We start from the raw sequence: 57,671 nt of genomic DNA on the forward strand, positions 1-57,671 counted from the left end.
TTGCGAAACCAAGCAGCCTAAGCTGCCGACCACAACAACCAAGCACCCACACTTATCGGTTGTTCAATTTTTTAAAGAACCGCTACCACCCGGCAGCGAAGAAGCGAGATTATGTTCAACTTCACACAACCTGTCAAGCATCCACCGAAACTTTTTTAACCGCGTCGCCCGAATCATCGAACAACCCAAAGCCCCGGCGAACCGCTCGCCTCGCCCCTCCAGCCCCGCCGCCGCTTCAGAAGAAACCGCGTCAGCGCTGAAAGAGGTGCGCATTATAGACACACAAACAACATCGTCAACATCAATTCACAATAAAGAAATCTATGGATCGATCAGCCCTGCAGAGCAGCTGTCAGCCCAGTTGATAGACCCTCATTGCAAACCCCGGACCGACCCACGACGATTCGAGAGGGCGGAGCTTGTACACGGCAGCCGCAGCCCGAAGGAAGAGTGCATCGTCACGGAGCACGCTGGCAGAGGGCGCAATCAGTCTCGCTGCCTCGCCACGGGCTAGGGGGCCGCAAAGCAGAACCTCAGCCGGAGCGCGCCCGTCCTCGACCGTCGCAGTACGCGCAGCGCGGGACACGAGTTGCAGGCCGCACCGGACGCCGCCCGACTCGACGCGCAGGCGTCGCACCAGCCCGAGGTGCACCAGATCCGCATCTTCGAACCGGACGCCTACCAGTTCTCCGATGGATGTGCAGTCGATCGCCGAATCGCTCTCGCTGACGAGACCCATGCTCGTACGGCTGGCATCCAGAACGGACCAGCGTGACGCCGATGCATCGACCTCACCGGCAATCAGTCGCCTGCACTCCTCCACACCGCGCCCCACAATCACACGGCCAGCCATCGGGTGACGCTTGGCTCTCCGCACCGGTGGCTCGTCCGACCAGTGACATAACAGATGCTGCGTAACCGCAAGGTACTCGCGTGGATGCCCCCGATCGAGTGCCGCCGGGCTCAGCCCCTCGGTCAGGCGGCCTGCCAGACCTTGCAGCCACTCTCCGGCCGCTTTCGTCGAAAGATGGAACGCAGCCTCCGGCGGCGCGACGAGGCAACGCCGCGGGGGCATACCCAGTTCGGGAAAGGCAAGGTAGTGAGGCGCGGGCGGCGCCCGCCGCGACATCGCCAAGAAAGGAAGGCTCATCTCGAGCAGATGGCAAGCCGTAACCAGCAGACTCCGGTCAATCTGATCGAGCGCGGCAGCGTGATAAGACACCGCTCGCAAGTAATGCTTGGCGACGGACTCGAGATCCCCGGCGATGAGCGAGAGCCCGGCCTCAAGTTCGGGACGCAACAAACTGCCCAGCCGCTCCCACAGCATTGGATCCGGCGCCATGCCTCCCAGGGCATTCCACTTCAGCGCTTCGGCGCAGGCCGCAGCGACACTCAAGCGTGAGACTGCATGCCCTGCCTGCACGAACAGACTCCAGTAAGCGTCGGCCAGGGCCCGGGTGGCCAAGCGAACCCCCTTCAGCTCCTTGATACGCCCGCCCCCTGCAATAAGCGTACGCAATTCATCCTCGGCGCGCAGGACGCCCTCGAGCGCGACCGCAGGATCGCGGTCCACGGTGGAGAGGCCAACTGACAGGCGATCGGCGAGTTCACGGAGCGCGGCAGCCACACTGTCATCGGCCTCGCTGGAGGCGCAAGATGCCAAAGGCAACTTAGCGTTCATCGGAGTTCATCCAGGCAGGATAGGGTAATTGACGGCCAGCCGGTCCGAAGAAGCCGGGGGCAGTCGCCCCGACCGACGGCAGCCGCTGAAGCCGCCTCGAAGCCTAGCACAGCGCATATGCAGACACGCTATTCCCTGCACCCCGCACCCACGGTCCGTCGATGCGCGCCACGGCAGAGCGAGACACAGGGCCTTGCCGCGGCCGAATCGATTCGTCCGACGGTGTAACATTGCGACCTCATCAGTCCATACCCTGCAACGATGCGACAGTATCTTGAACTCATGCGTCACGTGCTCGAACACGGTGACCGCAAGACCGACCGGACGGGAACCGGCACCTTGTCCGTCTTTGGCTGGCAGATGCGCTTTCGGCTGCAGGACGGCTTCCCGCTTCTGACCACGAAGAAGCTGCACACGCGGTCGATCATCCACGAGCTCCTGTGGTTCCTTCAGGGCGACACGAACATCCGCTACCTGAAGGACAACGGGGTCTCGATCTGGGATGAGTGGGCAGACGAGAAAGGCGAACTCGGTCCGGTGTACGGAAAACAGTGGCGGCGCTGGGAAACCGCGGACGGCACGACGGTCGACCAGATCACCAAGCTGGTCGAAGGCATCAAACGCAACCCGGACTCGCGCCGCCATATCGTTTCGGCGTGGAACCCGGGTGAAGTGGATAGGATGGCACTGCCGCCCTGTCATGCCCTGTTCCAGTTCTACGTCGCCAACGGACGCCTGTCCTGCCAGCTGTACCAGCGTAGTGCGGACATCTTCCTCGGCGTGCCGTTCAACATCGCATCCTATGCGCTGCTGACGCACATGGTGGCGCAGGTGTGCGAGCTCGAACCGGGCGATTTCGTGTGGACGGGAGGCGACTGCCACCTCTACCTGAACCACCTCGAGCAGACCCGCGAGCAGTTGTCGCGCGAGCCGCGCGCACTGCCGACGCTGAAGATGAATCCGGCAGTGAAGGACATCTTCGGCTTCCGCTTCGAGGATTTCAGCCTCGAAGGCTACGACCCGCATCCCCACATCAAGGCACCGGTGGCGGTATGAGCACCCTTCCCGAACTCGTGATCGTCGCTGCAGTCGCCCGCAATGGCGTGATCGGCCGCGACAACGGCCTGCCCTGGCGCCTGAAGGCCGACCTGCAGCATTTCCGCACACTGACCATGGGGCATCCGATCCTGATGGGCCGCAGGACATGGGAATCCCTGGGCCGCCCCCTGCCCGGAAGGCGCAATCTGGTCGTCACCCGCGATGCGACCTACCAGCCGGAAGGGGCGGAGGTCTTCACCGACCCGGAGGCGGCAATTGCCGCGGCCGCGGGAGCCGAACGCCTGTTCGTGATCGGCGGCGCACAGCTCTATGCCACGCTGTTCCCGCGCATCGATCGCCTCGAGCTAACGGAAGTCTGGGCCGACGTGCCGGGCGACGCACACTTCCCTCTGTTCGACCGCTCGGACTTCATCGAGGAGCGGCGCGATGCACGCACAGCGGACGCGGACAACGAGTTCGACTTCGACTTCGTCGAGTACCGCCGCCGCTGATCCACCTGCCGCAAGAACGACAAGGGCCGCTTCAGCGGCCCTTGTCTTTTCGGCATCACAGGATGAGCGCGACTCAGTCCCTGACGCAGTCCACGTGGTAGCGCCCGTCCTCGCCCTTGACCAAACCATGAATGTCGGTCTCGAAGCCGGGGAAGCGCGCGTTGAAATCGCGCGCGAACTTCAGGTAACGCACGATCGTCGCGTTGAAACGCTCGCCCGGGATCAACAACGGAATGCCCGGCGGGTAAGGCGTGACCAGCATCGCGGTGACACGGCCTTCGAGTTCATCCAGCACCACGCGCTCGATCTCGCGGTGCGCCATCTTGGCGAAGGCGTCCGCAGGCTTCATCGCCGGCACCATGTCCGACAGGTACATCTCGGTCGTCAGTCGCGCGACGTCGTGGTCCTTGTAGAAGCTGTGGATCTGATTGCACAGGTCCTTCAGGCCGACGCGCTCGTAGCGGGGGTGCTTGGCGATGAACTCCGGCATCACGCGCCACAGCGGCTGGTTGCGGTCGTAGTCGTCCTTGAACTGCTGCAGCTCGGTCACCATCGTGTTCCAGCGGCCCTTGGTGATGCCGATCGTGAACATGATGAAGAAGGAGTACAGGCCGGTCTTCTCGACGATGATGCCGTGTTCCGCCAGGTACTTGGTGACGATCGCTGCCGGGATGCCGGTATGTTCGGCGAAGTCGCCGTCCATGTTCAGGCCCGGAGTGATGATCGTGGCCTTGATCGGGTCGAGGATGTTGAAACCCTCGGCGAGGTTGCCAAAGCCGTGCCAACGCTCGCCTGCCTTCAGCGTCCAGTCCTCGCGACTGCCGATGCCTTCCTCGGCGAGGAACTCTGGCCCCCAGACCTGGAACCACCACTCTTCGTCGCCAAAGTCGGCATCGACCTTGCGCATGGCGCGGCGGAACTCGACCGCTTCCGACAGCGACTCGTTCACCAGCGCGGGCCCGCCCGGCGCCTCCATCATCGCCGCCGCGACGTCGCAGGACGCGATGATCGCGTACTGCGGCGAGGTGGACGTGTGCATCAGGTAGGCCTCGTTGAAGATGTCGCGGTCGAGTTTGCGCGTCTGCGAATCCTGCACCAGGATCTGCGAGGCCTGGCTCAGGCCCGCCAGCAGCTTGTGCGTGGATTGCGTCGAGAACACCATCGACTCGCGGCAGCGCGGCCGGTCGGCGCCGATCGCGTGGTAGTCGCCGTAGAAGTCGTGGAAGGCGGCATGCGGCAGCCAGGCCTCGTCGAAGTGCAGCGTGTCGATCTGGCCGTCGAGCATCTCCTTGATGGTCTCGACGTTGTACACCACGCCGTCGTAGGTCGACTGGGTGATCGTCAGGATGCGCGGCTTCTTGTTCTTGGCCTCGCGCGCGAAGGGATTGGCCTCGATCTTCTTCTGGATGTTCTCCATCGAGAACTCTTCCAGCGGGATCGGACCGATGATGCCGTAGTGGTTGCGCGTCGGCGTCAGGAACACCGGCACCGCACCGGTCATGATGATCGAGTGGAGGATGGACTTGTGGCAGTTGCGGTCGACGACGACGATGTCGCCGGGCGCTACCGTGGTGTGCCACACCATCTTGTTCGAGGTCGAGGTGCCGTTGGTGACGAAGTACAGATGATCGCAGTTGAAGATCCGCGCCGCGTTGCGCTCCGAGGCGGCGACCGGGCCGGTATGGTCGAGCAGTTGGCCGAGCTCATCCACCGCATTGCACACGTCGGCCCGCAGCATGTTCTCGCCGAAGAACTGGTGGAACATCTGCCCCACCGGGCTCTTCAGGAAGGCGACACCGCCGGAGTGCCCCGGGCAGTGCCAGGAATACGAGCTGTCGGCGGCGTAGTGCACCAGCGCGCGGAAGAAGGGCGGCGCCAGCGAATCCAGGTAGTTCTTCGCCTCGCGCACGACGTAGCGCGCGATGAACTCCGGCGTGTCCTCGAACATGTGGATGAAACCGTGCATCTCGCGCAGCACGTCGTTGGGGATGTGGCGCGTGGTGCGCGTCTCGCCGTGCAGGAAGATAGGAATGTCGGCGTTGCGGAAGCGGATCTCGACGACGAAGGCGCGCAGATCGGCAATGGCCTTGGCCGAAGCCTCGGGCGAGGAAAACTCCTCGTCGTCGATCGACAGGATGAAGGTCGAGCCGCGGCTCTGCTGCTGCGCGAACGAGGTGAGGTCGCCGTAGCTGGTAACCCCCAGCACCTCCATGCCCTCGTCCTCGATCGCCTTGGCGAGCGCGCGAATCCCCAGCCCCGAGGTGTTCTCCGAACGGAAATCCTCGTCGATGATGATGATGGGGAAGTGAAATCTCATCCTGGTCGTCTCCAGCGGGGTCCTTGCGGGACGGAAAAAAACGGAAGTGTAACCCCCGGATCATTGCCCGGGCGTTACTGAAATTGAATCGAGAAAAGCACAAGGGGCCGTCAGGCGGCCCCATATTCCAATTGCTGAGCGTTGGCGATCAGATCTTCGGCAGCGTGACGCCGGTCTGACCGAGGTACTTGCCACCGCGGTCCTTGTAGGACGTCTCGCACACCTCGTCCGATTCGAAGAACAGCATCTGCGCCACCCCTTCGTTGGCGTAGATCTTGGCCGGCAGCGGCGTGGTGTTGGAAAACTCCAGCGTCACGTGACCTTCCCACTCGGGCTCGAGCGGCGTGACGTTCACGATGATGCCGCAGCGCGCATAGGTGCTCTTGCCCAGGCACACCGTGAGCACACTGCGCGGGATGCGGAAGTACTCGACCGTGCGCGCCAGCGCGAAGGAGTTCGGCGGAATGATGCAGACGTCGCCGGTGAAATCGACGAAGTTGCGCGCATCGAAGTCCTTGGGGTCGACGATGGTGGAGTTGATGTTGGTGAAGATCTTGAATTCGTTCGCCACGCGCACGTCGTAGCCATAGCTCGAGGTGCCGTACGAGACGATGCGGCCGCTGTCGTTGCTGCGCACCAGTTCCGGCGCGAAGGGCTCGATCATGTCGGCCTCTTGGGCCATGCGGCGGATCCACTTGTCGGACTTGATGGACATGGGCGCGGGTTCCAGCGGTTGCGTTGCGACCGGCGGACGGTCGGAAAAGCCGCGTAGTGTAGGACAAGCGCCGCGGCGGGGAAAGACTCTGCGGCACAAATCGTGCGGCAGCGCAATATCCCCGGCGCGGCGCTCTTGCTGCAGGGCGGAAAGCAACCTGCCCGGTCAGCTGTTCTTGATGACGATGTTGGGGAACTTGTGCGTCATGTCCTTCGACTTCTCGGCGATGCGCACGGCCACCTTGCGCGCGATCTGCTTGTAGATCCCGGCGATGCGCCCGTCCGGATCGGCGACCACCGTGGGTGCGCCGCTGTCGGCCTCGGAGCGGATCTGGATGTCCAGCGGCAGCGCACCGAGGAAGGGGATGTTGTAGTCCGCGCACATCTTCTCGCCGCCGCCCTGGCCGAAAATGTGTTCTTCATGACCGCACTTAGAACAGATGTGGATGCTCATGTTCTCGACCACGCCGAGGATGGGTACTCCGACCTTCTCGAACATCTTCAGGCCCTTGCGCGCGTCCAGCAGGGCGATGTCCTGCGGCGTGGTGACGATCACCGCGCCGGTCACCGGCACACTCTGCGACAGCGTCAGCTGGATGTCGCCGGTGCCCGGCGGCATGTCGATGAGGAGGTAGTCGAGGTCGTTCCAGGCCGTGTCCTTCAGCATCTGGTTGAGCGCCTGCGTCGCCATCGGGCCGCGCCACACCATCGGCGTGTCCTGCTCGATCAGGAAGCCGATCGACATCGCCTGGATGCCGTAGGCCTCGAGCGGAATCATGGTCTTGCCGTCGTCCGACATCGGCCGCTGGTCGCCGATGCCCAGCATCTGCGGCTGCGAGGGGCCATAGATGTCGGCGTCCAGGATGCCGACGCGCGCGCCTTCGGCCGCCAGCGCCAGCGCGAGGTTGACCGCGGTCGTGCTCTTGCCCACACCGCCCTTGCCCGAAGCCACCGCGATGATGTTGCGCACGCCCGGCAGCAGCTTCACGCCTTGCTGCACCGCATGGGCCACAACCTTGCTGTTGACCTTGATGTCCACCCGGCCGATGCCCGGCAACCCCGCCAGCGCATTCGCCAGCTGCGCCCGGATCGGCTCGTGCTGGCTCTTCGCCGGATAGCCGAGCTCGACCTCGAAGGCGACATTGCCGCCATCCACCGCCAGGTTGCGGATGCAGCGGGTGGAGACAAAATCCTTGCCGGTGTTGGGGTCGTTCACCTGCTTGAGCGCATCGGTTACGGTTTGCTGGTCAAGACTCATCGCGTTTTCCTCGATAATCGGAGCACCCGCAGCGGGGTGAAGACTGCGGAATCATACCGGAGCCCGTGCGATCGCTCATCCGCGCTACCATCAGGGTTTCCCGAACCCTGACCACCCGCGCCGCGAGCGGCGGGCGCCAACGCCCTGCGGGTCATTCACCGCCCCGACCGAACCCGCCCGCGCGGACCCTGGCCGCGCGTCAACGAATCAACTGCTGCAATGAACCTTCGTCCCCACCTGTCGCTCCTTGCCCCCGTCGTCGCGGCAGTGCTGATGTCCGCCTGCGCCACGCCGGGCACGCCCGACGCCTCGGCTGTCCTTCCTGCAGCCGACGACCCGATCCACCGCCACGCCCTGGTGCGCGAGCCTGCGCCCACCCCCGACTGGACGCGCCTGCGCCAGACGCTCAACGAGGCAACGCGCAACGCTCCCGGCGTCACCGTCGGCGCGGGCGACGCGCAGGGCCTCAAGATCGAGATCCCGGTGGCCGACGGCTTCGCCTCCGGCAGCACCGTGATCCGCCCCTCGCTTGCCTCTGCACTCGACACGATCGCGCCCTCCCTGGCCAGCGAGGCGGGCGTCGCGATCAAGGTCGTCGGCCACACCGACAGCCAGGGCAGCGAGATGATCAATCTGCGCCTGTCGATCGACCGCGCCGAAGCGGTCGTCGCCTACCTGGCCACGCGTGGCGTGGCGCCCGAGCGCCTCACCGCCGACGGCCGTGGCGAGGCGGACCCGCTCACCGGCAACGCCACCGAAGAGGGGCGCGCGCGCAACCGGCGCGTCGAACTGCTGCTGCGTGCAACGCCCTGACTGATGCCGCATGGCGTGCCCTGGCCGAAGTGGGCATGCCCGCAAGCGGCGGGGCGGCCCTGCCTGCGCTTTGTTAAACTTGCATCCTTTGATTCGCGCCGAACAGACCATGCCCCGCAAGATTCTCGTCACCAACGCCCTGCCCTACGCCAATGGCGACATCCACCTCGGCCACCTGGTGGGCTACATCCAGGCCGACATCTGGGTCCGCTACCAGCGCATGCGAGGCCATTCGGTGCACTACGTCTGTGCGGACGACACCCACGGCACGCCGGTCATGCTGCGCGCCGAGAAGGAAGGCCTGACGCCCGAGCAGCTCATCAACCGCGTACATGGCGAACACCTGCGTGACTTCACCGCCTTCGGCGTCGCCTTCGACAATTACCACTCCACGCACAGCGCCGAGAACCGCTTCTACGCCGAGGACATCTACGGCAAGCTGAAGAGCGGCGGGCTCATCGACACACGCTCGATCGAGCAGTACTACGATCCGGTCAAGGAGATGTTCCTCCCCGACCGCTTCATCAAGGGCGAGTGCCCCAAGTGCGGCGCAGCCGACCAGTACGGCGACAACTGCGAGGCCTGCGGCGCCGCCTACGCCCCCACCGAGCTCAAGAACCCCTACTCCGCGGTGTCCGGCGCCAAACCGGTGCTGAAGACCTCGGAGCACTACTTCTTCCGCCTGTCGGACGAGCGCGCGGTCGCCTTCCTGCGCGAATGGACGCACGGCACCAACGCCGCTGGCGAACGCCGCCTGCAGGCGGAAGCGGCCAACAAGATGAAGGAGTGGCTGGGCGAGGAAGGCGAGAACAAGCTCTCGGACTGGGACATCTCGCGCGACGCACCCTACTTCGGCTTCGAGATCCCGGGCGCGCCGGGCAAGTACTTCTACGTCTGGCTTGACGCGCCGATCGGCTACCTCGCCAGTTTCCGCAACCTCGCAGAGAAGCGCGCCGCCGCCGGCGAGGCGATTGCCGTCGAGGACTACACCGACGCCGCCCGCGCCGCCGCAGCCGGCACCGAGATGGTGCACTTCATCGGCAAGGACATCCTCTATTTCCACGCCCTGTTCTGGCCGGCGATGCTGAAGTTCGCCGGCTACAACACGCCGAGCCAACTGTGCGTCAACGGCTTCCTCACCGTGGACGGCGCCAAGATGAGCAAGAGCCGCGGCACCTTCATCACCGCGCACTCCTACATCGCGCAGAAGCTCAACCCCGAGTGGCTGCGCTACTACTTCGCGGGCAAATCCAACGGCACCATGGAAGACGTCGACCTCAACCTCGACGACATGATCGCCAAGGTGAACTCCGACCTCGTCGGCAAGTTCGTGAACATCGCCAGCCGCTGCGCCGGCTTCATCGGCAAGCGCTTCGACGGCAAGCTGGGCGCGGTCGATGCCGCCGCCTGTGCCGAGTTCGCCGCGGCCTGGACCGAAGGCCGCATCGCCGCCGCCTATGACGAGCGCGACTACAGCCGCGCACTGCGCGAGATCATGCGGCTGGCCGACGTCGCCAATCAGTACGTCAACGACCACAAGCCGTGGGAACTCGCCAAGCAGGAAGGCCAGGAGGCCCACCTGCATGCCGTGTGCAGCACCGCGCTGACGATGTTCCGCGACCTCACCCGCTATCTCAAGCCGGTGCTGCCGGCGCTGGCCGCGCAGGTCGAGGCCTTCCTCGCCATCCCCGCAATGGACTGGCAGGGTGAATGGGCAGCGCTGCCCGCCGGCCACGACATCCAGGCCTACAGCCACCTGATGACCCGCGTCGAGCGCAAGCAGATCGACGCCCTGCTCGAGGCCAACCGCGAATCGCTCGCGCCGGCCGCTGCCCCGACGAAGGACGCCAAGGCGGCCTCCTCCCAGCAGCGCCACGCCGAGAAGCAGCAGCACACCGCGCAGGCGGCCGAGACGGCGTCGCCCCACATCTCGATCGACGACTTCACCAAGGTCGACCTGCGCATCGCCCGCATCGTCAACGCGGAGCACGTCGAAGGTGCCGACAAGCTGATCCGCCTGCAACTCGACATCGGCGAGACCGACGAGGCCGGCAACGCCAAGCCGCGCCAGGTGTTCGCCGGCATCAAGTCGGCCTACGACCCGGCAACGCTGATCGGACGCACGACGGTGATGGTTGCCAACCTCGCGCCACGCAAGATGAAGTTCGGCATGAGCGAAGGCATGGTGCTGGCCGCCTCCGACCCGGAAGGCAAGACCGGTGGCCTCTACATTCTGTCGCCGGATGCGGGCGCCGAACCGGGCATGCGGGTGAAGTGACATGCTGAATCACACGCGGGCACTGGAACCCTGAGGCCATGCCGCTGACGCCCTCGAAACGCTGGATCATCCTGCATCGCGCAGGTCGAGGGCGGCTGTCTCCCTGATGCCGCCCAGCCGGGCGGCCGCACGAAACGCATCCCGATTCGAAGCGGAGACAGCATGAAGATCCAGTTCCGACCCAAACTCCTAGACACCCTGCCCGGCTACGGCCGGGCCGGATTCACGCAGGACCTGTCCGCCGGCATCACCGTCGGCGTGCTCGCGCTACCGCTGGCAATGGCCTTCGCCATCGCCTCGGGCATGTCCCCCACCGCCGGCATCTGGACCGCCATCGTCGCCGGGCTGCTCATCTCGCTGCTGGGCGGCTCGCGCGTGCAGATCGGCGGCCCGACCGGCGCCTTCATCCCGATCATCTACGCCATCGTCGCCGACCACGGCGTGCAGAACCTGCTGATCGCAACGATGATGTCCGGCGTGCTGCTGTTCGCGATGGGTGCGCTGCGGCTGGGCAACATGATCCGCTTCATCCCGCTGTCGGTCGTCATCGGCTTCACCAACGGCATCGCGGTCGTCATCTTCATCTCGCAGATCAAGGACTTCCTCGGCCTCGAGATCGACAACCTGCCCGGCGAGTTCTTCGCCAAGATGGACGCGCTGTGGGCCGCGTTGCCGACGATCGACCTGCCGACCGTTGCCGTTGCCCTCGCGTCGCTCGCCGTGCTGCTGGCCTGGAACCGGCAGGCCAGGAAGGTGCCCTGGATGGCGCGCCTGCCCGGCCCGCTGGCGGTGCTGATCATCATGACGGCGCTCAATGCCCTGTTCGCGCTTCCGGTGGATACCATCGGCAGCCGCTTCGGCGGCATCCCGCAGGAACTGCCCAGCATCGGCCTGCCGGAACTCAGCCTCGGCACGCTGGGCAAGCTGGTCACGCCCGCCATCACCATCGCGCTGCTGGGGGCGATCGAGTCGCTGTTGTCGGCCCGCGTCGCCGACAGCCAGATCGACGACCGCCACGACCCCAACCAGGAACTCATGGCGCAAGGCATTGCCAACGTCGCCGCACCGCTGTTCGGCGGCTTCGCCGCCACCGGCGCCATCGCCCGCACCGCGACCAACATCCGCAGCGGGGGCCACACGCCGGTCGCCGGCATCCTGCACGCCGGCGTGCTGCTGGCCATCGTCCTCGCGCTGGCGCCGCTGGCCAGCGCCATCCCGCTCGCCACGCTGTCGGCCATCGTCGTCATCGTCGCGATCAACATGGGCGAGTGGCATGCCTTCGCGCCCAGCGAACTGGCGCGCTACTCGCTGAACTACCGCACGATCCTGCTTGGCACCTTCTTCGTCACCGTGGTGTTCGACCTGACGCTCGCGGTGGAACTGGGCATGGTGCTGGCGAGCCTGTTCTTCATTTACCGCATGTCGGACCTGACCCGCATCGAGCGTGTGCCGCTGGAGGAACATTACGGCACCGAGGCGATGAGCCGTGAGGACGGCACCCCCCGCATCCTCGCCTACAAGCTGTTCGGCAGCCTGTTCTTCGGCGCTGCCAACAAGCTGGAGAACCTGCTGCTGATGCAGGACGGCCACCCGGACGTGGTGATCCTCGACCTGGACAAGGTCATCAGCCTCGACACCACCGGCCTCGACATCCTGCAGACCCTGCACCGCAACCTGCAGAAACGCGGCGCGCACCTCATCCTGTGCGGTCTGAACTCGCAGCCCGGCTCGCTGGTGTTCCGTTCCGGCTTCATGGAGCGCCTCGGTGACGAGAACGTCACCGCCAACATCACCGACGCGCTGCTGCGCGCCCAGTGGCTCAGCGGCCAGAACCCGGAGATCGCCTATGCCTGAAGACGAGGACATCGAGATCGTCGCCCGCCACCTGAGCATCCAGGGGCGGGTGCAAGGGGTGTGGTATCGCGCCAGCGCGCAGGCCGAAGCCCATCGGCTGGGCCTGCGCGGGTGGGTGCGCAACCGTCACGACGGCAGCGTGGAAGCCTTGGTCATCGGCCTGCAAGCCGCGATCGACGCATTCATCGATTGGGCGCAGATCGGCCCGCCGAAGGCCCAGGTGCTGCGCATCGAGATCAGTACGGCCGACGAGGAACCGACCGAAGGCTTCGAACAACGGCCCACGTGCTGAGCGCCCCTGACGCCGGAGCGCCCACGCCGCCCGCCCGGCGTCCTGCTATAATGCCAAGCCTCTGAAAACAAAAGGCATTCAATCGCCTTTCACTTCATCGAAAGGGGCGTCATGAAGGTTCCCGAGTCTGCGCCCTGGCTGCGCAACGCAACCGGTTTCGTCCTGCTGGTACTGACGGCCGTGTTCGCGGAGCCGCTGCTGGGCTTGCTGCCGCCGGGCCTTGCCCTGGAGGGATGGTCCGACGCAGTGCGCAACGCGGCCATCGCCCTGGCGACGTTCACCGGCGCCCATCTCATGCATTCGCTGGCGGCTGCGCGGCTTTCGCAACGCCGCAAGGGGCACAGGCCGGTGCCCAAGGTGCTGCTCGATCTGCTCAGGGTGTTCCTGTACGCGCTGGCGCTGCTGGTCTCCCTGTCATTGCTGTTCCGCCAGGACCTGTCGGGCATTCTCACCGGCTCGGGCCTGGTGCTGGCGGTGCTCGGCTTTGCCATCCGCAACGTGGTCGCGGACACGCTGTCGGGCATCGCCCTCGGGATCGAGGCGCCGTTCCGCATGGGCGACTGGGTGCGGATCGAGACCCTGGCCCAGGGCCGGGTACAGGAGATCGGCTGGCGGACGACACGACTGGTCACCCGCGACAGCACCTATGTGATCCTGCCCAACAGCCAGATCTCGCGCCAGCGCATCACCAATTTCAGCGCGCCACGCAAGGAGTACCGCGACCATGCCGAACTCACCCTGCCGGTGACCCTGGCGGTGGCCGACGCCAAGGCGCTGATCCTCGAGGCCCTGCAGCAGGCCGAGAACATCGTCGGCGAAAAGACACCCGAGGTACAGGTGGTGAATTACGGCCCGCAGGGCGTCACCTACCAAGTGAAATACTGGGTGCCGCAGCACGACCGCGAGCCGGTCTGCCGCAACGAGGTCTTCAGCCTGGTCGATGCGGCGCTGCGCGCCCGGGGCACGCCGCTCATGCAGGTGCCGCCCGCGTGCCCCGTGTGCAACGCCGACCGGATCGAAACGCGCCCCTGACGCTGCGCCTGCAGCTTCAGGGGTAGATCACCTCCACCGACTCGGGCGGCAACCATTCGCGCAGGCTTTCCAGCAAGGCGTCGTCCAGCCGCACGCGCCATCCGTCGCCGAAGGGCAGGTCGGCCTCGGCCGCGGCGTTGCGATACGTCACCCGGATCGGGCAGCCACCTTCACGGAAAGGCTCGAGCAAGGTCTGCAGCTTGCCGGCTGTCGCAGCCGCGCCTCCGCCCGCCCCGACCTCGCCATTGATGCGCAGCTGCAGCGCGCGCGCAAAACGGCTCCGCGCCTCGCCCAGCGTCAGCAGGCGGTCGGCGATGATGCGCAAGCCCCCCGAGAACTCGTCGTTGCTGACCTTGGCCTCGACCACCAGCACTTCGTCGGTGACGATCTTGCCGCGGTTGGCGTCCAGCACTTCGGAATAGACCATCACCTCACGCGGCTGGGTGCCGTCATCGAGCAGCACGAAGGCCATCTTGCCGCGGTTACCCATCTTGGTCCGCGTCTCCATGACCACGCCTGCCAGCATGGTGATGTCGCGCGAGGGCTCGATCTGCGCCAGCGTGCGGCGTACGAAGCGGCGCACCTCGCCCTTGAAGCTGTTGAAAGGATGGCCCGACAGGAAGAAGCCGATCGCGAGCTTCTCTTCCTTCAGCCGCTCGCGCTCGGTCCACGGCCGGATCTTCGCGAATGCAGGCGCTGCGCCCGCAGCGTCCGGCATCAGGTCGAACAGCCCGCCCTGCATCGCATTCGCTGCAGCCTGCTCGGCCGCCTCCATCGCCAGCGCAACGGTGGCCATCAGCTGGGCGCGGTCCAAGCCCTGGTGGCCGGACAGCGTGTCCATCGCGCCAGCGCGGATCAGCGCCTCGATGACGCGGCGGTTAACCATGCGCCGGTCGACGCGCTCGCAGAACTCGAACAGATCGCGGAAGGCCCCCGCCTTCTCGCGTGCCGCCAGGATCGCCCGCACCGCCGGCTCGCCCACCCCCTTCACCGCGCCCAGGCCGTAGCGGATCGTCTTGCGGTCCACCGGCACGAAGCGGTAGTCCGATTCATTCACGTCCGGCGGCAGCACCGCGATGCCGTTGGCGACCGTGTCCTCGTAGAAGATCTTGACGGTATCGGTGTTGTCCAGGTCGGACGACATCGTCGCCGCCATGAAGGCCGCGCAGTGATGGGCCTTGAGCCAGGCGGTGTGGTAGGTGACGACCGCGTAGGCGGCGGTGTGCGACTTGTTGAAGCCGTACTCCGCGAACTTGGTCATCAGATCGAAGAGCTGCTCGGCCAGCGCCGGATCGTAGCCCTTCTGCTTGGCGCCCTCGGCGATGGTGGCGCGGTGCTTGGCCATCTCCTCGGGCTTCTTCTTGCCCATCGCGCGCCGCAGCATGTCGGCGCCGCCCAGGGTGTAGCCCCCGATGATCTGGGAGATCTGCATCACCTGTTCCTGATACACGATGACGCCGTAGGTCGGCTCCAGGCAGGCTTTCAGGTCGGGGTGGAAGTAGTCGATCTCCTGCTGGCCCTTCTTGCGCAGGATGAAGTCGTCCACCATGCCCGAACCCAGCGGGCCCGGCCGGTAGAGCGCGAGCACCGCGATGATGTCCTCGAAGCGGTCCGGGGCGAGCTTCTTGAGCAGCTTCTTCATGCCGTCCGATTCGACCTGGAAGATCGCCGTGGTGTTGGCGTCCTTCAGGATCTGGTAGGCGGCCGGGTCTTCGAAGCCCAGGCTCATCAGGTCGGGCCGGCTGCCGGTCATGCGCGCGATGTATTCCAGCGCCAGCTCGATGATGGTGAGGTTGCGCAGGCCGAGGAAGTCGAACTTCACCAGGCCGACGGCTTCCACGTCGTCCTTGTCGAACTGCGACACCGGCGTGGCGTCGTCGCCATCGGCGATGTACAGCGGGCAGAAGTCGGTGAGCTTGCCCGGCGCGATCAGCACGCCGCCGGCGTGCATGCCGACGCCGCGGGTCAGGCCCTCGAGCGGCTGCGCCAAGCCCCACAGGGTCTGGACGGCCTCGCCGTCGTTGCCGTCCTTCATCATCTCGCCGATCTGCGGCTCCATCTCGTAGGCCTTGTTCAGCGAGACGGGCTTGGCCCCTTCGATCGGGATCAGCTTGGACAGGCGGTCGCACAGGCCATAGGGCATGTCGAGCACCCGGCCGACGTCGCGCACCACGGCCTTGGAGGCCAGCGTGCCGAAGGTGGCGATCTGGCTCACCGCCTCCTTGCCGTAACGCTCGCGCACGTACTCGATGACGCGGTAACGGTTGTCCTGGCAGAAGTCGATGTCGAAGTCGGGCATCGACACCCGCTCCGGGTTCAGGAAGCGCTCGAACAGCAGCGCGTACTCCAGCGGGTCGAGGTCGGTGATGTCGAGCGAATAGGCCACCAGCGAGCCGGCGCCCGAGCCGCGGCCCGGACCAACCGGCACGCCGTTCTTCTTGCCCCAGCGGATGAAGTCGGCAACGATCAGGAAGTAGCCGGGGAAGCCCATCTGGATGATGGTGTCGGTCTCGAACTTGAGCCGTTCCTCGTAGCGAGGACGTTGCTTCTCGCGCTCCTCGGGTTGGGGATAGAGTTGTACGAGACGTTTCTCGAGGCCGGCCTTGGCCTCCTGCACCAGGAAGTCGTCCAGCGTCATGCCTTCCGGCGTCGGAAACAGCGGCAGGAAGTTCTTGCCCAACTGCACCGTCAGCGAGCAACGGCGGGCGATCTCGACCGCGTTCTCGAGCGCCTCGGGGATGTCGGCGAACAGCTCGCACATCTCTGCCTGGCTCTTGAGGTACTGCTCCTCGGTGAAGTCGCGCGGCCGGCGCTTGTCGGCCAGCACATAGCCCTGGGCGATGCACACCCGCGCCTCGTGCGCCCGGAAGTCCTCGCGCTTGAGGAATTGCACGGGGTGGGTCGCCACCACCGGAATCCCCAGTTCGCCGGCGATATCGAGCGCGTGACGGATGTACGCCTCGGTACCCGGATGGCCTGCGCGCTGGATCTCGAGGTAGAACGCATCGGGAAACAGCCGCGACCAGTCGGCCGCGAGTTGTGCTGCCAGCTCGCGATTGCCCGCGGCAATCGCCACGCCGATGTCGCCGTGCATCGCGCCCGACAGGCACAAGAGCTCACTGGCGGCGCCGTTCTCAAACCACTCGCGCCGCATCTCGGCACGGCCGCGGTACTTGTTGTCGAGATAGGCGCGTGTCAGCAGTTCGCATAGCTGGCCATAGCCCACGCGGTTCTTGCAGATCAGCAGGACGCGGTGGGGCTTGTCGCGCTCGGCTTCGTTCTGGATCCAGGCATCGACACCGACGACCGGCTTGACGCCCTTGCCGCGGGCGGTCTTGTAGAACTTGACCATGCCAAAAAGGTTGGCGAGGTCGGAGATGCCGAGCGCCGGCATGCCATCATCGGCAGCGGCCGCAACGGCTTGGTCGATCTGGACGATGCCGTCGGTGATCGAGAACTCGGAGTGAAGGCGAAGATGGACGAAGCGCGGCTGATGCGGCGTAAGGGAGGAAGAATTCGGGTCGGCAATCATGCGCCGAATTTTACCCGAGCTCGCCCATCTTCACCGGCGCGACGGCGGCAGGCACGGTCATGCCACCGCTCGGCGGCCGTGCGATCGCGCCGGCCGGATCACCAGCGCGGCGCGAGTCGCCCGGCGACGGAGACTCAGGGCAGCAGGATGGTCGAGCCTGTGGTCCTGCGCCCTTCGAGGTCGCGGTGCGCCTGCGCTGCATCCTTCAATGCGTAGCGCTGGTTGATCGCGATGCGCACCCGGCCCGAGCCGACGACCTCGAACAGGTCGGTGCAGCGTTGCGTCAGTTCTTCACGCGTGGCGATGTAGTCCAGCAAGCCAGGACGGGTCACGTAGACAGACCCCGAGCGCGCCAGCAGCGCACAATCGAACGGCGCCACCGGGCCGGTCGCATTGCCGAAGCTCACCATCATGCCGCGCCGCTGCAGGCAGGACACGGAATCGAGGAAGGTATCGCGGCCGACCGAGTCGTACACCGCCGCCACGCCCTTGCCCGCCGTCAGCTCGCGCACCCGCTCCGGAAAGCGCTCGCGCGAATAGACGATCACGTGGTCGCAGCCCAGCGCCTTCGCCTGCACGGCCTTGTCGTCGTTGCCAACGGTGCCGATGACGGTGGCGCCGAGCAGCTTCGCCCACTGCACCAGGATCGAGCCGACCCCGCCGGCCGCGGCATGGACCAGGATGGTCTCGCCCGCCTGCACCGGGTAGGTGCTGTGCAGCAGGTAATGGGCCGTGACCCCCTGGAGCATCATCGCCGCGCCCTGCTCGAAGGTGATCGCCTCCGGCAGGCGTACGAGGTGACGCGCCTCGATGTTGCGCGCCTCGGCGTAGGCCCCGAGCGGCCCGCTGGTATAGGCGACGCGGTCGCCGACCTGCAGTTCGGTCACGCCCTCGCCCACCGCCTCGACCACCCCGGCGCCTTCCATGCCGAGCCCTGAAGGCAGCGGCAGCGGATACAGCCCGCTGCGGTGATAGGTGTCGATGAAGTTCAGACCCACCGCATGGTGACGCACGCGGACCTCGCCAGCGGCCGGTGCCGGCAGCTCGACGGCCTCCCACTGCAGCACTTCGGGGCCACCCGTGCGGTGGAAGCGGATTGCATGGATCATCTCTGTCTCCTTGATTCGGTTGGGGTCGGATCGGCGTCTCGCCGTCTCAGCGCACCAGCGAGAAGCCGATGCGCCACTGGCCGTCGCTCTTCTCGTTGTAATCGAGCAGGGTCTCGCCGTAGCCGCTCAGGTACTGCAGGTGGGCGAAGGCGCCGACGCCCGAGAAAACGCTGCGGCGCAGGGGATAGGAAAGATCGAACTGGCGACGCATCTTGCCGGCCGTTCCCCGGCGCAGCAAGGAGGTCAGCATCAGCCCGTCCTCACGCCCGAGCCGCAGGCCGAGTTCCGCATAGCCGCGGTAGCGCGCGATGTCCGGATTGTCCGCGCGGTCGAGATAGCTCCAGACCTTGGGCTCGATACCGAAGTAGGTGACGCCGTCCTCGAGGTAGTAGCGACCTTCCGCCTTCAGGAACAGCGTGTCGATGCTGCGCGATGATTCGTCGTCCTTGCCGTTCGACTCATGCTCGTAGCCGCCCGACAGGGCGACGAAGCCGCCGCGCTCGGGATCGGACAGCCGCCAGCGGTAGAACAGCGAGGGGCGGAAGCTGGAATCGCGGAAGGGCTTGGAGTCGGACTGCAGGTCCCACAGCGAAGTCTGTGTGAAACCGAAGTACAGCCCGCGCGCCACCGGGAAATGCTCGCCCACCACGCCGTGGTCGTCGAACAGGCGGTAGCGGAAGCTGAACTGGAAGCGGGCAGAGACCGGATCCTCGCCCCCGACGAGGAAATACATCGGCTCGTGGAAACCCAGCGCCGAGGCCTCGACCGCCGGGCCCGAGGCCGCTGCCGCCGGTATCACATAGCCGCGCGACGCCACCGTACCCGACTGCGCGGTCTGCAACGGCGTACGACTTGCCGCACCCGCATCGAGCACGATTCGGGCGGACGCTGCATCCACCAGCGACAGCGTCGCAAAGCCGAGCACCTCCTCCGGCCAGCGTCCGACATAGCGCCGCTGCTGGGCGCGCTCGTCGGTCGGCGCAGCCGCGACCAGTTCGAGCGCAATCCGCGGCCCGCCATCGGGCAACTCGATCTGGGCCGGCAGTCGCTCGGGCAGATCGGCGCCCCCCGGCAGGCCGATCACCACCACGCTGAAGCTGCTGCCCGGCACCACCCGGGGTTCCGGTGAGGCCAGCAGCCAGGCGGAGGCCATGGCCGGCATGGATGCCAGCAGCCCGGTCAGGACGAGCGCGCGACGGCAGATCGACGAAATGTGCATTTTCTCGACAAGCAATGGAAAACGGGCAGCCATGATAAGGGCTGCCCGTTCCCGGGTTGGTGAGGATTCGTGTCGGCGGCCGCCCGCGGCGGGCGGCACGCCGGCAGCGCTCAGCGCGCCCGTGCCTCCTGCGCATCCACCACCGCCAGCGCGGTGATGTTGACCAGACGGCGCACGGTCGCCGACGGGGTCAGGATGTGAACCGGCTTGGCCGCCCCGAGCAGGATGGGACCGATCGACACGCCGTCGCCGTTGGCCATCTTCATCAGGTTGAAGGAGATGTTGGCGGCGTCGAGGTTCGGCATCACCAGCAGGTTGGCCTCGCCCTTGAGGCGCGAATCGGGATGCAAATTGTCGCGGATCTCCTCGGACAGCGCGGCGTCGCCGTGCATCTCGCCATCCACGTTCAGGTCGGGCGCGGTTTCGTGGAGGATCTCGCAGGCACGACGCATCTTGCGCGCCGAAGCCGAGTTGGAGCTGCCGAAGCTGGAGTGCGACAACAGCGCGACGTTGGGCTCGATGCCAAAGCGACGCAGTTCCTCGGCCGCCATGCGCGCGATCTCGGCGACTTCCTCCGCGCTCGGGTTCTCGTTCACATAGGTGTCGGTCACGGCCAGCATCCGCTTGGTCAGCATCAGCAGGTTCATCGCGGCGAACTGCTTGGCGCCGGGCGCGAGGCCGATCACGTCGGCGACCTGCTTGAGGTGGTACTCGTAGGTGCCGAAGGTGCCGCACACCAGCGCGTCCGCGTCGCCACGGCGCAGCAGCATGACGCCGATCAGCGTCGTGTCACGACGGATCCTGGCCTTGGCGAGGTCGGGCGTGACGCCGTCGCGGCCCATCAGCTTGTAGTACTCGGTCCACAGCTCGCGGTAACGCGGATCGGACTCGGGATTGACGACCTCGAAATCGCGGCCCGGCTTCAGGTTCAGGCCGATCTTCTTGATCCGCATCTCGATGACTTCGGGACGGCCGATCAGGATCGGACGGGCAACGCCCTCGTCCAGCACCACGCGCACCGCATGCAGCACGCGCTCGTCCTCGCCCTCGGCGTAGATCACGCGCTTGTGCTCGTCCGGCACCGCCTTTGCGGCGGAGAACACCGGCTTCATGACGATGCCGGACTGGTAGACGAAGGCGTTGAGGCTGGACACGTAGGCGTCGAAGTCCTCGATCGGCTTGGTCGCCACGCCGGAGTCCATCGCCGCCTTCGCCACCGCGGGCGCGATCTTGACGATCAGGCGCGGATCGAAGGGCTTGGGGATGATGTACTCGGGGCCAAAGCTCAGCTCCTGGCCACCATAGGCGCTGGCGACGATGTCGCTCGCCTCCGCCTCGGCCAGCTCGGCAATCGCCTTGACGCAGGCGAGCTTCATCTCCTCGTTGATCGTGGTCGCACCCACATCCAGCGCGCCGCGGAAGATGAAGGGGAAGCACAGGACGTTGTTGACCTGGTTCGGGAAGTCGGAGCGGCCGGTCGCGATCACGCAGTCCGGGCGAACCGCCTTGGCGTCGGCCGGCAGGATCTCGGGGTTCGGGTTGGCAAGCGCGAAGATCAGCGGCTTGTCGGCCATCTTCGCGACCATCTCGGGCTTCAGCACGCCGGCCGTCGACAGGCCGAGGAAGACGTCGGCCCCCTCGATGACCTCACCCAGCGTGCGCGCCGCGGTCTTCTGCGCGTAACGGGCCTTGGTCGGCTCCATGTTGGCCTCGCGGCCTTCGTAGATGACGCCCTTGGAGTCGCAGACGGTGATGTTCTCGCGCTTCATGCCGACGCTGACCATCAGGTCGAGGCAGGCGATGGCCGCGGCGCCTGCGCCCGAGCACACCAGCCTGACCTTGTCGATGTCCTTGCCCACGACCTTCAGGCCATTGATCAGGCCGGCGGCCGAGATGATGGCCGTGCCGTGCTGGTCATCGTGGAAGACCGGAATCTTCATGCGCTCGCGCAGCTTCTGCTCGATGTAGAAGCATTCGGGCGCCTTGATGTCCTCGAGGTTGATGCCGCCCAGCGTGGGTTCCAGCGCGGCGATGATCTCGATCAGCTTGTCCGGGTCGTTCTCGGCCAGCTCGATGTCGAACACGTCGATGTTGGCGAACTTCTTGAACAGGCAGCCCTTGCCTTCCATCACCGGCTTGGACGCCAGCGGCCCGATGTTGCCCAGGCCCAGCACCGCCGTACCGTTGGTCACCACCGCGACGAGATTGCCGCGGCTGGTGAGCTCGAAGGCTTCGGCCGGATCGGCGACGATGGCATCGCACGCAGCGGCCACGCCCGGTGAGTAGGCAAGCGCGAGATCGCGCTGGTTGGTCAGCCCCTTGGTGGGAACGACCGAGATCTTGCCCCGCGTCGGCGACCGGTGATAGTCGAGCGCTGCGGCGATGAAATCCTGATCCATGTGTTCTCCCCTCGTGCAAATGAGGTGTGTCTTATTGATTGAAATGGGCGCCAAGCCCACCTGCCGCGCACCACCCGGGACGTGCGGGCGCGATTCGATCGTTGCGGACGTTTGTTGTTGTCGGTCTGTACGCCACGCCTCGGTCCGCTGCGGGCATCGGGTTTACCCTCGATTGACGTCGCGGAAGTTTAGCGCAGCCACCCTGCTTTGGCACGTGCGATGACGGCCGGCTGCAGCGTGAAACCCCTTCTGGGAGCGCATTTTTGGCAGAATGCGGACTCGGACGGAGGGAGTGAAGCATGCGACGTGTGGTATTCAATCAGAAAGGCGGCGTCGGCAAATCGACGATTACCTGCAATCTGGCAGCGATCAGTGCGCAACAGGGCAAGCGCACCCTGGTGATCGACCTCGACCCGCAGGGCAACTCGACCCAGTACCTGCTGGGGGCAGCCGTCGATGACCTCGAGGCCACGCTGGCGGACTTCTTCGACCAGACGCTCAATTTCAAGCTCAACCCGCGCGCCACCGAGGAGTTCGTCGTCGCCACGCCGTTCGAGCGCCTGCACGTGATGCCCTCGCATCCCTTGCTCGAGGAACTTCAGAGCAAGCTCGAATCGCGCTACAAGATCTACAAGCTGCGCGACGCGCTCAACGAACTGGCCTCGGAATACGACTGCGTGTTCATCGACACGCCGCCGGCACTCAATTTCTTCACCCGCTCGGCACTGATCGCCGCCGACACCTGCCTGATTCCCTTCGACTGCGACGAGTTCTCGCGCAAGGCGCTGTATTCGCTGCTCGAGAACGTGCAGGAGATCAAGTCGGACCACAACCGCGACCTGCAGGTCGAGGGCATCGTGGTCAACCAGTTCCAGCCGCGCGCCAGCCTGCCGCAGAAGGTGGTGCAGGAACTGGTCGACGAGGGCCTGCCGGTGCTGCAGCCCTACCTGTCAGCCTCGGTGAAGATCAAGGAGTCACACGAGCAGGCGAAGCCGATGATCCATCTCGACCCGAAGCACAAGCTGTCGCAGGAGTTCGTCGCACTGCATGACACCCTGGCGCGCACCTACGGCGCCTGAACTGAGCCGGCCGAGCCGGGCTTACACCGGCTCCAGCTTCGCCACCGCCAGCAGCAGCCATTTGACGCCGGCGGGGCCGAAGTTGATCTGCACCTTGGCGTCCGCGCCGCTGCCCTCGGCGGCGACGATCACGCCCTGGCCGAACTTCGCGTGGCTGACCGACTGCCCGATGCGCAGACCGTTGGGCAGCGTGGCGAAGGTCGGTCGCGGCGCACGCTGCACCTGCGACGCGGATGAAGGCTTGAAGTAGCCCCCGCCCATGCCGCCCATCGCGCCCCCCGCCGCCGAGCGCGGGTTCGGCGGGGTCAGCCACTTGGTCAGCTCCGCCGGGATCTCCTCCAGGAAGCGCGAGCGCAGGTTGTAGCGCGTCTGCCCGTGCAGCATGCGGCTCTGCGCGAAGCTCAGGTACAGCCGCTCGCGCGCACGGGTGACCGCCACGTACATCAGCCGGCGTTCCTCCTCCAGGCCATCGGTCTCGAGGATGCTGTTCTCGTGCGGGAACAGGCCCTCCTCCAGCCCGGACAGGAACACCACGTTGAACTCCAGGCCCTTGGCCGCGTGCACCGTCATCAGTTGCACCGCATCCGCGCCCTGGTCGGCCTGGTGGTCGCCGGCCTCGAGCGAAGCGTGGGCGAGGAAGTCCGCCAGCAGCGCGTGGGGCTGCGCCAGCGCATCCGCATCGGCCTGCGACTCGGCGAGGAAGTTCGCCGCAGCGTTGATCAGTTCGTCCAGGTTCTCCAGGCGCTCGCGGCCTTCCTTGTCGGCCTTGTAGTGCCCGCGCAGGCCGCTGAGGTCGAGCACGTGGTCGACCAGCTCGGGCAGCGGCAGGCTGGCGGTGTCGCGGCGCAGGTCCTCGACCAGGCGCACGAACTGCGCCAGCGAAGTGCCGGGCTTGCCGGTGAGATGCGGCACCGTCGCATACAGGCTGGTGTTGTAGACGCGCGCCGCATCGGTCAGCACCTCCAGCGAACGCGCGCCGATGCCGCGGGTGGGAAAGTTCACCACCCGCGCGAAGGACGTGTCGTCATCGGGGTTGGCAATCAGGCGCAGGTAGGCGAGCGCGTGCTTGACCTCCTGGCGCTCGAAGAAGCGCAGGCCGCCATACACACGGTAGGGGATGCCGGCCGAGAAGAGCTGATGCTCGAGCACCCGCGACTGCGCGTTGGAGCGGTACAGCAACGCGGTCTCGCTCCTCAGCGCGCCATCGCGCACCAGCGACTGGATCTCCTCGACGATCCAGCGCGCCTCGTCGCCGTCCGAGAAGGCCTCGAACACGCGGATCGGCTCGCCCGCGCCCTGGTCGGTCCACAGGTTCTTGCCCAGGCGGTTGCTGTTGTGCCGGATGATCGCGTTGGCGGCGTCCAGGATGTTGCTGTGCGAGCGGTAGTTCTGCTCCAGGCGGATCACGTTCTGCACCCGGAACTCGCGTTCGAAGTCGCGCATGTTGCCGACTTCGGCGCCGCGGAAACGATAGATGCTCTGGTCGTCGTCGCCGACGCAGAACATCGCCGCACCGCCCTCGCGCCCCTCGTCGGCAAAGAGCTTCAGCCAGCGGTACTGCAGGCGGTTGGTGTCCTGGAACTCGTCGACCAGGATGTGGCGGAAGCGGCGCTGGTAGTGGCGGCGCAGCGGTTCGTTACGCTCCAGCAACTCGTAGCTGCGCAGCAGCAACTCCGCAAAATCCACAACAGACTCGCGCTGGCACTGCGTTTCATACTCCTGAAACAGCTGTACCCGCTGGCGGGTGTAGTCGTCCCAGGCCTCGACCGCGTGCGGCCGGTTGCCGGCTTCCTTTTGGCCGTTGATGAAGTGCTGCAGTTCGCGCGGCGGGAATTTCTCGTCGTCGACGTTGAGCGTCTTCAGCAGGCGCTTGATGGCGGCAAGCTGGTCGCCCGAATCGAGAATCTGGAACAGCTGCGGCAGCCCTGCATCCCGGTGATGGGCGCGCAGCAGGCGGTTTGCCAGGCCATGGAAGGTGCCGATCCACATGCCGCGGGTACTGACCGGCAGCATCGTGGACAGCCGGGCCAGCATCTCCTTGGCCGCCTTGTTGGTGAAGGTCACCGCGAGGATGCCCGCGGGGTCGACTTGGCCCGACTGGATCAGCCACGCGATGCGGGTCGTCAGCACACGCGTCTTGCCCGAGCCGGCACCAGCCAGGATCAGCGCGTGTTGCGACGGCAGGGTGACGGCCTGCAGTTGTTCGGAGTTGAGATTGGCAAGCAGGTTGGACATCGGCGTTCCTTCGTGAGGACCGCATTGTAGACCGGCACGGCGCAGCGAGCTTCCGCCGGGCGGAACGCCACGGCTCAGGCATGAGCCCGTTGCACCGCAGCAACACTTGACTTGTCAGGACGAGAATCGGCAGCTATTTTTGAATTGTGCATAGCAACATTTTTTGAATTCCGGCGGAACCAATTCACACTTCGCCGAACTAAACAGCCGTAAAATCAACACTTAGAAAGAGGCCGCAGCAGGATATTGCGGCACACCATAATCCCTGGGTTTGCGCAGCCCAGAAGGCTTGCGCAGGGACTGGGGCGAGACAATCGCCCTAACGGAGAACGCATCATGAAAACACCGAAACTACTCCCCTGGTACGCCCGCAAGGCGGGCATCTCGACCGAACGCGCCGAAACGCTGTGGCGCAAGGCCGTACGCGAGGCGACCGCAGAAACCGGCTGGGTCGGCAACTCGGAATACTGGGGCGCCTGCATGGACGCCTTCGTCCGCCTGCTCGAAGAAGAACGCAACACCCTCTGCGCGCCCAAGGTCCTGCCCTTCGTGCAGAGCCAGGCCCGCATGTGGCGTCTGCCGCTGCTGGCCATGGAAGACGTCTTCTCGGCCATCCATGCCAACTGGCAGCGCAACCTGGGCGTTCCGCGCAAGGCCGCTTGAAGCGGCGCTGGACACAAACCCGGCGCCTCGCCCTCGAAGACGGGCGCCAAACCTGAATTGCGACGTGCAGCCCAGCGCTGCCCGTCCTGGTCTCCCTCCCTCTCCTTCAATGGAGATTTGGCATCCCGCCTTGCGGCGGGGTGCCATTTTTTTGTCCACGCCCGACGTGGCACCGGTTGTCACTTACTGAGCGCGCCTGCACGGCGGGCCCCGGCTTCGCGGTATACTCGCGCGTTTTCAACGCTTTCAGCCCCGCGCGCACGCTCATGCAGGACAAATACCAGCCCGCCGCCGTCGAGACGGCCGCCCAGCAGCACTGGGACTCCACCGACGCCTTCCGTGTGATGGAAGACGCGAGCAAGCCCAAGTACTACTGCCTGTCGATGTTCCCCTACCCCTCGGGCAAGCTGCACATGGGGCACGTGCGCAACTACACCATCGGTGACGTGCTCGCGCGCTTCCACCGCATGAAGGGCTACAACGTGCTGCAGCCGATGGGCTGGGACGCCTTCGGGATGCCGGCCGAGAACGCCGCGATCCAGAACAACGTGCCGCCGGCGAAGTGGACCTACGCCAACATCGAGTACATGAAGGCGCAGCTCAAGCGCCTCGGCTTCGCCATCGACTGGTCGCGCGAACTCGCCACCTGCACCCCCGAGTACTACCGCTGGGAGCAGTGGCTGTTTAGCCGCCTGTTCGAAAAGGGGCTGATCTACAAGCGCCTCGGGACGGTGAACTGGGACCCGGTCGACGAGACCGTGCTCGCCAACGAGCAGGTCATCGACGGCCGCGGCTGGCGCTCGGGCGCGCTGGTCGAGAAGCGCGAGATCCCCATGTACTACATGAAGATCACCGCCTACGCCGACGAACTGCTGTCCGCGCTGGACGATCTGCCGGACTGGCCGGAGCAGGTCAAGCTGATGCAGAAGAACTGGATCGGCCGCTCGGAAGGCGTGGAGATCAGCTTCCCGTTCGATGTCTCCAGCATCGGCCACGAAGGCGTGCTGAAGGTGTTCACCACCCGTGCCGACACCCTGATGGGTGCAACCTACGTCGCCGTGGCCGCCGAGCACCCGCTCGCCACCCAGGCCGCGGCCAACAACCCGGCCCTCGCCGAGTTCATCGAGGAATGCAAGCGTGGCGGCGTCGCCGAAGCCGACATCGCCACGATGGAAAAGAAGGGCATGCCCACCGGCCTCAAGGTGCGCCACCCGCTCAGCGATGAGCCGCTCGAGGTCTGGGTCGCCAACTATGTGCTGATGGGCTACGGCGAAGGTGCGGTGATGGCGGTGCCGGCGCACGACGAGCGCGACTTCGCCTTCGCCACCAAGTACGAACTGCCGATCCGCATGGTGGTCGGCTCGGACGCCTACACCGACACCGTCGCGCCCTGGCAGGACGCCTACGCCGAATACGGCCATCTGGTGAACTCCGGCAAGTACGACGGCCTGGACTTCCAGGGCGCGGTCGACGCGATCGCCGCCGACCTCGCCGCCAAGGGCCTGGGCGCCAAGCGCGTGCAGTACCGCCTGCGCGACTGGGGCATCTCGCGCCAGCGCTACTGGGGCTGCCCGATCCCGATGATCCACTGCGCCGACTGCGGCGACGTGCCGGTGCCGGACGAGCAACTGCCGGTGGTGCTGCCCGAGAACGTCGAGATCACCGGCCGCGGCTCGCCGCTGGCCAAGATGCCCGAGTTCTACGAATGCAGTTGCCCCAAGTGCGGCAAGCCGGCCAAGCGCGAAACCGACACCATGGACACCTTCGTCGAGTCGTCCTGGTACTTCCTGCGCTACGCCTGCGCCGACAGCAGCACCGCGATGGTGGATGAGCGCGTCAACTACTGGGCGCCGGTCGACCAGTACATCGGCGGCATCGAGCACGCCATCCTGCACCTGCTTTACTCGCGCTTCTTCACGCGCGCAATGCGCGACTGTGGCCTGGTCAATGTTTCCGAGCCCTTCAGCGCCCTCCTCACCCAGGGCATGGTGGTGGCCGAAACCTATTACCGCGATCTCGAAGGCGGCAAGAAGCAGTGGATCAACCCCGCCGATGTCCTTGTCGAGCGTGACGACAAGGGTCGCATCGTCGCTGCCAAGCTCGAGTCCGACGGACTGCCGGTGGTCATCGGCGGCACGGAAAAGATGTCGAAGTCGAAGAACAACGGCGTCGACCCGCAATCACTGGTGGACCAGTACGGCGCCGACACCGCGCGCCTGTTCATCATCTTCGCTTCGCCGCCCGACCAGCAGCTCGAATGGTCCGACTCCGGCGTCGAGGGCGCCTCGCGCTTCCTGCGCCGGGTGTGGAACTACGGTCACGCCTTCGCCAGCGAAACGCGCGCCGCGCTGCCGGCCGAACGCAAGCTTGCGGCCAACGCGCTGCCCGCTACAGCGGCCGACGTGCGCCGCGAGATCCACACGCATCTCAAGCAGGCGAGCTACGACTTCGGCAAGCACCAGTTCAACACCGTGGTGTCGGCGGCAATGAAGATCCTCAACGCGCTGGAGAAGGCGCACAAGGATCTGGCCGCCAATGAGCCGGCCGCGCATGCCGAGGTTGCCGAGGAAGGCTTCTCCATCCTGCTGCGCCTGCTGTCGCCGATCACCCCGCACATCTGCCACGCGCTGTGGCAGGACTGCGGCTTCGGCGGCGACATCATTGCCGCAAGCTGGCCGGCGGTCAGCGAGGACGCGCTGCGACGAGACGAGATCGAGCTGATGGTGCAGGTCAACGGCAAGCTGCGCGGCAGCATCAAGGTCGCCGCCGATGCGGCGAAGGCCGACATCGAGGCGCTGGCGCTGGCCTCGGAAGCCGCACAGAAGTTCATGGAAGGCAAGCCGGCGAAGAAGGTCGTCGTCGTGCCCGGCCGCCTGGTCAACATCGTCGCCTGAGGACGCCATCATGCACAGCCGCACGCATGCCGCCCTGCCGGCCGGTGACACGAGCACCATCGCCTCGACGGCACGACGGCGCCTGATGCTCGGCGGTGCCGGGCTCGCCGGCCTGCTGCTGTCGGGCTGCGGTTTCCGCCTGCGGGGGCCGCAGCGGCTGGATTTCGCCACGCTGCATGTGAACGTCGGCGAGCTCACCGAACTCGGTGCCAGCATTCGTCGCCTGATCGCCACGACCGGCAGCACCACCGTCATCGAGGACGCCGCGCAGGCCGACGCCCGGCTGCAGATCCTCGGCATCGACCGCGGACGCGAGATCCTGAGCCTCACCGGCGCCGGCAAGGTGCGCGAATACCAGCTCCGGCAGACGCTGCGCTTCCAGCTGCTCGACAAGAGCGGCAAGGCCGTCATTCCGCCCACGGCCCTCTCGGCATCGCGCGAGTACACCTTCGACGACTCCCAGGTCCTCGGCAAGGCGCAGGAAGAAACCCTGCTCTACGAGGACATGCAGAAGGATCTGCTACAGCAGATGATGCGTCGGCTTGCGGCCGCCGAGCGCGCCGGCTGATTGCCTTCACCGGACTCGCACCGCGCCGTGAACCTGCGTCCCGACCAGCTTCCCGCCCTGCTCGACAGGCCGCTGGCGCCACTGTGGCTGCTGCACGGCAACGAACCGCTGCTGGTGCTGGAAGCCGCCGATGCGATCCGCGCCGCCGCCCGGCGGCAGGGCTTCGAGGAACGTGAGACGCTCGTCGTCGGCCAGGGCTTCAAATGGGACGCCCTGACGCTGGCCGCCGGCAACATGTCACTGTTCGGTGGCGCCAAACTCATCGACCTGCGCATCCCCACAGGCAAGCCCGGTCGCGACGGCGGCGAAGCCCTGCAGCGCTACGTTGCCAGCCTGCCGATGCAGACGCTGACCCTGATCACCCTTCCCGAGCTCGACTGGCAGGCGCGCAAGACGGGCTGGTTCAAGGCCGTGTCCGAAGCCGGTAACAGCCTCGAGCTCAACGCCCCCGAGCGCGAGCGTCTGCCCGAGTGGATCGGCCGCCGGCTCGCCGTGCAGAAGCAGACCGCCAGTGCCGATGCGCTCGCCTTCATCGCCGATCACGTCGAAGGCAACCTGCTCGCCGCACACCAGGAGATCCTGAAGCTCGGGCTGCTGCACCCCGAGGGCGCGCTGACGCTCGACCAGGTGCAGGACGCCGTGCTCAACGTCGCGCGCTACGACATCGACAAGCTGCGCCAGGCCGTCGTCGAAGGTGATCCGGCGCGCTGCGCCCGCCTGCTCGAAGGCCTGAAGGGCGAAGGCGCGGCCCCACCGCTGGTGCTGTGGGCCCTGGCCAACGAGACACGCAGCCTCGCCAACCTCAGCGCCGGACGCGACGCGGGTCAGCCGCTGCCCGCGCTGTTCAAGGCCGAACGCATCTTCGATCCGCGCCGCCAACAGGCCGTCGGCCGTGCACTCGGCCGCCTCGGCCAGGGCACCCTGCGCGCCGCGCTGATGCACGCCGCGCGCATCGACCGCATGATCAAGGGATTGGTGCCGGGCGACGTATGGGACGAGTTTCTGCAACTCGCGCTACGACTGGCGCAACGCCCATAGCCCCCGCGCGCTGTTCGGTGTTTTAATTGCTGTTTAGCTCGACACCCACCGACATCGCGATGGACATCCAGAACTACATGCAGACCCTCGGCCGCCAGGCCCGCGCCGCCTCGCGCGTGCTGGCCGCCGCCTCGACCGAGGCCAAGAATGCCGCACTGCTGGCGATGGCCACCGAGATCCGCGCCCGTCGCAGCGAATTGCTCGCGGCCAACGCGCAGGACCTCGCCGAAGCCCGTGCCGCGGGCCTCGAGCCCGCGCTGATCGACCGCCTGACGCTCACCGAAAAGGGCGTCGAAGCCATTGCCGTTGGCCTCGAGCAGGTCGCCGCGCTGCCCGACCCGGTGGGCGAGATGACCGACATCAAACGCCGCCCCTCCGGCATCCAGCTCGGCAAGATGCGCGTGCCGCTGGGCGTGATCGGCATCATCTACGAAGCGCGCCCCAACGTCACTGCCGACGCCGCGGCGCTGTGCCTGAAATCCGGCAACGCCGCAATCCTGCGCGGCGGCAAGGAAGCGATCAACGCCAACCGCGCGATCGCCGCCTGCGTGCGCGCCGGCCTCATCGCAGCCGGGCTGCCCGAGCATGCGGTGCAGGTGGTCGAGACCACCGACCGCGAAGCCGTCGGTGCCCTGATCACGATACCCGAGTACGTCGACGTGATCGTGCCGCGCGGCGGCAAGGGCCTGATCGAGCGCATCTCGAAGGACGCGCGCGTGCCGGTGATCAAGCACCTCGACGGCAACTGCCACGTCTATATCGACGACGAGGCCGATCCCGCCAAGGTCGTGCCCATCGTCGAGAACGCCAAGACCCAGCGCTACGGCACCTGCAACACCGCCGAATCGCTGCTGGTCGCGCGTGACGTCGCCGACATCTACCTGCCGGAAATCGGCCGCATGCTCGCGGCCAAGGGCGTGGAGATGCGTTGCTGTGCCGATTCGCTCGCCCTGCTCGCGGAGGCAGGCATCGACGCCGGCAAGCTCGTCGCCGCCACCGAGGCCGACTGGCGCGAGGAGTACCTTGCCCCGATCATCGCCGTGAAACTGGTTGACGGGCTCGACGACGCGATTGCCCACATCAACACCTACAGCTCGGGTCACACCGAAGCCATCGTCACCGAGAACTACACGCACGCCATGCGTTTCCTGCGCGAAGTGGATTCTTCCTCGGTGATGGTCAATGCCTCGACGCGCTTTGCCGACGGCTTCGAATACGGCCTCGGCGCCGAAATCGGCATCTCCACCGACAAGATCCACGCCCGCGGCCCGGTCGGTCTCGAAGGACTGACCAGCCAGAAGTGGATCGTCTTCGGCAACGGCGAGATCCGTCGCTAACCCCTCTTTCCCCGACAGGCTCCATCCTTATGAATCGGTTCGCACGCAAGCTGCTGGCCACGACCCTGCTGACGGCCAGCCTGGGCATCGCCCACGCCGCCGTCGAAGTCGCCGGCATCGGCTTCAGGTCGCAGGAGACGCTCGACAGTGGTGCGCTCATGCTCAATGGTGCCGGCCTGCGCACCCGGCTGACCTTCAAGGTCTATGCGATGGGGCTGTACGTGCGCACCCCGGCCACCGACGCCACGGCGCTGCTGCAGGACTCTGGCGAGAAGCGGATCCGCATCGTCATGATCCGGGACCTCGAGGCCAAGCAGTTCGCCGACGCGATGCGCGCCGGCCTCGAACGCAACCACGATGCTGCCGCGCTGGCCAGCCTCAAGCCCTCCACCGATGCGCTGCTGGCAGCCGTAATGGGGAGCGGCGATGCCAGGTCGGGCACCGAACTCATCCTCGATCAACTGGCCGACGGCTCGACCCGCCTGCTGGTCAACGGGCAAGCACGTAGCGACATCGCCGACCCGGCGCTCTACCCGGCCCTGCTTCGGATCTGGATCGGCGACCGCCCCGCGGATGCGGATCTGAAGGAAGACCTGCTGAATCGCAAGAAGTAAGGCAGTGACGAGGGCGCCTGCCGAGCTCCGGACGCAAACGTTCGACGCAGTGATCGCGCTGCCGTTCGGACCGTTCGGCATCCGCACGTCGGGTGGCGCGGTCAGTGAACTGGTGTTCCTTCCCCCGGACACCCCCTTGCAGCCGCCCGCGACCGAGACAGCAAGCGCCGCGGCGCAGGCGCTGCGGGACTGGATCGACGATCCCGGTGGCGCCTTCCCTCTGCCGCTGATGGCGCGTGGCACCGCCTTCCAGCGTCGCGTGTGGGCGGAAATCTCCGCCATCCCCACCGGGCAGACGCGCCGCTACGGTGAGCTTGCTGCACGTCTTGGCAGTGCCGCACGTGCCGTCGGTCAGGCCTGTGGCGCCAACCCCTATCCGCTGGTCGTGCCGTGTCACCGCGTCACCTCTGCCGCAGGCCTTGGCGGCTTTGCCAATGCCCGCGACGGCTGGCTGCTCGAGGTCAAACGCTGGTTGCTACGGCACGAGGACGCCCTTTGAGCGCCCGGCCGCCCGCGGTCGATGCCAGCCTGCCCGCTCACACCCGCGCCGAGCTCGACCGCTTCATCGACAGCCTCTGGCTGGAGCATGGCCTGGCACGCAACACGCTTGCGGGCTACCGCAGCGACCTCGCGCTTTTCGCAGCCTGGCTGAACGCACGCGGAACGGCCCTGCCGGAAGCGCGTGGGGCCGACCTCGCCGCCTACCTGGCGGAGTTCAGCCTGCGCGCCAAGCCCGCGAGTCAACGCCGTTTGCTGGCCGCCTGGCGGCGCTACTACCGTCACCTGCTCGCCAACCGCGAGATCGCGGATGACCCGACCCTGATGCTCGACCCGCCGATGCCCGGTCAACGCTTTCCGAAGACACTGAGCGAAGCCCAGGTCGAAGCCCTGCTGGCCGCACCGGATATCGACACGCCACAGGGCCTGCGCGACCGTTGCATGCTCGAGGTGCTCTACGCTGCGGGTTTGCGTGTGTCCGAGCTCATCGGGCTGAAGCTCTTTGCCGTCAGTCTCGATCAGGGGGTGATCCGGGTGATGGGCAAGGGCAGCAAGGAGCGCCTCGTACCGCTCGGCGAGGTCGCCGCGGACTGGATCGTGCGCTATGTGCGCGAAGGCCGTCCCGCCCTGCTCGCAGGCCGGCAATGCGACGAGGTCTTCGTCACTCGCCTCGGCGCCGGCATGACAAGACAGATGTTCTGGCGCATCATCAAGCAGAACGCGGTCGTTGCCGGCATTCCCGTCGAGCGCATTTCACCGCACACGCTGCGCCATGCATTCGCGACCCATTTGCTCAATCACGGCGCGGACTTGCGCGTCGTCCAGTTGCTGCTTGGTCATGCCGACATTTCGACGACACAGGTCTATACGCACGTTGCCCGCGAGCGCCTGAAGCAATTGCATGCAAAGCATCACCCGCGCGCCTGACTGGAGTGCAGCACCATTCAGCGCCCGCCAATGGTCCAATTGGAATTTCACCATGAGCCGACAGAACATCCACGCGCCGGAAACGCCGGCCACACGCTTCCTCCGCCAACATGGCGTGGCCCATTCGAATCACCTTTACGAATACGAGGAACATGGCGGCACGACCGTTTCTTCGCGCGAACTGAATGTCAGCGAGCACGCTGTCGTGAAGACGCTGATCATGGAGAACGAAAATGCGCAGCCCCTGGTCGTATTGATGCACGGCGACCGAAAGGTGTCGACGAAGGAACTCGCACGGCAGATCGGCTGCAAGCACGTCGAACCCTGCAAGCCCGAAGTCGCCAACCGTCACACGGGCTATCTGGTGGGCGGCACATCACCGTTCGCCACGCGCAAGACCATGCCGGTGTATATGGAGCGGACGATCCTCGAGCTGCCGCTGGTCTACATCAACGGCGGGCGCCGGGGATTCCTGGTCGGGCTGCACCCGCACGACATTCTGCGGGTATTGAAGCCCACGCTCGTCGAAGTCGCGAATTGAGCATTCAGCCCGGGAATATCGCCAGACAATTGCCACGAAAAATAAAAATCATCCGCTTCTCCTTCAATTGCTGGCAGAATCCGGATAGTGATATCCGCTAGCGTCGCGTGGTCAGCAGCAATAGTCGCAAAGACATCGCGGACGGGCACACGAATACAAATATACGAAGGAGAAATGATGGACCTGTCGAATTACTCGCTTCCCGAGTTGCGCCGCCTGGCGGCGAAGGTCGAAACCGAGATCCGCCGTCGCAGCGACACCACGCGCCGCAACCTGCTGAAGCGGGTGCAGAAGATGGCGGCCGAAGAGGGCCTGACGCTCGACGATCTGCTCGAAACCCCTGCCGCCACGCCGGAGACGAAGGCCGCGCCCAAGGGCACGGGTCGCCGCGCCGGCGCGAAGAAGACCAAGGCAGCCCCGGTGGTGAAGTATCGCAACCCTGCCAATCCGGAACAGGGCTGGAGCGGTCATGGCCGTCGTCCGCAATGGGTCCTCGACTGGCTGGCACAAGGCAAGGCAATGGACGAACTAGCCGTCTGATTTCGCGGCGTCGGATCGAATCGCCGGATGGAGGCAGCAGCCTCGATCCGGCGATTTTCATTTGGCTCAGCCAGTATGCGGCGGCAAGCTGCCGTCCCGTCCGCGCTGGATGAATACCCCGACACGGCGAACATCTTTCATCACGCCAATCTTCGCCACTTTCAGCTTGACCCAGGGCGCGCCGAATTCGTCAAACAGCATGCGCACGACGAATTCCCCCAGGCTTTCGATCAGGTTGAAATGGCGCTGCCCCAGTTCCTCTCGAATACGCTGCGTCACCACCGCATAGTCGATCGTGTCCGCAATGTCGTCATGCTCGGCGGCGGCGTCGGGAACACCGAAGGTGAGATTGAGCTCGACAGTCTGGGGGCCCGTCTTCTCACGTGCGTAAATGCCGACCCAGGCCTTTACACGCAACTCCTCGATGAAGATGAAATCCATGGTGGTTCCCGTTTAGAATCGCTGCGATTCTATCCTGTGCGCCCGCCGACAGCGGTGCCAGCGCGCCCACGCTGAACCTTTTCTGCATTCGTTCCCCGACCACACGGGGTACGTGGAGCAATGATGTCCCTGCTTGCCCTGCTCGTCGCCGCGTATCTGCTAGGCTCGATTCCTTTTGCCATCGTCACCAGCAAGCTATTCGGGCTGGAGGACCCCCGCAAGTACGGTTCGGGCAACCCGGGCGCAACCAACGTATTGCGCAGCGGCAACAAGGGCGCTGCCGCACTGACTCTGGTTGGCGACTGCCTCAAGGGCTGGCTGGCCGTTTGGGCCGCAGCGCGGCTGGGCTTCGGTCCCACCGAAGCAGCCCTCGCCGGACTGGCCGCATTCCTCGGCCACGTGTTCACGATCTTCCTGCGCTTCAATGGCGGCAAGGGCGTGGCAACGGCGCTCGGCGTGCTGGCGGGCGTGGACGGCCGCATCGCGATCCTGTGCGCACTGGTATGGCTTGCGGTCGCCTTCACCACCCGTTATTCGTCAGCCGCTGCGCTGTCGGCGGCCGTGGCCGCTCCGCTTGCCGGCCTCCTCTTCCTCGGACCGCAGGCCAGCGTGATCGTGCTGCTCGCCATGGCGGCCATGCTGATCTGGCGCCACGCGCCCAACATCCAGCGCCTGCGCGCCGGCACCGAGGGCAAGATCGGCGGCAGCAAGAAGCCGAAGACGGACTAAGGCGTCCGGCCTCGCATCGGGATCAGATCGCCGCACCCGGCGGCGGCTGCAACTCCACCAGTGGCCAGCGCGGACGGATGCGCACAGCCGGCTCGCCGCGCCCACGCTCCCCCGCCGCAAATCGCATCGCCCCGGCAAACGCGATCATCGCGCCGTTGTCCGTGCAGAGCGCCGGCTCGGGGTAATGCACCCGGCCTCCACGCTTGGCCAGGGCCGCGTCGAGCACCTCGCGCAATCTGCGGTTCGCCCCCACGCCCCCAGCCACGACCAAGGTCTTGAGTCCCACCTTCTTCAGCGCGGCGAGCGCCTTCGCGCACAACACATCGACGACCGCCTCCTGGAATTCGGCAGCGAGATCCGCCATTCGCGCGGGGTCCCAGTCTGGCGCGGAGACCACGTTCAGCACGGCCGTCTTGAGACCGGAGAAGCTGAAGTCGAGATCACCCGAATGCAACATCGGCCGCGGCAGGCGGAAGCGCCCTGCCACGCCTTGCGTCGCCAGCTGCGCAAGTTGCGGCCCGCCCGGATAACCGAGCCCCAGCAGTTTCGCCGTCTTGTCGAACGCCTCGCCTGCGGCGTCATCGACAGATTCGCCCAGCAGGGCGTAGTCGCCCACGCCGCGCACCCGCATCAGCTGCGTGTGACCGCCCGAGACCAGCAGGGCGACGAAGGGAAACGCCGGCGGATCGTCCGACAGCAGCGGCGACAGCAGGTGACCTTCAAGGTGATGCACTGGCAGCGCCGGGATTCCGCGCGCCATCGCGAAGGATTCGGCGACGCTGGCGCCGACGAGCAGCGCCCCTGCAAGTCCGGGTCCGGACGTGTAGGCCACGGCATCCAGCGCTCCGCCCTCGAGCCCCGCCGCCTCGAGCGTCTGCTTCAACAGGATCGGCAGGCGCCGGATGTGGTCGCGCGACGCAAGCTCGGGCACGACGCCGCCGTAGGCTGCGTGCAGGTCGATCTGCGAGTGCAGGCAGTGTGCCAGCAGGCCGGCCTCGGTGTCATACACCGCCACGCCGGTCTCATCGCAGGAAGTCTCGATCCCCAACACTTTCATTGCTTGCATCCGTTTGATTCGATGCCGCATTTTAACCCGCGACCTGCATCTTCTGCGCGCGGAGTACTTGCCATCGCCTGGCGCGTGGTATATATTCGCCGTCTTTCTGCCCACCAGACACCCAAGGAAGTCCGCAATGCCCGGTATCCGCGTCAAGGAAAACGAGCCGTTTGAAGTTGCGATCCGCCGCTTCAAGCGCACCATCGAAAAGACCGGTGTGCTGACCGAGCTGCGCTCGCGCGAGTTCTACGAGAAGCCCACCGCCGAGCGCAAGCGCAAGCTGGCCGCCGCAGTGAAGCGCAATCACAAGCGCCTGCGCAGCCAGATGCTGCCGCCGAAGCTGTACTGATACGCTCCGCACCCGGTTTTCCGGTTGCTCGCACGCCGGGCGAAGGTCACTCGACCTTCGCCCGGCGTGATGCTTTTCCCGTTTCAGTTCCGGCCCGTCATTACGACGGTCCGCAAGCTCCGCTCGCCCGCGTACGATGATCCCTCAGTCCTTCGTTCAGGAACTGCTGTCGCGCGTCGATATCGTCGACGTCATCGAACGCTATGTGCCACTGAAGAAGAGCGGCGCGAACTACTTCGCCTGCTGCCCCTTCCACGGCGAGAAGTCCGCCTCGTTCTCGGTCAGTCCATCCAAGCAGTTCTACCACTGCTTCGGTTGCGGCGTGCACGGCAGCGCACTCGGCTTCCTGATGGAATACAGCGGACTGGGCTTCGTCGAGGCGGTCAAGGAGCTGGCCGCTCAGGTCGGCCTGCAGGTCCCCGATGACGGACGCAATGCCAGTCCGCAGGACGACAGCAGCGAACGCCTGTACGAGGCGATGGGCCTCGCCGCGCGCTTCTACCGCGAACAGCTCAAACCCGCCCGCCGCGCCATCGACTACCTGAAGCGCCGCGGTCTTTCAGGCGAGGTCGCAGCGCGCTTCGGCCTCGGCTACGCGCCCGACGAATGGCAGGCCCTGCAGAAGGTCTTTCCCGACTATCAGGCAAAGACGCTCGCCGACGCCGGCCTGGTCATCGACAACGACCAGGGCCGCCGCTACGACCGCTTCCGCGACCGCATCATCTTCCCGATCCACGACCGGCGCGGGCGCATCATCGCCTTCGGTGGCCGCATCCTGGACAAGGGCGAGCCGAAGTATCTGAACTCCCCCGAGACGCCACTGTTCGAGAAGGGTCGCGAACTCTACGGTCTGTACCTGGCGCAAAAACCGATCCGCGACGAGGGCTTCGTCGTCGTGGTCGAAGGCTACATGGACGTAGTCGCGCTCGCGCAGTACGGCATCGCCAACGCCGTCGCCACGCTCGGCACAGCAACCACGCCGCAACACGTTCACACCCTGCTGCGCCAGACGGACCGCGTCGTATTCTGCTTCGACGGCGATGCCGCCGGGCGCCGCGCGGCCTGGCGCGCACTGGAAAATGCACTGGAGTCCCTGCGTGACGACGCCACGCTGGCCTTCCTGTTCCTGCCCACGGAGCACGACCCCGACTCCTTCGTGCGTGCCGAAGGCGCCGACGCGTTCCGCAAGGCCGCGACTGCTGCCACGCCACTGGCCCGCTTCCTGATCGAGGAACTGCGCAGCCGGCACGACATGGATGCCGCCGAAGGCCGCGCCGCCTTCGTGCATGAGGCAATGCCGTTCGTAAACCGCATCTCCGCACCCCTGTTGCGATTGCAGGTGATCAAATCGGTGGCTGAAGCGAGCGGACTGACGCAAGCGGAAGTCGAGCACGCCCTTGGCCTCCCGGCGCCAGCCCGTCGGGATCGACCGCCCCGGCGCCCCGAACCGCAGGCCAGCCCGCCCTTCGACGACACGCCCCACCCCGCCTTCGCCGGCAAGCGCAGACGGGAGGGCACATTCCGCCCTCGCCCCGCCGGCAGGCGCAAGCCACCCTCGACCGCAGGCACCCTGTTGCGCCTGGTGCTTCAGCACCCGACCTGGGCCGCGCGCATGCCGGTGGATCTGATCCCCTCCGACAGCCCGGAAGGCCTTGCGCTCATCGCCATCATCGACCTGCTGAGCCTGGGGGAGCCCATCCCCGCCGGCGGACTCGGCGCCCTCATCGAGCGCTTCCGTGACACCCCGCACGGCGAAACCATGTCAAGAGTCGCGGCAGAGCTCGTCGACGCCGAGTTTGACGAGGCCGTCGTCGAGATCCTGTTCGAGGACAGCCTGAGAAAACTGCATGCCGACAGCCTCGCAAACGAGATCGCCAACCTGCTGCAGCAGGACCGCGAACACGGTCTCGATGCAGCCGGACGCCATCGCCTCGGCGAGCTGCTTCTGGAGAAGCGCGAACTCTCGAATGCGTCGAAAGTCTCAGATTTATAGTACAATTTTCGGTTTCCCATTTTCTTACACCCTCACCTGAGGAGTGCTATGGCACGCGAAACAGCCAAGGATTCGGCGCGCAAGGTCAGCCCCAAGCGGACCTCCAAAGCGAAGGACAAGGCCGCACAGGTCGTCGAAAGCCCCGTCGCAGCACCGCTCGACGCCGAAGTGCGCCGCACGCGGCTGAAGACACTGATCACGCTCGGCAAGGAGCGCGGCTATCTCACGTACGCCGAGATCAGCGACCACCTGCCCGACGATGTCGCCGACGCCGAACAGATCGAAGGCATCATCGCCACCTTCAACAACATGGGCATTCAGGTCTACGACGAGGCACCCGCCGCCGAAGACCTGCTCATGTCGGACAGCGTCGCGACCAATGTCGATGAAGACGTCGCCGAAGAAGAAGCCGAGCAGGCCCTTTCCTCCGTCGACTCCGAGTTCGGCCGCACCACCGACCCGGTGCGCATGTACATGCGCGAGATGGGCACGGTCGAACTGCTGACCCGCGAGGGCGAGATCGAGATCGCCAAGCGCATCGAGGACGGCCTCAAGCACATGGTGCAGGCCATCTCCGCCTGCCCCACCACGATCGCCGAGATGCTCGCGATCGTCGACCGCATCGCCGCCGACGAAGCCAAGATCGACGAACTCGTCGACGGCCTGATCGACCCCAACGCGAGCGAAGGCACGGAACCCGCCGCCGACAGCGATATCGAGGAAGCCAGCGCCGCTGCCGATGAGGAAGCCGACGAGACCGAGGCCGACGAGGACGAAGAAGACGACGCCGCCAGCGCCGAGAGCGCCAATGCGGCCTCGCTGCTGCAGCTCAAGAACGACGCGCTCGCCCGCTTCGCCGCCATCCGTGAGCTCTACGCCAAGCAGATGGACGCCCTGCAGAAGCGCGGCTCGCAGGACACGCACTACCTGCTGCTGCAGCAGCAGATTTCGGACGAACTGCTGAACATCCGCTTCACCGCCAAGGCCATCGAGAAGCTGTGCGACTCGGTACGCCACATGGTCGAACAGGTCCGCGGCCACGAGCGCCAGATCCTGCAACTGTGCGTCGATCGCGCAGGCATGCCGCGCACGCACTTCATCAAGGTCTTCCCGGGCCAGGAAGCCAACCTCGACTGGCTCAAGGATGAGATCGCTACCGGCAAGAACTACGCTGAAGGCCTGATGCGCATCCACCCGGCGGTGCTCGAAGAGCAGCAGAAGCTCATCGACCTGCAGGAAAGACTGGGCATTCCGCTCAAGGAACTGAAGGACATCAACCGTCAGATGTCCACCGGCGAGGCCAAGATGCGCCGCGCCAAGCGCGAGATGACCGAGGCCAACCTGCGCCTGGTGATCTCGATCGCCAAGAAATACACCAACCGCGGCCTTCAGTTCCTCGACCTGATTCAGGAAGGCAACATCGGCCTGATGAAGGCTGTGGACAAGTTCGAATACCGCCGCGGCTACAAGTTCTCGACCTACGCCACATGGTGGATCCGCCAGGCCATCACGCGCTCGATCGCCGACCAGGCACGCACGATCCGTATCCCGGTGCACATGATCGAGACGATCAACAAGATGAACCGCATCAGCCGCCAGATCCTGCAGGAAACCGGTGCGGAGCCGGATCCCGCCACGCTGGCCGAGAAGATGGAGATGCCCGAGGAGAAGATCCGCAAGATCATGAAGATCTCCAAGGAGCCCATCTCGATGGAGACGCCGATCGGCGACGACGACGACTCGCATCTGGGCGACTTCATCGAGGACACCGCGACCCTGGCGCCGGCCGAAGCCGCGATGTACTCCGGCCTGCGCGACGCCACCGGCGAGGTGCTCGACTCGCTCACCCCGCGCGAGGCCAAGGTGCTGCGCATGCGCTTCGGCATCGAAATGAACACGGACCACACGCTGGAAGAAGTCGGCAAGCAGTTCGACGTTACCCGCGAGCGCATCCGCCAGATCGAAGCCAAGGCTCTGCGCAAGCTGCGCCATCCCAGCCGCTCGGAGAAGCTCCGCAGCTTCCTCGATAGCGACCAGTAAAGCCTCAACGGGCCTCTAGCTCATGCCTGGTTAGAGCAGCGGACTCATAATCCGTTGGTGCTGGGTTCGACTCCCAGGGGGCCCACCAGCAGCACTTGAAGCCGTCAGTCCGAAAGGACTGGCGGCTTTGTCGTTTACGACGCCACGAGGGAGCACCAGGCCGACTCATGCGGCTACGCGTCACCCTCCCGCCCGCGCCGAAACGCCGTACATCCAGCTCAAGGACGCGATGAGGGCAAGGCGATACGCAGGCTCTTTGCCCTTGATTCGATCTCCGCAAGAGGAGCATCGATCACCTAGCAATGCTTTAAGCATATTCCAATTAATGACAAATGCGTTTATGCTTTACGCATTCGCCGACAACCCGACTGACGGGATGACGACCGACTCATCAGCCTGTCGTCGGATGGCCTCGTAGATCGACCTCATGGAGACCCGTTCATGCGCAACAGCATCCACCTCCCAGCCCATCGGCAAGGCGGTCAGGGCATGACTGAGTACATCATCATCGTGGCGATGATCGCGATCGCGGCCATCGCGGTGTATCAGTACTTCGGCCAGACCGTCCGCAACCAGACGGCCGCCATCGCCCAGGAACTGTCCGGCCAGGATGGCACTGCCGCTCGGACCGCGGCCCAGACCTCGGCCAACACTGCCCAGACCGTAGGCAACGAGCGCCAGACGCTCGACACCTACGTCAATCAGGTCGCCAAATGACCGGCCACTCCGCCAGGCCAATCGCCGCGGCGGGGTACAGAGGCGCGGGCGATGACCTCTAGCTCCCCTGGACAGCAGCATGGGCAAGTCCTGCCTCTGGCCCTGGTGCTGCTTGTCGCGGTCGCGGCCACGACGTTCTACATGTTCAACAGTGGCCAACTCGTGCAGGAAAAGCTGCAGCTCACCAACACCGCCGACGCAGTCGCTTACAGTGCCGGCGTGTTCGAGGCGCGGATGCTCAACTACGACGCCTACACCAACCGCGCAATCATCGCGAACCAGATCGCGATCGGTCAGGCTGTCGGACTGGCCTCGTGGGCGAAGTACATGGGTACATCGGCCGACAACATCGGGCCCTACCTCTACCTGATCCCCTACGTCGGCCCGGCCCTCAAGGCGGCGATGGACCATGTGGCGTCCATCATGGAGATCTTCACGCCAGCCCTTGCCGCTGCGATCCCGCTGCACGACACAGCGATCCAGGCACTGGCCCTGTCGCAGCAGGTCATGCACGGCCCTGGCGACAGCGTTGCGCTGGGGAACCGCCTGGCCGTCATGCAACGTGTGGCGCGGGAGAACGATCCAGAGGCCGTTGTCGATCCGGTGCCGATCAGCGACGACTTCATCGGCTTCACCCGCAATCATGAATCGCGCGAAGAGCGTCGCCGCATGGGGCGCGTCGTCAGCGACAGTCGCGAATCCTTCCTGCGCAGCCGGAACTGGAACTTCGGCCTCGTCGTGCTGTGCACCGGCATCCAGTTGCGCAAACGCGGCGGCACCGAACTCATCGATCTCGCGGACGGTTGGAAATCCATGGACACCCTGTCCGCGCACCGCTATCGCATCCGTCGTTTCAGCTGCCGGCGCTCGGAGAGACCGATCGGCTACGGCACAGCGTTCTCCGAAGAAGATCTAGCGGACAGTGCCTACAGCTACTCGGGTTCACGCAGCACCAACCCCAGGGCAAGCCGGCGCGCTGATTCAGGCGAAGGCATCGCCGAAGGCTTCGATCCCGCACCGAGCACCATAGGCGGTGGCGCGATCCCGACCTTCAAGGAACTCTCATCACGCGCCCTCGAAATGGACGACCCGGTCACGCAGCTCACGATCCGGGTCACGAAAGCCACCGGCGACCAGCGCTATTCGGGCGGCGCGAGCCTCATCCGGCCCCCGGGGCGGCTCGAACTGTATGACGGCGCCCATTCGGGCGGCCAGAGCGCGGCCGCCGCACGCGTGGAAGTCTTCTTCGAGCGTCCGGACGCAGGCAACCCGCGCCATCCGGACCGTAACGAGCTCGGCAGCCTCTTCAACCCCTACTGGCAGGTCCGCCTCGCCCCGATCACGCCGGCCGAACGCCTCATGGCCCAGTTGCGTCAGGGCGGACTTCAACTTCCCTAGATCCGCCTCAAGCCCACCGCGATGCTGCAAGATTTCCGTCCCCCACCTCAAAGCCCGCTCGCGTTCGCGCAACTGGCCTTGTGCTGCGCGGTGCTCTGCACGCAAGCAGCCGCGGCGGCACCCGAAGCGGACGGCTACGAAATCCGCCGCGAAGGCACATCCCCCTTTGTCCGTGACGCGGCCATGCGCACCGCCGTTGCACGCGAGGCGCAGTGCAACGCGCTGGCGGCCCAATGCCGTGTGCTCGCGACAACACACGGCAGCGCCGCGGGCGCCGCATGCCTCGCCCGCATGCAATCCTTCGAGCTGATCGGCGACCCCGGCACGGCTGGACGCCGCGAGGTCATCGAATACCACCTGCCCGCCCGGCAGAAGTCCTCGGTCACCGTGCGCACCCTGGAACTGGTTGAAACCGCCGTCTGCCGCCTGGAAGTGCTCGAGCGCGTAACGACCACCATCACCCATCATCAGCCACGGGGGCGACGGGTGTTTACCCGCGTCATCAGCCCGCGAAAGGGCGCGCAACCGTGGCGCAGCCAGCACCTTCCCGCGCTCGGTGCAGACAGCCTGGCCCTGGTCAGCGAACGCTTCGCGATCGACGCGACGATGGTCGTAAGCCCGCTGCCGGAGCGCGGGGAAGAACGTTTCGCCGGTATGCCGTGCCACTGGAAGCGGATCACCGGACCGTGGACGATGGCGTTGTGCGAGTCCACACACAGTCTGGGCATGCCGATCAACCGCAGCCTCAGCACCCAGGTGACCGGACCGGGCGCTGACGGCCCGGAGGTTCTTCTCGAGGAAAAGGTGGTGCTGTTCCGCGGTCCGGTCGCGCTCTCGACAACGCATTTCGAACCCGGCGGGCATCGGACGGACGAGGCCAGCCACGAACCTGCAGCCGAGGAGGACGGCAATGCGCACGCCGACTGAACGTCCTCCTTGCCGGTGGTCGCGCGTTGGCGGGCAGTCGACGGTCGAGTTCATCGTCCTGGCACTGGTGCTCATTCCCCTGCTGCTCACCGTGCCGCTGATCGGCAAGTACATGGATTTGGCCCAGACCACCACCTCGGCGAGCCGCTACGTCGCCTTCGAGGGCATGGTGCATCACGGCTCGAGCCTTCACCCGTGGAAGTCCGACGCCGCGCTCGCCGTCGAGGTGCGCCGCCGCTTCTTCAGCAACAACGACGCGCCGATCAAGCGCGACGACGTCGCGGGCGACTTCAACGCCCATCGCAATCCCCTCTGGTTCGACCACCGGGGCGACGCCCTGCTGCCGTCCTTCGCGAGCAACGTCAGCGCCTCCAGCCAGCGCGAATCGCTCGAACTGCCCTTTGGCGCGGCGTACGCATCGGGCATGGGCCTGAGCCGGACCAATCTGCACACGGGCATCGCACGCGTCACGGTCGCGGACGTCGAGGGACTGGCTCCGTTCGACATGCTGGGCCTGGCCATGCAGCGCAGCACGACCGTCCTCGTCGACCCCTGGTCCGCGTCCGGTCCGAACGCTGTCCGCTCGGCAGTACGCAACGACGGCTGGAACCCGCTCGGGCACTTCCCCTATCGCCCACTGGAAGCCCTGGTGACCCCGATCGAACCCTTCGTCGCGGTCCTCGAGGGCGCCAGTGCGCCCGAAATCGGTCGCGTCGATCCCGACTTCGTCCCCCCCGATCGCATCCGATGAAGACCTCGCGCTTAGCGCTCTGCCTCCTGATGACCTCGGTCGCTGCCCACGCCTCGCCGTGGCCGCGCGTGAATCCCCCGCCCGATGCGCGCGTCGAAACGATCGGCGAGCAGATCCGCCTCAATGGCATCCCGATGCACATGGCGCGGATTCGCGCCCGTTCAGCCACGGCCGAGATGCTCGACCACTACCGGGAAGCGCTCGGCAAGCCTGTCGCGCATGCGCAGGTTGCCGACACGCACGTGCTGTCCCAACGGCGCGGCAACCACTTCATCACGGTTTCGATCAATGCGACGGACGATGGACTGAGCGAGGCATTGCTGTCGATCGCCGACATGCAGGCCGCCCGCCAGGCGGCCGATCGGCCACTCGCCTTCAGGCTTCCCGCTGGCTCCGAAACCCTGTCGGACCTGGAGTCGGTCGACGGACCGATCAGCGCACGCCAGCTCGTGCTGGAGAACGCGCACACGCTGCGCACCAACCTCGAACAGCTCTCCCGCAGTCTCGCCGACCGCGGCCTTACGCCCGATGGGCCACCGCTCACCGACGTGGACACAGCCATCGTGCAAGGTTTTCACGGCCCGTTCGGCGAGGCTCGCCTCGTGCTGGTTCGCCACGACGGCAGCACCCGTGCCGTGCTCACCCTGCGACTCAAGCGCTCATGAAACGCACCTTCGCCATTGCCGGGCGCGGCCAGGCACTCACCGAATACCTCGTCGCCCTGCTCGTGCTGATGATGCTCGTCGGCATCGCCTTTACCGGTGAGGAGTCAGCGGTCGACACCCTGCTCACCGCCGTCCGCAGGGCCTTCGATCGCCAGAGCGCCTTCATGTCCCTTCCCCTGTGACGACCACCGACATGCTGAACAAAACCAGGAAGAACTGGCTCATCCTCGTCCTGTCCCTCGTCCTCGGCGCCGCCGCGGCGTTCGGTGCAAGCCGCTACCTTTCGCAACGCATGGCCGAGATCGAGGCACGTGGCAAGGACAGCGACACCGTCCGCCTACTGGTCGCAAAGACAAACCTTGCAGGCGGCGCCACCCTCAGCCCCGACACCGTCGCCGTGCGCGAAGTACCGCGTGCCTGGGCACACTCCGGCGCCATCACGCCGGACCAGTACAGCCGCGCAGAGGGCTCAGCGCTCGCGCATCCGGCCAATGCCGGGGAGCCCATCCTGTGGGCGCAGCTGGAGGGACGCCGCGCGCCGACCTTCTCCACGCGACTGCAGTCCGGCCAGCGCGCCGTCACGGTGCCCGTCGACGAGATCAGCTCGCTGTCCGGGATGGTGGTACCCGGCGACCTCATCGACATCGTCGTCTCGGTCCGCGACGGCAAGCGCAACTACACCTTCACGCTGCTGCAGCGCGTGCGCGTGCTGGCGACGGGCAGCAAAGCCAACGCCGACGCGCGCGACACCGACGGCCGCCCCGGCTTCACCACGATCACACTCGACACCGCTCCGGACGATGCCAAGCGCGTCATCGCGGCACGCGAAATCGGTCACGTGACGGCGCTGCTGCGCGCGCCAGGCGACGTTGCCGCCGTGTCGGATGCGATCACCGAGGCCCGCAGCCTGCTCGGCCTACCCACCGGACACGACAACGGCGTCAGCAGCGTCCCGGTCATCTACGGCGGCGGCCCGATCACCGAGGGGCTGACCCTTGGACAACGCGCCCCCGCGACCGAGGACTGAGGCCGGCACGGCATACCGTCATCAGCCCCCCATTTCAACCGCCTCCGCCCGCGAACTCCGATGCGCCCATTCCGACAACTCCTGCTTTGCCTGACCGCAGTGCTTGTGACGCCTGCCGTCGCCCTTGCCGACGATCCCGTCGAACTGACGATGTTCGAAGGCGAGACCCGGGTCATTCCCGAACCCAACGCCGGCCGACTCGCGGTCGGCAACGGTCAGGTGCTGTCCGCGGCGGTCCTCGACGACCGCGAGATCCTGCTCATCGCCAACAAGGTGGGCATCTCGTCGCTGCACGTCTGGTCCTCGAAAGGACGTAACCGGCGCGTCAAGATCACCGTGGTACCGGCCGACACCCCACGCGTCAATCGCGAGATCGCGGCGTTCATCGCCGGCATTCCCAATGCGCGTTCCTCGGTCATCGGCGACAAGGTCGTCGTCGAAGGCGACGGCCTCAGCAACCGCGACCAGGCCCGTATCGAGGAGTTGGCCAAGCGCTATCCGCAGATCATCAACTTCACCAACCCGGTGGGATGGGAAAAGATGATCGTCATGGACGTGCAGATCGTCGAGTTCCCGATCAACATGCTGAGGGAAATCGGGCTGGCGTGGAACGCCACCGGCGGCGCCGCGATCGGGGGCATCTGGATGCCCGGTCGGCGCGGCAATGCGCCACTGCAGATCGACGTCCGCACCGGCACCGAGAACGCCCCGCCCATCGTCAACCCGGACGACGCCAGCGGCCCGGTGCCGCTCAGCTCCAGCCTCAACGTCCTGTCCGCCATCAACGTCGGTCTGAACGCGCAACTGCGCCTGATGGAACAGAACGGCTCCGCCTCCATCCTCGCCCAGCCCGTGCTTTCGGCGCGCAACGGCGCCGAGGCGAGCTTCCTCGCCGGCGGCGAATTCCCCTACAGCGTCAGCAACATCAACGGCACGACGATCCAGTTCAAGCCCTACGGTATCCGGCTGGAGATCACGCCCACGGTCGATCACAGCGGCGTGATCCGGGCGCGGATCATGAGCGAGGTCAGCGATCTCGACCTCTCGGTCATGGGCAGTTCAGGCCCCGCGCTGCGGACGCGCAAGACCGAGACCGAGTTCAACGTGTTGCAGGGCGGCACCATCGTCCTCAGCGGACTGCTGAGCCGGGACATCAACGCCTCGATCGACAAGGTCCCCTTCCTGGGCGACATCCCTGTCCTGGGCGCCCTGTTCCGCTCGCGACGTTTCCAGAACAACGAGACCGAACTCGTCGTTTTCGTCACACCGCATGCGGTCGACAAGCACACCGTCGAGCAGGCCGAAACCATGCTGCGCGCCCGTCAACGCCTGGACGGCACGCCGCGTGCCACCGAACCCGATCTCTCGGCCGTGCCAGGCCTTCCCGCAGCCGCCAAGGCGCCGGACGCGGGGACTACGGACAGCGCGCGCGACCAGCCCTACCCCTGGGTCAACAACTGACACGAGGGCACCAGCATGTTCCAGGTCACCATTACCGCTCCGGAAGCGCCGCCACGCATCGAGTCGATCACCGACACCTCGGCCATCATCGGCAAGGGCCGGGAGTGCCAGCTGCGCCTGCCCGGCTGGAAAGTGGGTCGCGAGCATGCGCGCATCTTCCGCACCAAGGCCGGCCTCCACATCCAGGACCTCGGCCAGCTCTTCGGCACCAGCGTGAACGGCAACCGCATCCAGCAGTACGGACCGATCACGCGCGGCGACCGCATCGGCGTCGGCCCCTACACCCTCGTCATCGAGGACCGGCTCGAGACGCCATCACTCCCCATCGCCGCGCAGACCTCCGACACCGGCGACAGCCCCGCCGTGGATACGCCCAGCCCGCGCAGCGTCAACGACGGCAAGGTGCCAACGCCCCAGCAGTTCTGGCGACAGCGCATCCACGAAGCCCTGCTCGATGCGATCGATCTGCGCCGGCGCGATCTCGTCCGCATGGCCGACGAGGAACTGCGCGCCGAGACCGAGGCCCTGCTGGTCGAGGTCATCGACAAGGAGTCCGCACTCCCCGACAGCATCGACCGCGACAGCCTGCTCCGCGACGTGCTCGACGAGGCGGTCGGCCTCGGTCCGCTGGAGACGCTGCTCGACGACGACACCATCACCGAGATCATGGTCAACCGCCACGACGAGATCTACCTCGAGCGCAACGGTCGGCTCGAACGCCACCCCGGCTGCTTCACCAGCGACCGCGCCGTGCTCGGCGTCATCGAACGCATCGTCGCCCCGATCGGCCGGCGCATCGACGAAGCCTCGCCCATGGTCGACGCGCGCCTCAAGGACGGCTCCCGGGTCAACGCCATCATCCCGCCGCTCGCCATCAAGGGGCCGGCACTCACGATCCGCAAGTTCGGGCGCAAGGTGTTCTCGCACACCGATCTCGTCCAGCTCGGCGCCCTGAGCCCGGCCATGGCGGAGTTCATGCGCATCTGCGTGCGCCATCGCAAGAACATCCTGATCGCGGGCGGCACGGGATCGGGCAAGACGACCCTGCTCAACGTACTGTCGAACTTCATCCCCGATGGCGAACGCATCATCACGATCGAGGATGCCGCCGAATTGCGGCTCGGGCACTCCCACCTCATCAGCCTCGAGGCGCGTCCGTCCAATGCCGAGGGGCGCGGCCAGATTGCCATCCGGGATCTCGTCAAGAACGCGCTGCGCATGCGTCCGGACCGCATCGTCGTCGGCGAGTGCCGTGGCGGTGAAGCGCTCGACATGCTGCAGGCGATGAACACCGGCCACGACGGCTCGCTGACCACCCTGCATGCCAACAGCCCGCGCGATGCGCTGGCCCGGCTCGAGACCCTGATCCTGATGGCCGGCATGGATCTCCCCTTGAGCGCCATTCGCGACCAGATCGCCTCCGCCGTCGACATCGTCATCCAGCAGGCGCGGCTGCCCGATGGTCGACGTGTGGTCACCGGTATCGTCGAGGTCAGCGGCGTCGAATCCGGCCGCATCCAGATGCAGGAGCTGTTCCGCCACGAGAAGCTCGGGCGAAACGCCGATGGACGGGTGCTCGATCGTTTCAGCGCCTGCAACGCCGTTCCCGGGTTCTACGAGGACCTGCGCGAGACCGGCGTCCCGCTCGACCTTTCCCTGTTCAACGCGGCAGACGCGCCATGAGCCTGACGCTGCTCCTGATCGTCGTTGCCGCCACCGTGGCCCTGCTGGTGTGGGCCTCGGTGGATGTCGGCACCCGAATGCTGCGGGCCTGGCGAACGCACTTCACGCGCGAAACCGGCTTCCACCTGCGCGAGTTGTTCCTGTTCGTCGACCCGGCCCGACTCTACGCACTGAGCCTGGCGCTGACCGTGCTCGCCGCAGGCAGCGTGTGGCTGGTGACCGGCAGCATTGCCCTGAGCCTGGCCGTCGCCCTGCTGCTGGCCCTGTCGCCCGGCCTCGTGTTCCGCTCGCTGCGCGCCCGCCGCATCGAGAAGATCGCGCAACAACTGCCCGACGCGCTGCAGATGCTCGCCGGCACCACCCGCGCCGGACTGTCGCTGCCCGCAGCGATACGACAGATCACCACCGAGCTGCGGCCTCCCCTGTCGCAGGAGTTCATGCTCCTCCAGCATGAGCAACGCCTGGGCGTCAGCCTCGACGACGCACTCGAGAGCCTTGCCCTGCGCATACCCGCCCAGCCCGTCAAACTGATGGTGTCGGCCATGCGCATTGCCCACGAGACCGGCGGCGGCCTGGCCGAAACGCTTGAGCGCACGGCCAACACGCTGCGCAGCCAGCATGCGATGGAATTGAAGATCCGCGCGCTGACAGCCCAGGGCAAGCTCCAGGCCTGGGTGGTGGGGCTGCTGCCGCTGTTCCTGCTGTGGGTCCTGAGCCGCATGGAGCCGGATGCCATGGCGCTGCTGTGGACAACCCGACTCGGCTGGGGCGTGCTGGCCGCAGTGCTGGTCATGGAATTCATCGGCGTGCTGCTCATCCGCCGCATCGTGGCCATCGACGTATGAACGCGTCTTCGTCCCTGGTCGAGATACTCGACCCCAGCTGGGTCATCGGTGCGATCGCGCTGAGCACGGGCCTCTCGGTCGCGCTCGTCGGCTGGCTGGTGTCCCGCGCCGCCGCGGCAGTTCCGCCGCAGGACCGCCTCTGGCTCGACCCACCGCCAGCGGGCTACCGGATCGTGTGGTGGCCGGTGCAGTGGCTTTCACACTACCTGCAAGCACTCCTACCCGAGCGCCATGCCCGGGCCAGCCTTGCACGCCTGCGCCTGGCGGGGCTCGACTTCGCGCTCGACCCCGGCCAGTTCATCGCCGGACGCCTCGTCTGGGGGCTGCTGTGCGCCGCGTTCGCATTCTGGCAGGCCGAGACCTTCCAGCTTCCACCGGGCTGGCCGATCGTCGCAGGCTTCGCCCTTGGCTACCGCTACCCGCTGATCTGGCTGCGCGACCGCATCGATGCGCGACGCCGGCAGACCTTCAAGTCCCTGCCCTTCATGCTCGACCTCATCACGCTGTGCGTCGAGTCGGGCCTCAATCTCAACAGTGCCCTCGCCCAGGCCGTTGCCAAGGGCCCCGCGGGACCGCTGCGCGACGAGTTCGCCCGCCTGCTGCGCGACATGCGCGCCGGCCGCCCACGCAGCGAAGCCCTGCGCGAACTGGCCGACCGGCTCGACATGCCGCCAGTCTCGAGCTTCGTCGCCACCCTCATCCAGGCCGAAGCGACCGGCATGAGCCTGGGCCCCATCCTGCGCGCTCAGGCCGAACAGCGTCGCGCCGAACGCTTCGCCCGTGCCGAAAAGCTCGCCATGGAGGCACCGGTCAAGCTGCTTTTCCCCCTGCTGTTCTTCATCTTCCCGTGCGTGTTCGCGATCCTCATGTTCCCCATTGCAATGAAGTTCCTGGCGGCCGGCCTATGAGCCGGATGCCACCGCTCGACGGACTCACCGTACGCCGCGCCGAACGCTGGCGCGACCGCCTGCGCGGGCTCCTGTTCTCGCCGCCGCCCGCACCGGGGCAGGCGCTGCTCATCACGCCCTGCGCTGCCGTGCACACCGCCTTCATGCGCTATCCGATCGACGTGGTGTTTCTCGACCGGCGCGGCAGCGTGCGCAAGGTCGCCCGCGCCCTGCCGCCGTGGCGCATCGCGATCTGTGTGGGCGCACGCCACACCCTCGAACTTGCCGCCGGCGAGGCGCGCCGGCTCGGGCTGACGCCCGGCCGGACGCTTCCTCGACGTCTCCTCCATCACCATCCGGAGTCAAGCCAATGAGAGTCACCGCACTGATCGCCGGCCTTGTCCTCAACGCCACTGCAACTTCCCCAGCCCTGGCTGTCGATCCCTTCGGCATCGCCGAGCGCGGGCTCCGCAACATGCGCCCCCCGGCAACGGAGTCGGCCATCCGCAGCCTTGCGGAGGTGATCGTCATGAGCGTGCCAGACGGCACCTACACCGACGATGCGGCAGCGAGCGACCTCATCCTGTACACCCGGCCCGGCTGCGGATACTGCGTCCGCGCCATCCGACATCTGCGATCCCGGGGTACGCCCTTCGTCGAGCGGAACGTCCAGGGCAACCCCGTCGCCCATGCCGAATTCCGCCAGCTCGGGGGGCGTGGCGTACCCCTCCTTGTTGCAGGCGATCAGGTGGTGCACGGCTTCAGCGCACCGCAGTACGACCGCGTGATCGCGCAGGTGAGCGTCCCGGCATCGGCAGCCCGATCCGTCCCTCCGACACGCCCCTTCAACTCCCCTGCCCGGACCTACAAGGCGGGCGACCGCCTATTGCCGGCCTACGGCCCCCTCCACCTGCTCGGCATGCCTCAGGCGAGCGACGTCCCGATCGGCACGCTTGCCCGCGGTACGCCGGTGATCTTCATCGGCCCAAGCCGCAACGGCTACCTCTATGTCAGCGCCGGTCAGCTCGAGGGCTGGGCCGAGGCCCGAAGCCTCGCACCCTTGCCGTGAAGCACTGCATTGCTACCGCACGATCGCGCGGCGCCACCTTGGTCGAATTCGTCATCGTCGGCCCGTTGGTGCTGTTCATCGTGCTCGTGCTCATGCAATACGCCCTGCTCTTCCACGCCCGGGGACAGCTCAACTACGCCACCTTCGAGGCGGCCCGTGCCGGCACCGTCGCGAACGCCCGGCCCGCCGCCATCCGCGCTGCCTTCGACCGCGCCATGACCGGCTACCACGGCGGCGGCACGACCACCGCCGAACTCGCCATCTCGCGAACCCGCGCGCTTGCCGAAGCACCCTTCACCCGCATCGAGATCCTCTCGCCCACCCGCGAGAGCTTCGACGACTTCCACAGTCCCGCCCTCGCCGCGCGCCTGGGTCTGTCCGCCCGCGTCATTCCCAACACCAACATCGCGCACCTCGACTGCCCGGTCGACCGCCCCGGATGCAACCGCGACCCGGCCACCAACGCCAGCGGCCAGACGCTGCAGGACGCCAACCTGCTCAAGCTACGCATCACCTACGGCATCCCCGCCCGCAAGCAGATCCCGCTCGCAGGCCCCTTCATGGCCCGCGCGCTCGCGGTACTGAATCCGGCTGACGACGATCCCTTTCGCGCCGCGCTCATCGCCGGCGGACGGATCCCGGTCATCACCCACACCGTCATGCGCATGCAGTCGCCTGCTATCGAGGCCGGCAACCCGTCGGTCCCCGGCCCAGGCAACGCCGGCACCCCGACCGATCCCGGCCCGACGCCCGAGGGTACTGGACTACCCAGATGCCCAGCCACCGACCCGGCATGCACGGCGACACCCGATGTGCCGGCCCCTGAGCCCAGTCCCGAGCCTGAGCCGACACCCGGTTGCAATCCCCTCATCGAACCCGGCTGCAAGCCACTCCCGCCGGCTTGCCAGGCGCCACCCGGCTGGCTCGACAGCCGTCCGGCGCCTAAACAAGCGCCGTGATCTCCGCCCGATCTCGCCATGAACCTGCTCCAGCCCCGCATCGCCATCCTGATCCTCTGCACCCTGCTCGCGCTGCCGCCAGCGGCAAGCGCGGCAGCCGCGACAGGAATTGGACAGGCCAGTCCAGTCGGAGGCATGTCCCCGGTCTCCACCACGCCTCTTGATCCAGACTGCCTCCCGAGCGACGGTGGTGCCCCTGGGGCGAACCCCTGCGGACAGACTGCGCCGGCAAGCCAGGACGACAACGACAAGGTCGAGCAGGGGGCCGGCAACCCGATCGACGTGATCACCGGCAACAAGTACCAGCGCGAAACCGACATGCCGGCCCTGCCCGGCATCCTGGGCATCGAGATCGTGCGCCACTACAACAGCGCACAGGCCGGCCCCGACGCTCCGCTCGGCCTGCTCGGCCGCGGCTGGCGACTCTCGTATGAGACCGACCTGCATGTGATTGGGCAACAGTTGCACATCATCCAGGCGGACGGCAGGCGGCTGGTGTTCTTCCGCGACGCTGGCGACGCGAGGCGCCATGTCGGTTCAGACCCGATGCGCGGCGTGGTGACGGCCGAGGGGTTGCCAGGGCCGCATGTCCGATACCGCTGGCGCTGGCCGGACGGGCGCACGCTCGATTTCGACGCGCGCGGCAAGCTGGTGCAGATCCAACTTCCAAGCGGGGAGTTCGTCAGCCTGACGCGCAGTCCACAGGGCGAACTGATGAAAGTCACCGACCCGCAGGGGCGCAGCCTGAGTTTCGAGTACGCCCCGCGGGGCGCCGAAGGATTCCGCGGCGTCGTCGCGATCGGCAGCCCGCTCGGTCGCTTCACCTATGCGCATCAGAACACCCCCTCCCGACCAGGCCTGAGCAATCTTGCGGTTGCAACGCATCCGGACGGTGGCGCGCGGCGTTACCACTATGGCGCTGACCCTGGCGAAGCAGCACCGGCCTGGCCCCATCACCTGACCGGCATCAGCCTCACCGAGAAACCGACCGGCGATACGGCCAGCGCAGCCCCGATCACGCGACGGCTATCCACCTACGCCTACGACAGCAAAGGGCGTGCCGTCATGAGCGTGCGCGGCGCAGCGCGCCAACTCGACGAGGCCGGCAAAGTCGTGCCTGGCACGGGAATCGGGCAAGTCGAACTGGACTTCTCGACGCCAGGCTCGACGCTGCTCACCAACAGCCTGGGCCAGCACACCCGCTATCGTTACGCGCGCCTCGGCGGCGAAGCGCGACTGCTGGAGGCCATCGGCCCTGGCTGCGCGAGCTGCAGCGAGACCAATGTGCGCTATGGCTACGATAAACGTGGTCGGCTGATCGAAGTCACCCGGCTGGACGCCACAGGGCGTGCGCTGGCCGCGACGGTGATCGAACGCGACGCCATGGGACGCGTCGTGCGCGAGTCGATTCTCCCCCATGCAGGCCGCAATCCGATGCCCGCGCGACTGCTCGTCCGCTACGAGTACGCCGATGACGGCGCACGACCAGTCCTTGTCGCGCGCCCAAGCGTGGTCCGCGGTCGAGAACACCAGTTGCGCTACAGCTTCAACGCGGCCGGACAGATCACCCGAGTGACCGAGCACGGCTTCAGCTCCCTTGGTGGGTCCGGGGTTCCTGCAGCGGACCCCAGCGAGGCAACGCCGATCGAACGCACGACCACCTTCACTTATACGATGATCAATGGCCGCTCCCTGCTCGCCGCCATCGATGGCCCGCTGGCCAATGGCCCAGGCGCCTCGCCCGCCGACTCGGACATCGCGATCTTCCACTGGGACCCGCAGGGTTCCCAGATGATCGCGCTCACCAAACCCGGCGGCAGCCGTCACACGCTCGACTACCATCCATTGACCGGCCTGCTACAGCGCGTGAGTAACGACGAAGGCCAAGCGACCGCGTTCTCGTACAACCCTCGTCAGCAGGTGGTCACGGCACGTAGCGACATGCCGGGTTGGGCGCAGCCCTGGGCGCAACACTTTCGCTACGACGACCTCGGCCGCGCGGTGGCATCCTCGAATGCCACGCAGCCGGTAGGAAACTGGCTGCGCGCATGGGATGAGCACGGCCGCCTGATGTGGCACGCGAGCGCATTGGGCATCCTCGACCATTACGCCTATGACGCGGAGGGACGCCTGCTCGAGCGCAGCCGCCGCAGCGCATCCTTCGTCCAGACCGAGTCTCGCCGCCACGACGAGCAGGGGCGGCTCATCGCCGTCCGCGACAACGCCGGCCGCGGCCGCCAATGGCATTACGATGCGCTCGGGCGCCTGCGATACGCCGTCGATGCTGACGGCCTCGTCCATCCGGCAGCTCGCACGCCCAGCGCCACATCCTTAGCCCCCGAGCCACCAACGCCGCCGCAGACCCTTCGCGACGACTTCGGCCGCATGGTCTGGCAGCGCAGTCCGGACAGCGGAACCATCGTGCGCGAGTACGACGAAGCCGACCGGCTGGCCGCCATGCGCGACGCGCGCGGCAACCGCGCCCACTACACCTACGACACCTGGGGGCGCATCCGCTACCAGCGAATCACCGACGCCCGCACCGGCGCCACCGAAGAAACAGAGTGGCGGTATGCCGGGCGTCGTCTGGTCGAGGTCCGCCATCCCACCCAGCACGAACGCTACGAATACGACGCACGCGGCCTGCGCAGCGCGCGCATCGTCACCCTGCCCACCGCCGACGGAGCGCTGACGACGATCACCCGCTACGAGCACGATGCCGCCGGCCAGCTCGTCGCCACGACGCTGCCCGACGGCAGCCACATCCGTTACGAACGCAACGGCCAGGGTCAGGTCATCGCGCTCAGGCGCGAATCCGCTGGGGGACCATGGCCAGGCTGGCTCGCGCGCGAGCAACTCATCGCCAGCGAGTTCGAGCGCGACCTCGTCAGCCTACGCCGCTATGTGACGGGCAACGGTATCGAGACCCGCTTCCAGCGGAGCCGCGAAGGCGTGCTCGCACGCGTCGTTCACCGTCATCGTCCGCTGCCGCAGCACCGGGTAGCCAACCGATTGAAGCCCTGGCCGCTCGCCCGCACGCCCGCTGAGGCAGTCGAACAGCTCTTGGGTATCGGCAACGCCCGCGCCCAATCCACCGCGACTGTCACACCTGTGGCTGATATCTCCGCGGAAAGCTCTCTGGCGAATACTGGCAACCTGCCAGGCGCCCTGGGAGAGCCTGACGATCCGGCCGCACTGCTCGACCATCGTTACCTCTGGGACGTGCGCGGCAACCTGCTGCACGGCCGCCAGCGTGCCCTCGGCGGAAACGCCCAGCCCACGGCAAGCGGCCACGCCTACGATCGCGACAACCGCCTGCTCGCCTCGGTCCGGTGGCGGATGAAGGACGACACCCTCGTCGAACAGGCCGTCTGGCGATACGCCTACGACCCGTCCCAACGCCGCATCCTGAGCCAGCAGAATGTCGCCTCGCAGCGCGAACTGCAGGCCGGCACCCAGCGCAGCCATTTCGAGCCGCTAACCCACCGCGTGCTGGCTTCGCCCGACTCACCTTCACGCTACAGCACCAGCGGCCAACCCGAGCGGCTCGGGCAGCGCGACTACGAGTGGGATGCCCGCGGCCGGCTCGTTGAAGTCCGCGAGGACAGCACCGTCATCGCCCGCTACGGCTACGACCATCGCGGCCTGCGCAATACCAAGCACGCCGGCGGCCGCACAACACACACCCTCT

At 66.4% G+C, this 57,671-nt stretch carries 48 protein-coding genes and 1 tRNA gene (1 of these 49 running past the window's edge); 38 read left to right on the forward strand and 11 right to left on the reverse strand.

Annotated elements, in window-relative coordinates; all coding sequences use genetic code 11:
• Positions 1–352: 352 nt before the first annotated feature.
• Complete coding sequence (locus C664_RS12620) at positions 353–1,681, reverse strand: hypothetical protein (protein WP_004260883.1); 1,329 nt, start codon at positions 1,679–1,681, stop codon at positions 353–355.
• 261 nt (positions 1,682–1,942) lie between these two features.
• Here C664_RS12620 and C664_RS12625 point away from each other — a divergent pair, with 261 nt between their 5' ends.
• Together C664_RS12625 and C664_RS12630 are read left to right on the forward strand one after the other, a co-directional pair.
• The gene (locus C664_RS12625) at positions 1,943–2,737 is read left to right on the forward strand and encodes a thymidylate synthase (protein ID WP_004260886.1); all 795 of its coding nucleotides are present in this window, start codon (positions 1,943–1,945) and stop codon (positions 2,735–2,737) included.
• Entirely contained in the window at positions 2,734–3,231 is a 498-nt protein-coding gene (locus tag C664_RS12630) for a dihydrofolate reductase (RefSeq protein WP_004260889.1), read from the forward strand. The genes C664_RS12625 and C664_RS12630 overlap by 4 nt, the downstream gene beginning before the upstream one ends.
• 73 nt (positions 3,232–3,304) lie before the next feature.
• Here the strand turns inward: C664_RS12630 and C664_RS12635 are convergent, their stop codons facing one another.
• From C664_RS12635 to apbC, 3 genes are all read right to left on the reverse strand, one after another.
• Positions 3,305–5,548 (reverse strand): arginine/lysine/ornithine decarboxylase, encoded by a 2,244-nt coding sequence (locus tag C664_RS12635; protein WP_004260892.1) that lies wholly within the window; start codon positions 5,546–5,548, stop codon positions 3,305–3,307.
• 148 nt (positions 5,549–5,696) lie between these two features.
• Positions 5,697–6,263, reverse strand: a complete 567-nt coding sequence (dcd, locus tag C664_RS12640) for a dCTP deaminase (RefSeq protein ID WP_004260893.1) — start codon at positions 6,261–6,263, stop codon at positions 5,697–5,699.
• A gap of 165 nt (positions 6,264–6,428) precedes the next feature.
• On the reverse strand, positions 6,429–7,520 hold the full coding sequence (apbC, locus tag C664_RS12645) for an iron-sulfur cluster carrier protein ApbC (RefSeq protein WP_004260902.1): 1,092 nt from the start codon (positions 7,518–7,520) through the stop codon (positions 6,429–6,431).
• A gap of 219 nt (positions 7,521–7,739) precedes the next feature.
• Here apbC and C664_RS12650 point away from each other — a divergent pair, with 219 nt between their 5' ends.
• From C664_RS12650 to C664_RS12670, 5 genes are all read left to right on the forward strand, one after another.
• A complete protein-coding gene (locus C664_RS12650; RefSeq protein WP_004260905.1) occupies positions 7,740–8,333 on the forward strand; it encodes an OmpA family protein in 594 nt (197 codons plus the stop codon).
• 109 nt (positions 8,334–8,442) lie between these two features.
• The gene (gene metG / locus C664_RS12655) at positions 8,443–10,611 is read left to right on the forward strand and encodes a methionine--tRNA ligase (protein WP_004260908.1); all 2,169 of its coding nucleotides are present in this window, start codon (positions 8,443–8,445) and stop codon (positions 10,609–10,611) included.
• A 162-nt stretch (positions 10,612–10,773) separates the two neighbouring features.
• A complete protein-coding gene (locus C664_RS12660; protein ID WP_004260911.1) occupies positions 10,774–12,465 on the forward strand; it encodes a SulP family inorganic anion transporter in 1,692 nt (563 codons plus the stop codon).
• Complete coding sequence (locus C664_RS12665; RefSeq protein ID WP_004260913.1) at positions 12,458–12,757, forward strand: acylphosphatase; 300 nt, start codon at positions 12,458–12,460, stop codon at positions 12,755–12,757. Before C664_RS12660 ends, C664_RS12665 begins: the two co-directional genes overlap by 8 nt.
• Positions 12,758–12,868: 111 nt before the next feature.
• Complete coding sequence (locus C664_RS12670) at positions 12,869–13,789, forward strand: mechanosensitive ion channel family protein (protein ID WP_004260914.1); 921 nt, start codon at positions 12,869–12,871, stop codon at positions 13,787–13,789.
• A 16-nt stretch (positions 13,790–13,805) separates the two neighbouring features.
• On the opposite strand, the gene dnaE is transcribed toward C664_RS12670, so the two are convergent.
• From dnaE to C664_RS12690, 4 genes are all read right to left on the reverse strand, one after another.
• Positions 13,806–17,321 carry a DNA polymerase III subunit alpha gene (gene dnaE, locus C664_RS12675; RefSeq protein ID WP_004260916.1) on the reverse strand — a complete coding sequence of 1,172 codons (3,516 nt, stop codon included), beginning with the start codon at positions 17,319–17,321 and terminating at the stop codon, positions 13,806–13,808.
• A gap of 134 nt (positions 17,322–17,455) precedes the next feature.
• On the reverse strand, positions 17,456–18,430 hold the full coding sequence (locus C664_RS12680; RefSeq protein WP_004260918.1) for a quinone oxidoreductase family protein: 975 nt from the start codon (positions 18,428–18,430) through the stop codon (positions 17,456–17,458).
• Between the two features lie 46 nt (positions 18,431–18,476).
• Complete coding sequence (locus C664_RS12685) at positions 18,477–19,682, reverse strand: phospholipase A (protein WP_038011739.1); 1,206 nt, start codon at positions 19,680–19,682, stop codon at positions 18,477–18,479.
• 77 nt (positions 19,683–19,759) lie between these two features.
• The gene (locus tag C664_RS12690; protein ID WP_004260922.1) at positions 19,760–22,048 is read right to left on the reverse strand and encodes an NADP-dependent malic enzyme; all 2,289 of its coding nucleotides are present in this window, start codon (positions 22,046–22,048) and stop codon (positions 19,760–19,762) included.
• A 299-nt stretch (positions 22,049–22,347) separates the two neighbouring features.
• Here C664_RS12690 and C664_RS12695 point away from each other — a divergent pair, with 299 nt between their 5' ends.
• Positions 22,348–23,127 carry a ParA family protein gene (locus C664_RS12695; RefSeq protein ID WP_004260924.1) on the forward strand — a complete coding sequence of 260 codons (780 nt, stop codon included), beginning with the start codon at positions 22,348–22,350 and terminating at the stop codon, positions 23,125–23,127.
• A 21-nt stretch (positions 23,128–23,148) separates the two neighbouring features.
• On the opposite strand, the gene C664_RS12700 is transcribed toward C664_RS12695, so the two are convergent.
• The gene (locus tag C664_RS12700; protein ID WP_004260925.1) at positions 23,149–25,362 is read right to left on the reverse strand and encodes a UvrD-helicase domain-containing protein; all 2,214 of its coding nucleotides are present in this window, start codon (positions 25,360–25,362) and stop codon (positions 23,149–23,151) included.
• Between the two features lie 336 nt (positions 25,363–25,698).
• Here C664_RS12700 and C664_RS12705 point away from each other — a divergent pair, with 336 nt between their 5' ends.
• The 10 genes from C664_RS12705 to C664_RS12750 all read left to right on the forward strand — a co-directional run bounded on the left by C664_RS12705 (position 25,699) and on the right by C664_RS12750 (position 34,982).
• Complete coding sequence (locus tag C664_RS12705; protein ID WP_004260929.1) at positions 25,699–26,025, forward strand: hypothetical protein; 327 nt, start codon at positions 25,699–25,701, stop codon at positions 26,023–26,025.
• Between the two features lie 266 nt (positions 26,026–26,291).
• Positions 26,292–28,919, forward strand: a complete 2,628-nt coding sequence (leuS, locus tag C664_RS12710; RefSeq protein ID WP_004260933.1) for a leucine--tRNA ligase — start codon at positions 26,292–26,294, stop codon at positions 28,917–28,919.
• Positions 28,920–28,929: 10 nt separating this feature from the next.
• Positions 28,930–29,487, forward strand: coding sequence for an LPS-assembly lipoprotein LptE (locus C664_RS12715; RefSeq protein ID WP_004260938.1), 558 nt, complete (start codon positions 28,930–28,932; stop codon positions 29,485–29,487).
• Positions 29,488–29,514: 27 nt separating this feature from the next.
• A complete protein-coding gene (gene holA, locus C664_RS12720; RefSeq protein WP_004260939.1) occupies positions 29,515–30,525 on the forward strand; it encodes a DNA polymerase III subunit delta in 1,011 nt (336 codons plus the stop codon).
• A 59-nt stretch (positions 30,526–30,584) separates the two neighbouring features.
• Positions 30,585–31,862: a glutamate-5-semialdehyde dehydrogenase gene (locus tag C664_RS12725; RefSeq protein WP_004260943.1), complete on the forward strand. Its 1,278-nt coding sequence runs from the start codon at positions 30,585–30,587 to the stop codon at positions 31,860–31,862.
• 29 nt (positions 31,863–31,891) lie between these two features.
• Positions 31,892–32,476: a chalcone isomerase family protein gene (locus C664_RS12730; protein ID WP_004260945.1), complete on the forward strand. Its 585-nt coding sequence runs from the start codon at positions 31,892–31,894 to the stop codon at positions 32,474–32,476.
• 4 nt (positions 32,477–32,480) lie between these two features.
• Complete coding sequence (locus C664_RS12735; protein WP_038011743.1) at positions 32,481–32,975, forward strand: methylated-DNA--[protein]-cysteine S-methyltransferase; 495 nt, start codon at positions 32,481–32,483, stop codon at positions 32,973–32,975.
• The gene (gene xerD / locus C664_RS12740) at positions 32,972–33,901 is read left to right on the forward strand and encodes a site-specific tyrosine recombinase XerD (RefSeq protein ID WP_004260950.1); all 930 of its coding nucleotides are present in this window, start codon (positions 32,972–32,974) and stop codon (positions 33,899–33,901) included. The genes C664_RS12735 and xerD overlap by 4 nt, the downstream gene beginning before the upstream one ends.
• Positions 33,902–33,953: 52 nt before the next feature.
• On the forward strand, positions 33,954–34,442 hold the full coding sequence (ybaK, locus tag C664_RS12745; RefSeq protein WP_004260952.1) for a Cys-tRNA(Pro) deacylase: 489 nt from the start codon (positions 33,954–33,956) through the stop codon (positions 34,440–34,442).
• 177 nt (positions 34,443–34,619) lie between these two features.
• Entirely contained in the window at positions 34,620–34,982 is a 363-nt protein-coding gene (locus C664_RS12750; protein WP_038011745.1) for an H-NS histone family protein, read from the forward strand.
• 66 nt (positions 34,983–35,048) lie between these two features.
• Here the strand turns inward: C664_RS12750 and C664_RS12755 are convergent, their stop codons facing one another.
• The gene (locus C664_RS12755; protein WP_004260958.1) at positions 35,049–35,423 is read right to left on the reverse strand and encodes a dihydroneopterin aldolase; all 375 of its coding nucleotides are present in this window, start codon (positions 35,421–35,423) and stop codon (positions 35,049–35,051) included.
• A gap of 123 nt (positions 35,424–35,546) precedes the next feature.
• On the opposite strand from C664_RS12755, the gene plsY reads away from it, so the two are divergent.
• Positions 35,547–36,152 (forward strand): glycerol-3-phosphate 1-O-acyltransferase PlsY, encoded by a 606-nt coding sequence (gene plsY, locus C664_RS12760; protein WP_198291526.1) that lies wholly within the window; start codon positions 35,547–35,549, stop codon positions 36,150–36,152.
• A 22-nt stretch (positions 36,153–36,174) separates the two neighbouring features.
• On the opposite strand, the gene tsaD is transcribed toward plsY, so the two are convergent.
• Positions 36,175–37,209, reverse strand: a complete 1,035-nt coding sequence (tsaD, locus tag C664_RS12765) for a tRNA (adenosine(37)-N6)-threonylcarbamoyltransferase complex transferase subunit TsaD (RefSeq protein WP_004260967.1) — start codon at positions 37,207–37,209, stop codon at positions 36,175–36,177.
• 136 nt (positions 37,210–37,345) lie between these two features.
• On the opposite strand from tsaD, the gene rpsU reads away from it, so the two are divergent.
• The 19 genes from rpsU to C664_RS21165 form a co-directional block, all read left to right on the forward strand.
• A complete protein-coding gene (rpsU, locus tag C664_RS12770) occupies positions 37,346–37,558 on the forward strand; it encodes a 30S ribosomal protein S21 (protein ID WP_004260978.1) in 213 nt (70 codons plus the stop codon).
• 136 nt (positions 37,559–37,694) lie between these two features.
• Positions 37,695–39,551: a DNA primase gene (gene dnaG / locus C664_RS12775; protein WP_004260982.1), complete on the forward strand. Its 1,857-nt coding sequence runs from the start codon at positions 37,695–37,697 to the stop codon at positions 39,549–39,551.
• A 48-nt stretch (positions 39,552–39,599) separates the two neighbouring features.
• The gene (rpoD, locus tag C664_RS12780) at positions 39,600–41,591 is read left to right on the forward strand and encodes an RNA polymerase sigma factor RpoD (RefSeq protein WP_004260987.1); all 1,992 of its coding nucleotides are present in this window, start codon (positions 39,600–39,602) and stop codon (positions 41,589–41,591) included.
• A gap of 9 nt (positions 41,592–41,600) precedes the next feature.
• A tRNA-Ile gene (locus C664_RS12785) sits at positions 41,601–41,679 on the forward strand.
• 353 nt (positions 41,680–42,032) lie between these two features.
• Positions 42,033–42,308 (forward strand): hypothetical protein, encoded by a 276-nt coding sequence (locus C664_RS12790; RefSeq protein WP_004260990.1) that lies wholly within the window; start codon positions 42,033–42,035, stop codon positions 42,306–42,308.
• 51 nt (positions 42,309–42,359) lie between these two features.
• The gene (locus C664_RS12795; RefSeq protein ID WP_038011747.1) at positions 42,360–43,706 is read left to right on the forward strand and encodes a pilus assembly protein TadG-related protein; all 1,347 of its coding nucleotides are present in this window, start codon (positions 42,360–42,362) and stop codon (positions 43,704–43,706) included.
• Positions 43,707–43,727: 21 nt separating this feature from the next.
• Positions 43,728–44,633, forward strand: coding sequence for a hypothetical protein (locus C664_RS12800; RefSeq protein ID WP_054963735.1), 906 nt, complete (start codon positions 43,728–43,730; stop codon positions 44,631–44,633).
• The gene (locus tag C664_RS12805) at positions 44,617–45,384 is read left to right on the forward strand and encodes a hypothetical protein (protein WP_004261001.1); all 768 of its coding nucleotides are present in this window, start codon (positions 44,617–44,619) and stop codon (positions 45,382–45,384) included. The genes C664_RS12800 and C664_RS12805 overlap by 17 nt, the downstream gene beginning before the upstream one ends.
• Positions 45,381–46,049: a hypothetical protein gene (locus C664_RS12810; protein ID WP_004261006.1), complete on the forward strand. Its 669-nt coding sequence runs from the start codon at positions 45,381–45,383 to the stop codon at positions 46,047–46,049. Before C664_RS12805 ends, C664_RS12810 begins: the two co-directional genes overlap by 4 nt.
• Positions 46,046–46,231 (forward strand): hypothetical protein, encoded by a 186-nt coding sequence (locus tag C664_RS12815; protein ID WP_004261009.1) that lies wholly within the window; start codon positions 46,046–46,048, stop codon positions 46,229–46,231. The genes C664_RS12810 and C664_RS12815 overlap by 4 nt, the downstream gene beginning before the upstream one ends.
• An 11-nt stretch (positions 46,232–46,242) precedes the next feature.
• Complete coding sequence (cpaB, locus tag C664_RS12820) at positions 46,243–47,076, forward strand: Flp pilus assembly protein CpaB (protein ID WP_004261012.1); 834 nt, start codon at positions 46,243–46,245, stop codon at positions 47,074–47,076.
• A gap of 105 nt (positions 47,077–47,181) precedes the next feature.
• The gene (locus C664_RS12825) at positions 47,182–48,537 is read left to right on the forward strand and encodes a type II and III secretion system protein family protein (RefSeq protein WP_232435101.1); all 1,356 of its coding nucleotides are present in this window, start codon (positions 47,182–47,184) and stop codon (positions 48,535–48,537) included.
• Between the two features lie 15 nt (positions 48,538–48,552).
• Complete coding sequence (locus tag C664_RS12830; protein WP_004261018.1) at positions 48,553–50,220, forward strand: ATPase, T2SS/T4P/T4SS family; 1,668 nt, start codon at positions 48,553–48,555, stop codon at positions 50,218–50,220.
• Entirely contained in the window at positions 50,217–51,065 is an 849-nt protein-coding gene (locus C664_RS12835; RefSeq protein ID WP_004261023.1) for a type II secretion system F family protein, read from the forward strand. The genes C664_RS12830 and C664_RS12835 overlap by 4 nt, the downstream gene beginning before the upstream one ends.
• Positions 51,062–51,973: a type II secretion system F family protein gene (locus C664_RS12840; RefSeq protein ID WP_004261027.1), complete on the forward strand. Its 912-nt coding sequence runs from the start codon at positions 51,062–51,064 to the stop codon at positions 51,971–51,973. The genes C664_RS12835 and C664_RS12840 overlap by 4 nt, the downstream gene beginning before the upstream one ends.
• Positions 51,970–52,326, forward strand: coding sequence for a DUF192 domain-containing protein (locus tag C664_RS12845; protein WP_232435102.1), 357 nt, complete (start codon positions 51,970–51,972; stop codon positions 52,324–52,326). The genes C664_RS12840 and C664_RS12845 overlap by 4 nt, the downstream gene beginning before the upstream one ends.
• Entirely contained in the window at positions 52,323–53,021 is a 699-nt protein-coding gene (locus C664_RS20980; protein ID WP_004261033.1) for a glutaredoxin family protein, read from the forward strand. Before C664_RS12845 ends, C664_RS20980 begins: the two co-directional genes overlap by 4 nt.
• Positions 53,018–53,980, forward strand: a complete 963-nt coding sequence (locus C664_RS12855) for a TadE family protein (RefSeq protein WP_004261036.1) — start codon at positions 53,018–53,020, stop codon at positions 53,978–53,980. The genes C664_RS20980 and C664_RS12855 overlap by 4 nt, the downstream gene beginning before the upstream one ends.
• Positions 53,981–53,998: 18 nt before the next feature.
• Positions 53,999–57,671: the 5' portion of an RHS repeat-associated core domain-containing protein gene (locus tag C664_RS21165; protein ID WP_004261039.1), read on the forward strand. Its footprint extends 1,832 nt past the window's final position; the window shows 3,673 of its 5,505 coding nt (coding positions 1–3,673); it begins with the start codon at positions 53,999–54,001; the stop codon falls past the right edge of the window.

Source organism: Thauera sp. 63 (genome assembly GCF_000310165.2).
Classification (GTDB): Bacteria; Pseudomonadota; Gammaproteobacteria; order Burkholderiales; family Rhodocyclaceae; genus Thauera; species Thauera humireducens.

Bases quoted from the DNA above. Each gene is read 5' to 3' on its own strand.
- C664_RS12620 (WP_004260883.1), bottom strand. From the start codon at position 1,681: ATGAACGCTAAGTTGCCTTTGGCATCTTGCGCCTCCAGCGAGGCCGAT.
- C664_RS12625 (WP_004260886.1), top strand. From the start codon at position 1,943: ATGCGACAGTATCTTGAACTCATGCGTCACGTGCTCGAACACGGTGAC.
- C664_RS12630 (WP_004260889.1), top strand. From the start codon at position 2,734: ATGAGCACCCTTCCCGAACTCGTGATCGTCGCTGCAGTCGCCCGCAAT.
- C664_RS12635 (WP_004260892.1), bottom strand. From the start codon at position 5,548: ATGAGATTTCACTTCCCCATCATCATCATCGACGAGGATTTCCGTTCG.
- dcd (WP_004260893.1), bottom strand. From the start codon at position 6,263: ATGTCCATCAAGTCCGACAAGTGGATCCGCCGCATGGCCCAAGAGGCC.
- apbC (WP_004260902.1), bottom strand. From the start codon at position 7,520: ATGAGTCTTGACCAGCAAACCGTAACCGATGCGCTCAAGCAGGTGAAC.
- C664_RS12650 (WP_004260905.1), top strand. From the start codon at position 7,740: ATGAACCTTCGTCCCCACCTGTCGCTCCTTGCCCCCGTCGTCGCGGCA.
- metG (WP_004260908.1), top strand. From the start codon at position 8,443: ATGCCCCGCAAGATTCTCGTCACCAACGCCCTGCCCTACGCCAATGGC.
- C664_RS12660 (WP_004260911.1), top strand. From the start codon at position 10,774: ATGAAGATCCAGTTCCGACCCAAACTCCTAGACACCCTGCCCGGCTAC.
- C664_RS12665 (WP_004260913.1), top strand. From the start codon at position 12,458: ATGCCTGAAGACGAGGACATCGAGATCGTCGCCCGCCACCTGAGCATC.
- C664_RS12670 (WP_004260914.1), top strand. From the start codon at position 12,869: ATGAAGGTTCCCGAGTCTGCGCCCTGGCTGCGCAACGCAACCGGTTTC.
- dnaE (WP_004260916.1), bottom strand. From the start codon at position 17,321: ATGATTGCCGACCCGAATTCTTCCTCCCTTACGCCGCATCAGCCGCGC.
- C664_RS12680 (WP_004260918.1), bottom strand. From the start codon at position 18,430: ATGATCCATGCAATCCGCTTCCACCGCACGGGTGGCCCCGAAGTGCTG.
- C664_RS12685 (WP_038011739.1), bottom strand. From the start codon at position 19,682: ATGGCTGCCCGTTTTCCATTGCTTGTCGAGAAAATGCACATTTCGTCG.
- C664_RS12690 (WP_004260922.1), bottom strand. From the start codon at position 22,048: ATGGATCAGGATTTCATCGCCGCAGCGCTCGACTATCACCGGTCGCCG.
- C664_RS12695 (WP_004260924.1), top strand. From the start codon at position 22,348: ATGCGACGTGTGGTATTCAATCAGAAAGGCGGCGTCGGCAAATCGACG.
- C664_RS12700 (WP_004260925.1), bottom strand. From the start codon at position 25,362: ATGTCCAACCTGCTTGCCAATCTCAACTCCGAACAACTGCAGGCCGTC.
- C664_RS12705 (WP_004260929.1), top strand. From the start codon at position 25,699: ATGAAAACACCGAAACTACTCCCCTGGTACGCCCGCAAGGCGGGCATC.
- leuS (WP_004260933.1), top strand. From the start codon at position 26,292: ATGCAGGACAAATACCAGCCCGCCGCCGTCGAGACGGCCGCCCAGCAG.
- C664_RS12715 (WP_004260938.1), top strand. From the start codon at position 28,930: ATGCACAGCCGCACGCATGCCGCCCTGCCGGCCGGTGACACGAGCACC.
- C664_RS12725 (WP_004260943.1), top strand. From the start codon at position 30,585: ATGGACATCCAGAACTACATGCAGACCCTCGGCCGCCAGGCCCGCGCC.
- C664_RS12730 (WP_004260945.1), top strand. From the start codon at position 31,892: ATGAATCGGTTCGCACGCAAGCTGCTGGCCACGACCCTGCTGACGGCC.
- ybaK (WP_004260952.1), top strand. From the start codon at position 33,954: ATGAGCCGACAGAACATCCACGCGCCGGAAACGCCGGCCACACGCTTC.
- C664_RS12750 (WP_038011745.1), top strand. From the start codon at position 34,620: ATGGACCTGTCGAATTACTCGCTTCCCGAGTTGCGCCGCCTGGCGGCG.
- C664_RS12755 (WP_004260958.1), bottom strand. From the start codon at position 35,423: ATGGATTTCATCTTCATCGAGGAGTTGCGTGTAAAGGCCTGGGTCGGC.
- plsY (WP_198291526.1), top strand. From the start codon at position 35,547: ATGTCCCTGCTTGCCCTGCTCGTCGCCGCGTATCTGCTAGGCTCGATT.
- tsaD (WP_004260967.1), bottom strand. From the start codon at position 37,209: ATGAAAGTGTTGGGGATCGAGACTTCCTGCGATGAGACCGGCGTGGCG.
- rpsU (WP_004260978.1), top strand. From the start codon at position 37,346: ATGCCCGGTATCCGCGTCAAGGAAAACGAGCCGTTTGAAGTTGCGATC.
- dnaG (WP_004260982.1), top strand. From the start codon at position 37,695: ATGATCCCTCAGTCCTTCGTTCAGGAACTGCTGTCGCGCGTCGATATC.
- rpoD (WP_004260987.1), top strand. From the start codon at position 39,600: ATGGCACGCGAAACAGCCAAGGATTCGGCGCGCAAGGTCAGCCCCAAG.
- C664_RS12790 (WP_004260990.1), top strand. From the start codon at position 42,033: ATGCGCAACAGCATCCACCTCCCAGCCCATCGGCAAGGCGGTCAGGGC.
- C664_RS12795 (WP_038011747.1), top strand. From the start codon at position 42,360: ATGACCTCTAGCTCCCCTGGACAGCAGCATGGGCAAGTCCTGCCTCTG.
- C664_RS12800 (WP_054963735.1), top strand. From the start codon at position 43,728: ATGCTGCAAGATTTCCGTCCCCCACCTCAAAGCCCGCTCGCGTTCGCG.
- C664_RS12805 (WP_004261001.1), top strand. From the start codon at position 44,617: ATGCGCACGCCGACTGAACGTCCTCCTTGCCGGTGGTCGCGCGTTGGC.
- C664_RS12810 (WP_004261006.1), top strand. From the start codon at position 45,381: ATGAAGACCTCGCGCTTAGCGCTCTGCCTCCTGATGACCTCGGTCGCT.
- C664_RS12815 (WP_004261009.1), top strand. From the start codon at position 46,046: ATGAAACGCACCTTCGCCATTGCCGGGCGCGGCCAGGCACTCACCGAA.
- cpaB (WP_004261012.1), top strand. From the start codon at position 46,243: ATGCTGAACAAAACCAGGAAGAACTGGCTCATCCTCGTCCTGTCCCTC.
- C664_RS12830 (WP_004261018.1), top strand. From the start codon at position 48,553: ATGTTCCAGGTCACCATTACCGCTCCGGAAGCGCCGCCACGCATCGAG.
- C664_RS12835 (WP_004261023.1), top strand. From the start codon at position 50,217: ATGAGCCTGACGCTGCTCCTGATCGTCGTTGCCGCCACCGTGGCCCTG.
- C664_RS12840 (WP_004261027.1), top strand. From the start codon at position 51,062: ATGAACGCGTCTTCGTCCCTGGTCGAGATACTCGACCCCAGCTGGGTC.
- C664_RS12845 (WP_232435102.1), top strand. From the start codon at position 51,970: ATGAGCCGGATGCCACCGCTCGACGGACTCACCGTACGCCGCGCCGAA.
- C664_RS20980 (WP_004261033.1), top strand. From the start codon at position 52,323: ATGAGAGTCACCGCACTGATCGCCGGCCTTGTCCTCAACGCCACTGCA.